36 protein-coding genes (2 of these 36 cut by a window edge) are annotated in these 57,671 nt (G+C 72.1%); 8 read left to right on the top strand and 28 right to left on the bottom strand.

Annotation, left to right across the window (positions count from 1 at the left end):
• The 11 genes from BMW88_RS19190 to BMW88_RS19145 all read right to left on the bottom strand — a co-directional run.
• Window positions 1-1,381 carry the 5' portion of a thiopeptide-type bacteriocin biosynthesis protein gene (locus tag BMW88_RS19190; protein ID WP_089952441.1) on the bottom strand. It extends 122 nt beyond the left edge of the window, so 1,381 of the gene's 1,503 nt are visible here — the first part of the coding sequence; it begins with the start codon at window positions 1,379-1,381; the stop codon falls past the left edge of the window.
• A 16-nt stretch (window positions 1,382-1,397) separates the two neighbouring features.
• Window positions 1,398-2,942, bottom strand: a complete 1,545-nt coding sequence (locus tag BMW88_RS19185; protein ID WP_177221190.1) for a YcaO-like family protein — start codon at window positions 2,940-2,942, stop codon at window positions 1,398-1,400.
• Window positions 2,939-4,771, bottom strand: coding sequence for a hypothetical protein (locus BMW88_RS41950; protein ID WP_177221189.1), 1,833 nt, complete (start codon window positions 4,769-4,771; stop codon window positions 2,939-2,941). Before BMW88_RS41950 ends, BMW88_RS19185 begins: the two co-directional genes overlap by 4 nt.
• 6 nt (window positions 4,772-4,777) lie before the next feature.
• Window positions 4,778-5,854, bottom strand: a complete 1,077-nt coding sequence (locus tag BMW88_RS19180; RefSeq protein WP_089952438.1) for a lantibiotic dehydratase C-terminal domain-containing protein — start codon at window positions 5,852-5,854, stop codon at window positions 4,778-4,780.
• Window positions 5,851-8,268, bottom strand: a complete 2,418-nt coding sequence (locus tag BMW88_RS19175) for a lantibiotic dehydratase (protein ID WP_089952436.1) — start codon at window positions 8,266-8,268, stop codon at window positions 5,851-5,853. The genes BMW88_RS19180 and BMW88_RS19175 overlap by 4 nt, the downstream gene beginning before the upstream one ends.
• Window positions 8,265-8,444 carry a thiazolylpeptide-type bacteriocin gene (locus BMW88_RS19170; protein WP_089952434.1) on the bottom strand — a complete coding sequence of 60 codons (180 nt, stop codon included), beginning with the start codon at window positions 8,442-8,444 and terminating at the stop codon, window positions 8,265-8,267. The genes BMW88_RS19175 and BMW88_RS19170 overlap by 4 nt, the downstream gene beginning before the upstream one ends.
• Window positions 8,445-8,550: 106 nt before the next feature.
• Window positions 8,551-11,235 carry an AfsR/SARP family transcriptional regulator gene (locus BMW88_RS19165; protein WP_089952432.1) on the bottom strand — a complete coding sequence of 895 codons (2,685 nt, stop codon included), beginning with the start codon at window positions 11,233-11,235 and terminating at the stop codon, window positions 8,551-8,553.
• 375 nt (window positions 11,236-11,610) lie between these two features.
• On the bottom strand, window positions 11,611-12,195 hold the full coding sequence (locus BMW88_RS19160; protein ID WP_245777910.1) for a hypothetical protein: 585 nt from the start codon (window positions 12,193-12,195) through the stop codon (window positions 11,611-11,613).
• Complete coding sequence (locus tag BMW88_RS19155) at window positions 12,182-13,795, bottom strand: VWA domain-containing protein (protein WP_177221188.1); 1,614 nt, start codon at window positions 13,793-13,795, stop codon at window positions 12,182-12,184. Before BMW88_RS19155 ends, BMW88_RS19160 begins: the two co-directional genes overlap by 14 nt.
• A 109-nt stretch (window positions 13,796-13,904) precedes the next feature.
• Window positions 13,905-15,038 carry a toxic anion resistance protein gene (locus BMW88_RS19150; RefSeq protein WP_089952428.1) on the bottom strand — a complete coding sequence of 378 codons (1,134 nt, stop codon included), beginning with the start codon at window positions 15,036-15,038 and terminating at the stop codon, window positions 13,905-13,907.
• 1 nt (window position 15,039) lies between these two features.
• Window positions 15,040-16,113 carry a hypothetical protein gene (locus BMW88_RS19145; protein ID WP_089952426.1) on the bottom strand — a complete coding sequence of 358 codons (1,074 nt, stop codon included), beginning with the start codon at window positions 16,111-16,113 and terminating at the stop codon, window positions 15,040-15,042.
• A 171-nt stretch (window positions 16,114-16,284) separates the two neighbouring features.
• On the opposite strand from BMW88_RS19145, the gene BMW88_RS19140 reads away from it, so the two are divergent.
• Window positions 16,285-16,596 (top strand): YciI family protein, encoded by a 312-nt coding sequence (locus BMW88_RS19140; protein WP_089952424.1) that lies wholly within the window; start codon window positions 16,285-16,287, stop codon window positions 16,594-16,596.
• 33 nt (window positions 16,597-16,629) lie between these two features.
• Here BMW88_RS19140 and BMW88_RS19135 read toward each other — a convergent pair whose 3' ends face one another.
• The 10 genes from BMW88_RS19135 to BMW88_RS19090 form a co-directional block, all read right to left on the bottom strand.
• Window positions 16,630-17,625: an alpha/beta hydrolase-fold protein gene (locus BMW88_RS19135; protein WP_089952422.1), complete on the bottom strand. Its 996-nt coding sequence runs from the start codon at window positions 17,623-17,625 to the stop codon at window positions 16,630-16,632.
• Window positions 17,622-19,313, bottom strand: coding sequence for an ABC transporter ATP-binding protein (locus BMW88_RS19130; RefSeq protein ID WP_218148128.1), 1,692 nt, complete (start codon window positions 19,311-19,313; stop codon window positions 17,622-17,624). The genes BMW88_RS19135 and BMW88_RS19130 overlap by 4 nt, the downstream gene beginning before the upstream one ends.
• Window positions 19,300-30,159, bottom strand: a complete 10,860-nt coding sequence (locus BMW88_RS19125) for a non-ribosomal peptide synthetase (RefSeq protein WP_218148127.1) — start codon at window positions 30,157-30,159, stop codon at window positions 19,300-19,302. The genes BMW88_RS19130 and BMW88_RS19125 overlap by 14 nt, the downstream gene beginning before the upstream one ends.
• Window positions 30,160-30,188: 29 nt before the next feature.
• Complete coding sequence (locus tag BMW88_RS19120; RefSeq protein ID WP_089952421.1) at window positions 30,189-32,003, bottom strand: ABC transporter ATP-binding protein; 1,815 nt, start codon at window positions 32,001-32,003, stop codon at window positions 30,189-30,191.
• 37 nt (window positions 32,004-32,040) lie between these two features.
• On the bottom strand, window positions 32,041-33,069 hold the full coding sequence (locus BMW88_RS19115) for an iron-siderophore ABC transporter substrate-binding protein (RefSeq protein ID WP_218148126.1): 1,029 nt from the start codon (window positions 33,067-33,069) through the stop codon (window positions 32,041-32,043).
• Between the two features lie 94 nt (window positions 33,070-33,163).
• Window positions 33,164-33,997 carry an ABC transporter ATP-binding protein gene (locus BMW88_RS19110; protein ID WP_089952417.1) on the bottom strand — a complete coding sequence of 278 codons (834 nt, stop codon included), beginning with the start codon at window positions 33,995-33,997 and terminating at the stop codon, window positions 33,164-33,166.
• A 28-nt stretch (window positions 33,998-34,025) separates the two neighbouring features.
• Window positions 34,026-35,075 carry a FecCD family ABC transporter permease gene (locus BMW88_RS19105; RefSeq protein WP_218148125.1) on the bottom strand — a complete coding sequence of 350 codons (1,050 nt, stop codon included), beginning with the start codon at window positions 35,073-35,075 and terminating at the stop codon, window positions 34,026-34,028.
• A complete protein-coding gene (locus tag BMW88_RS19100) occupies window positions 35,072-36,136 on the bottom strand; it encodes a FecCD family ABC transporter permease (protein ID WP_089952413.1) in 1,065 nt (354 codons plus the stop codon). Before BMW88_RS19100 ends, BMW88_RS19105 begins: the two co-directional genes overlap by 4 nt.
• A gap of 72 nt (window positions 36,137-36,208) precedes the next feature.
• Window positions 36,209-39,013 (bottom strand): AfsR/SARP family transcriptional regulator, encoded by a 2,805-nt coding sequence (locus tag BMW88_RS19095; protein ID WP_245777909.1) that lies wholly within the window; start codon window positions 39,011-39,013, stop codon window positions 36,209-36,211.
• Window positions 39,014-39,176: 163 nt separating this feature from the next.
• Window positions 39,177-40,058, bottom strand: coding sequence for an alpha/beta hydrolase (locus tag BMW88_RS19090; RefSeq protein WP_245777908.1), 882 nt, complete (start codon window positions 40,056-40,058; stop codon window positions 39,177-39,179).
• A 383-nt stretch (window positions 40,059-40,441) separates the two neighbouring features.
• On the opposite strand from BMW88_RS19090, the gene BMW88_RS19085 reads away from it, so the two are divergent.
• Window positions 40,442-41,059 (top strand): lytic polysaccharide monooxygenase auxiliary activity family 9 protein, encoded by a 618-nt coding sequence (locus tag BMW88_RS19085; protein ID WP_483868430.1) that lies wholly within the window; start codon window positions 40,442-40,444, stop codon window positions 41,057-41,059.
• A 102-nt stretch (window positions 41,060-41,161) separates the two neighbouring features.
• Here BMW88_RS19085 and BMW88_RS19080 read toward each other — a convergent pair whose 3' ends face one another.
• The 7 genes from BMW88_RS19080 to BMW88_RS19050 all read right to left on the bottom strand — a co-directional run bounded on the left by BMW88_RS19080 (window position 41,162) and on the right by BMW88_RS19050 (window position 52,594).
• On the bottom strand, window positions 41,162-43,477 hold the full coding sequence (locus BMW88_RS19080; RefSeq protein ID WP_089952406.1) for a beta-L-arabinofuranosidase domain-containing protein: 2,316 nt from the start codon (window positions 43,475-43,477) through the stop codon (window positions 41,162-41,164).
• 255 nt (window positions 43,478-43,732) lie between these two features.
• Window positions 43,733-44,611 (bottom strand): LacI family DNA-binding transcriptional regulator, encoded by an 879-nt coding sequence (locus BMW88_RS19075; RefSeq protein ID WP_089952403.1) that lies wholly within the window; start codon window positions 44,609-44,611, stop codon window positions 43,733-43,735.
• Window positions 44,601-47,504, bottom strand: a complete 2,904-nt coding sequence (locus BMW88_RS19070) for a glycoside hydrolase family 2 protein (protein ID WP_177221187.1) — start codon at window positions 47,502-47,504, stop codon at window positions 44,601-44,603. The genes BMW88_RS19075 and BMW88_RS19070 overlap by 11 nt, the downstream gene beginning before the upstream one ends.
• Window positions 47,501-48,256 carry an ABC transporter ATP-binding protein gene (locus BMW88_RS19065; RefSeq protein WP_089952401.1) on the bottom strand — a complete coding sequence of 252 codons (756 nt, stop codon included), beginning with the start codon at window positions 48,254-48,256 and terminating at the stop codon, window positions 47,501-47,503. Before BMW88_RS19065 ends, BMW88_RS19070 begins: the two co-directional genes overlap by 4 nt.
• Entirely contained in the window at window positions 48,253-49,932 is a 1,680-nt protein-coding gene (locus BMW88_RS19060) for a dipeptide/oligopeptide/nickel ABC transporter permease/ATP-binding protein (protein WP_089952399.1), read from the bottom strand. The genes BMW88_RS19065 and BMW88_RS19060 overlap by 4 nt, the downstream gene beginning before the upstream one ends.
• Window positions 49,929-50,927: an ABC transporter permease gene (locus BMW88_RS19055; protein ID WP_089952397.1), complete on the bottom strand. Its 999-nt coding sequence runs from the start codon at window positions 50,925-50,927 to the stop codon at window positions 49,929-49,931. Before BMW88_RS19055 ends, BMW88_RS19060 begins: the two co-directional genes overlap by 4 nt.
• Window positions 50,928-50,929: 2 nt before the next feature.
• Window positions 50,930-52,594 (bottom strand): ABC transporter substrate-binding protein, encoded by a 1,665-nt coding sequence (locus BMW88_RS19050; RefSeq protein WP_089952395.1) that lies wholly within the window; start codon window positions 52,592-52,594, stop codon window positions 50,930-50,932.
• 135 nt (window positions 52,595-52,729) lie between these two features.
• On the opposite strand from BMW88_RS19050, the gene BMW88_RS19045 reads away from it, so the two are divergent.
• From BMW88_RS19045 to BMW88_RS19025, 6 genes are all read left to right on the top strand, one after another.
• Window positions 52,730-53,962, top strand: a complete 1,233-nt coding sequence (locus tag BMW88_RS19045) for an ROK family protein (RefSeq protein WP_089952393.1) — start codon at window positions 52,730-52,732, stop codon at window positions 53,960-53,962.
• Between the two features lie 92 nt (window positions 53,963-54,054).
• Window positions 54,055-54,183: a hypothetical protein gene (locus tag BMW88_RS44020; protein WP_281249420.1), complete on the top strand. Its 129-nt coding sequence runs from the start codon at window positions 54,055-54,057 to the stop codon at window positions 54,181-54,183.
• A 234-nt stretch (window positions 54,184-54,417) separates the two neighbouring features.
• Window positions 54,418-55,341, top strand: coding sequence for a carbohydrate ABC transporter permease (locus BMW88_RS19040; protein WP_089952391.1), 924 nt, complete (start codon window positions 54,418-54,420; stop codon window positions 55,339-55,341).
• Window positions 55,331-56,173, top strand: coding sequence for a carbohydrate ABC transporter permease (locus tag BMW88_RS19035; RefSeq protein WP_089952390.1), 843 nt, complete (start codon window positions 55,331-55,333; stop codon window positions 56,171-56,173). The genes BMW88_RS19040 and BMW88_RS19035 overlap by 11 nt, the downstream gene beginning before the upstream one ends.
• A 15-nt stretch (window positions 56,174-56,188) precedes the next feature.
• Complete coding sequence (locus BMW88_RS19030) at window positions 56,189-57,499, top strand: ABC transporter substrate-binding protein (RefSeq protein WP_089952388.1); 1,311 nt, start codon at window positions 56,189-56,191, stop codon at window positions 57,497-57,499.
• Window positions 57,496-57,671, top strand: partial view of a Gfo/Idh/MocA family protein gene (locus BMW88_RS19025; protein ID WP_089952386.1) — the beginning only. The gene runs 907 nt beyond the window's last position; 176 of the gene's 1,083 nt are visible here — the first part of the coding sequence; its start codon is at window positions 57,496-57,498; its stop codon lies beyond the right edge, outside the window. The genes BMW88_RS19030 and BMW88_RS19025 overlap by 4 nt, the downstream gene beginning before the upstream one ends.

Raw genomic sequence — 57,671 nt, 5'->3', positions numbered from 1 at the left:
CCGTCACGGTGAGGTTCTGGGCCAGGTGACCGGCTTCGGTGAACGCGAACCTGAGCGCACGCAGGCCGTAGGTGCGCCTGAGCTCACCGATCCTGATGTACAGGGCCAGGACCGCGGGGGTCGCGGCCAGTTCGGTGGTGCCCTCGCCGAACCACATCGAGGTGGCTTCGAGGTCCTCGACCGACGGGGCGTCGCCGAGGCGGACGAGGGTCCGGCCGAGCTCGTCGACCTCGTAGCTGCCTGATGCGAGGCCTTGGACGTCGAGCGCGACGAGCCTCAGGCGGGCGCAGTACCTGGCGCCGGCGCTCGGGTAGGGCCTCCTGCCGTCCGCCGGGGACATCGAGGTCCACAGCAGCGTGCCCAGGCGGTCTGCACCGAGGGTGCCTCGCAGGTCCCGGCTGGTCCTGCGGGAGCGCAGGGGTCCGGCGAGCTTTTCGTCCACCGTGGACTCCAGTGGAGTTCGCGGCAGCCAGGGCGCGAACTGCTGCGGGACGGGCGCGGTCCGGCGCGGGAGCTGGTCGGCGAACCCCGGCAGGAACTTGCTCGCTTCCAGGTACCGGCGGTCCGGGGCGGTCGCGCCGTCGTCGTGGAAGCCGGTCAGGCCGGTGGGGGACAGGGCCGCCGCCGCGGTGGTCCAGCAGATCGTGCGCTCCTCGTTGGGCGTGATGCCCAGGCGGTTGAGCAGCATGTGCAGCTGCGAGGCCCAGACGTGGGGGAGCCAGGTCGCCAGTTCCTCGACGGCGGCGCGGATCGCGGCGACCCAGTGGGCGGTGGCTCCCGTGGGTTCGCGGTGCCACCTGCCGGCCAGGTCCTCACCGCGGTGGGCGATGAGCCGGTGGGCGGCGGTGTGGGAGCCCAGGGTCGGGGCGGGTGCCCACTCGTCCACGTTGCGCCAGCTCGTGCCGAGGGTGCGCAGCCAGGACGCGGCTCGCGGCAGGTCCAGGCCGAGCGCGCGGGCGGTCGCGACGGTCAGCTCGATGGCGGCGGTGAGGCGGGCGCTGTCCGTGCGGGCGGCCTTGAGGACCGCCACGGCCACCTCCGTGCTGCGGCAGAACACCTCTTCCGCGACGGGGAGTGCTTTCGGGCCGCCGTAGCGCGCGGTCTCCGGGACGTACTCGGCCTCGCGGACGTCTCCGTGCGGCAGCCAGCCCGGTTCGTCGCCGGTGGTCTCGAACTCCTGTGCCGCGATGAGGTCGCGCAGCACGGTGCCGAGCCGGCCGGGATCTCCCTTGACGCGCACGCGCAGGTGCGGGCCGGTCTCCCAGTAGCGCAGGAAGTACCACTCGTGGGCGGCCATGGCGGGGGCGAGCGCGTCGGCGATGAAGGTGTCGACGTCCGCCCGCCGCCAGTTCACCCTGCAGTGCAGGCCGGTCCAGGTCACAGCTGCTCCAACGAGGTCAGGGGAACGGGTGGGGGTGCGGGTTCAGCACCTCCGCGAGCCTCGGGAGGCCACGCGTCCGCCGGTGCAGGTGCCCGAACGTCATCGGCAGCGCTCCCGGCACGATGACCTTGGCGGAGTGCAGCCCCAGCCTGCTCGCGGTCACCGGGTCGGTCTGGTCGACCGCGATCACCTCCAGCCGGCCGGCGTAGCGGTCCAGCAGCTCTTCGAGGTCGGTGTGGTCGCGCCGGTCCGGGAGGTCGGTCTGCTCGCCGCTGACGAGGAACGCGTACCTGTCCACGGCCTCCGGCAACGTGTTGACCGCGACGTGGTCGTCCATGGTGCGGACCAGTGCGGGGTCGCGGAGGAGCTGCCGCAGGCGTCGTCCGTCGTGATCGCCCGGATTCGCGCGGACCCGGTCCACGTAGGACTCGACGTCGACGGCGACCTCCGCCGCGGCCGAGCGCATCGCCGCGAGCGGGTCCGGGCTGGCACCGGCGGCGAAGAACGCCCTGGGCAGGGTGGCCCGCTCGGTCCTGGCCAGGGTGAGGACGGCCGGGATGCCCAGGTCGTTGGTGGCGTCGAGGAACACCAGCTCGTACCCGAGCTCTTCGAGCCGGTCGGTGAGGTGGTGCAGCAGAGGGTCGTCCGGCCGTTTGATGGACTTGAGCGGTGTCCTGCCGTACCAGGCCATCAGGAAGGCGTCGCGTTCGGCGACCTCGAACAGGCCGTGCAGCACCGCTTCGGGCAGGCTGTTGCCCAGCCCGCAGCCGTTGGACGTCTCGTGGACGAACCGTTGCCCCGGCGGGGTTTCGGCGGCGTAGTAGGCGACCTGTTCCGGGACCAGGAGCGATCTGCCGGCGGTGTACGACCAGGCCGGGACCCAGCGCATCGTCAGGTCCGGGGTGTAGCGCTGGTCGAAGTCGCACAGCCCGAGGCGTGCCGGGTCGAGCGCCTCGCCCCCGAGCTCGGCGTACGACGCTTCCGTGGCGCCGGCCAGTCGCGGGCGCATGCCGTTGTGCCGCTCGACCGCTTCGAAGACGGCCACCCGCTCGGCCTCCGCGAACGTGCTCGTGCGGCCGTAGCCGGCTGTGTGGCCGTCCAGCTCCGCGGTGACGGTGGCCAGGGGCAGGTGACTGGTGCGGAACAACGCGGTGACCCTGCCGTGCCGGAAGTCGACCACCGCGTCCCTGAGGCCGTCCACAGTGGTCAGGTGGTTGGCCGACCTCAGCTGGCCCTGCTCCACCGCGGTCCGCGGTGGTGGTGCGGGAGGTGGTGTGCAGCAGTGCGTGCCGGGGTTGACCCGGTGCGTCTGCACCACCGCGAGGTCCGTGCGGATCGCGATCACGGTGTCGTGGTGGTCCTGTTCGTGCAGGACTTCCACCAGGGCCTGGAAAGCCGGCGGGACGAGGCCTCCGAGGTCGATGTCCTGAGACGGTGCTCCGCTCACCGCGAGCCTGGCCTGTTCCGCGCACTTCGGGCAGACCCCGCTGGTGGGGCCGATGAGCGTCAGGCTGCCGTCCGCTCTCAGCCGCGGGGGTGCGCCGGAGGAGTAGGTGATCATGCGTGCACCGCGTAGGCGACGAGTCCGGCCGCCGTGAGTTCGGGGTCGAGGGGCACGGGGGCGATGCGCACCAGCGGTTCGAGGGCTTGCTGGAGCTTCTCCTCGTTGTCCTGGACGGCGTCCGGCCACAACCATTCGGGCCCCGCCCACGCGGGGACGGTGGCCTTCCGGCGCGGTGCGGCGCCGTTGAGGTGCGCCGTGCCCTCGCGGCCCGCCTGGGCGTGGCCGGTGGCGGCCAGGGCGGCGAACGCCACCGCGTCCTCGGCCGTGGCCTCGACCGCCCACGCCAGGAGCTTCCGGCGTTGCCGGATCTCCGCCTTGTAGGCGTTCGGCGCGAGCTTGCGGACCTCCACGACCGCGGGTCGCCCGAAGCGCTCGGTCAGCGCCTTCCACCACCGGTGCGAGGTGCGCCCGGCGGTCCACTCGTGCGCCGGGGCCGGCTCGCCGTCGAGGGCGCTGGCGGCCAGCCGCAACGCGGCGCCACGGGCGTGCCGCTCGGTGATGCCCAGGACGCCGCCGGCCTTGAGCGAACCGAGGGCGGCGTCGAGGCGCGCGGAGTCGGCGCTGGTGCCGATTCCCAGCGCGGCGGCCGAGGTGGCGAGGTTGGCCGGAACCTGGGGGAGGTCGCCGAGGAGCGGGGTGTCGACCATGCCCAGTTCGGGATCGGTCAGGGCGTCGAGGCGGTGCCACGGGTCCGGCGGGGGCGGGCCGGTGAGCACCGGGTGGTAGGTGGCGCGGAGGGGAGCGGCACGGGCGACGAGGGCCAGCGGGTAGCCGGTGGCCGGCTCTCCCGGGACGGTGGCCGGGTCGGGCAGGGCGGCGACGGCGCAGACGAGGCGGTGCACCGCGGCTGATCCGACGAGGGCGGCCAGGACCTCGCCCGGCTCGCCCGTCAGGCCCAGGCGGGCGGTAATTCCATTGATGACTTCAGTGTTGAATGAAGTAAGAGACTCGGAGGTGGGCAGGACATAACCCACTTCGGCGCCACAAGCGGCCAGGACGGTGAGGCCGCCTGCGGACACCGCGAGTTCTGGGCTGCTGGTGTGGCGGGCCGCCGGTTCGCTGTTGCTGCGCTGTTCGGGTGCGGGGGCGGTATCTGGTTCGGGTGCAGCCGCCCGTGGCGCCGAGAGTGTCGTGCTGCCGGTGTTGTGGGCCGCTGCCTTGCGGTCGTAGGGACTTCCGACCGGCGCGGGCGCATCCGCCTGTGGCACCGCGGGTTCTGTGCTGCCGGTGTGGCGGGCCGCCGGCTCGCTGTTGCCTGGCTGTCCGGGCACACGCCCGGTACCCGGCTCGTGCGAACTCCCCCGCGGCACCACGGGTTCCGTGCGTCCGGCCGCCGGCTCGCCGTCGCCGCAACACCCGAACGCATCCCCGGCACCCGGCTCGCAGACATCCGACCGCCGCACCGCGAGCCCCACAGCTTCGGCCGACCGCACCGCCGCCTCGGCCGCCAGGCCAGCCCCGGTCACCACGACCACGACGGCTCGCAGCCGCGACCAGGCAGCCGCCGGATCCGCCGCCACCGACTCGAGCCAGGCCGCGACCTCGGGCGAAGGCCCGCCGAGCCCCCAGGACGTGGGCACCTCGACGAGCATGTCGTGCTCCTGCAACTGCCGGAGGATCATCTCCGCGGCGGCCCGGACCGCCGGAGCCGTCCCCGCGGGCACCGCCGGTGACTCCACCCCGGCGACCAGTTGCGGAGCCAGCCGCTCCCACACCTTCCACAACCCGGCGCCGCCGGTCAGGGTGCAGCTCGACGCCCAGCCGCGCAGGTGCAGGCCGTCCGCCGTCGCCGTGGCCCGCACCACCGGGCGGAGGCGCACCACCACCGTCCCTCACCCGACCTTCGGCAGGGCGGCGAACTGCTCGGCCCAGGTGGTGCCGCACACCTGCTGAGCGGCGCGGGCCAGCAGGTGTGCGGCGGCGTAGCGCTCCAGGGGCGTGACGTCGCAGATGGCCAGGAGCTGGTAGAGGACGTTGGTGCCCAGGCGGTAGACGGTCATGTTGCGCCTGGTCTCGGGGTGCGAGAGGTCGGCGTTCCACAGGGCCGTGTGGTAGTCGCCGAACTCCGAGCGGTGGCCGTAGTCGTAGCGGCGGATGGCGCCGGGGTCGCCGATCTCGTGGGCGCGTTCGGCGTGCCGCGGGTTGGCCTCGTCGAGCAGGCCGGCGTCGTAGCGCGGTTCCGCGGCCAGGCGCAGGGCGATGGTCCACGTCTGCCAGGCCGCTTCCAGGGGCGTGGTGGGGTGTCCGGTGGCGACGCGGGACACCAGGGCGCAGGCCTCGGCGGCATGTGCGGTCCACAGGGCGTCCAGCCTGGCGCGGACGGCACCGGACGGGTCGTCGGCGAGCAGGAAGTCCTCCACGTGGGAGAGGAAGGTGTGGTAGCCGTACCGCAGGCCGCCGGGGTAGCGGCTCGCGTGGACGGCCATCGCGGTCAGCGCGAGCGTGGCGCGGGGCACGGCCAGGGAGGACCGCAGCACGGGCACGCCGAGGCGGAGTCCTTCGAAGCGCAGGGAGATCTGTTCCGACGGGAGGAGCTCGCGCAGCCGGTGCAGTGACGTGGGCTCGACGCGTACGGAGTTGTTGGGGTGCAGGGGTGTGAACGGCGGCAGGAGCAGCTCGGCGACCGCGGCGGTGCGGGCGTGCGCGAGCTGGTCGGCCGCCGAAAGCTCCACTGTGGACGGCTTCGCGGCCAGGTAGGACCGGAGCAGGGTTGCCAGCAGCAGCGCGGCGGTGTCGGAGGAGGGGCCGAAGAGCCGCACCCGGAGGTGGGGGCCGTGCAGCCAGTGGCGTTCGACGTGTCCTGCCACGTCGGGGAAGGAGGAGGAGACGGCGGCCAGGGCCGGCAGAACGCCGTCGCGCAGCAGGGGCGCCTTGATCGGGTCGTGGTAGTAGCAGACGACGTCGGTCATCCGGCCCTCCGGTAGGTCTCCGCGATCACCTCGAGCACCTGGCCGGACGGCACCGGCAGCGCCTCGGTGAGCAGCAGGCGGCCGGGGTAGCGGGGGAGCAGGCGTGGCAGGCAGCGCAGGTGCAGGGCGTTGGTGAGGTCGACGTACTGCGGTTTCGGGCCGTTGACGCGGGCCTCGAAGTCCTCGCGGGAGGTGATAGTGCCGCCCATGCCGGCGAACAGCTGGGCGGGCATGCCGTACCTGGCGCGCAGGGAGGTCACGCCGGCCACGTCGGCGAACGCCTCGCCCAGGGACTCCGAGGGGAAGTCCCAGGAGCGGCGGGCCAGCACGACGTCGCGGTAGCGCAGGCGGCCGGCGACGCGCACGCCGGAGGACTCGGCGACGGGCTGCAACGGGGACAGGTCCGCGGCGCCGCACGCGAGGTCGGCGTGCAGGGCGGCGGCGCGGTCGGGCAGCGACACGGGCATGAGGTAGCCGAGGTAGAGGACGTCGACGACCTGGCCGGTGTCGCGGCGGCGGAGCCGGATCTCGTCCTGTTCCTGGTCGTGGAACACCTCGAGCGCGTCCGGCGTGTAGTCGGCCCAGCGGGGGTCCTCGCCGATCTCCGCGCGGCCGAGGAACGGGTGCAGGTTCGGGGTGAAGCCCTGCACCGGGCGGTACTCGGCGAAACCGCGCGGGAAGACACCGTCCAAAGTGGCCCGTACGGTCGCGTAGGCCTCGGGTGGCAGCAGGTCGAGGAACCGGCCGGGGAAGCGCCCGAAGCCGTCGTAGACGTGGTTCACCACCAGCCCGGAGGGGGAGGGCTGCGCGAAGAACGAGTACGACACCGGGCGGGTCTTCATCCACGCGGGCAGCAGGTCGGCGGCGGCGGTGACGGCCTCGTCGGTGATCACGCCGTCGTGCACGAGGTCGGCCACCTGGGCTCGGCTCGCGCCGAGACCGCCGGTCGGGGCGCCGGACATGGCCTCGTGCAGCAGCGGGGCGCAGGCGGCGAGCCGGGCGGACCCGCCGCGACCGAACTCCGCGACGAACAGGTCGCGGGAGTGCCGGCGGATCGCCAGGTGCCGGTCGAAGAGCATCAGCAGCGGCGTCAGGGAGGCGAGCGACCGGACGCCGTCGTAGCCGTGCGCGCGGCCGAGGCGGACGGGCTGCGGCAGCACGACGTCCTCGCTCAACGGCGCCACGCCGCCGAGGTCGGCGCCCACGGCCGCACCCAGCTCCTCCCAGGCGCTGAACAGCGCGGCCAGCGCGGCGGGTCGCGCGGAGGCGTCCAGCGAGCCGAAGGCGGCGGTGTCGCGGTGCAGGGCGGTCAGCCGGTCGGCGATGGCACCGCGTCCGGTGTCGCGCAGCCACGAGGCCAGCGCGAGGCAGGCGAACGGGTCCTGCGGGTCCACCGGCAGTACCGGGACCAGCAGCTTGATGTCGAGCAGCAGGGCGACGTAGCTCTGGGCGCGGCTGGACTCGCCGTCCGGCAGCCGGGTCGCGAGCGCGCTGGTCAGCTCGGCGGGGCTGATGCCCTTGGGGTTCGCGGCGGTGAGGCCCACGAGAAACCGCAACGGCGGGCTCGCCGCCAGCTCGACGTTCTCCTCGACGCCGACGGAGGCGCGCAGCGGGCCGGTCGCGGGGACGTCGCGGCGGAACAGCATCCGCGAGGAGTCCTCGTGCACGTCGGGCGCGAGGCGGTGCGGGTGGTCGAAGAGCAGGGTGCGGTCGGCGACCAGCGCGGCGACCAGCCGGGTCAGCAGCACCTGGTTCACCCGCGTCACGGCGACCGGCGTGCCCCAGTCCGGCGCGGGCGCGTCGGGGGACCAGGTGGCCCAGCCGACCGACGTGTACCAGGACAGCGGGCTGGTCTTCGAGGTCGCGCGCAGGGCGTAGCGCAGCACGGCCGGCTCCGCCTTGCGGGCCCGCCGGTCGTCGGCACCGGCGCGGGCCAGCCCCCGCCACAGGTCGCGTCCGCTGAGGACGGCCGCGCGGCGCAACGGTTCCTCCGCGCACAGGGAGGCGAGCACCGCGCGTTCGGCCGCCAGTGCGGCGGGCAGGCACCGTGCGGCCTCGGCCAGCAGCTCCGCGCGTTCGTCCACGAGTGCGAGCCAGGCGGCCAGCTCCGGGATCCGCGAGGCCAGCCCGCCAGCGGCGGAGCGCAGGGCGAGGCGCGGCGTTCGTCCGTTGTGGACGTCGCGGCGCAACGGCAGCACGACCCGGCGGTGGAACTCGCCGGAGTGCGCGCCGGCGCTGTCGTGCAGCAGGACACCCAGCGGACCGGCCAGCGCGAGCAGCTCGCTCTCCTTGTCCGCCAACGCCTCCACCACCCGCCGGAACGGCGCCGCGGCCGCAGCGCCGTCCGGGTGCGGCAGGGCGGCCAAACGCACGAGGGCGTACGGCGCGGCTTCTCCCTGCGCGCGATCGGTCATGCGGGCAGGGTCGGGAGCTGGGGCTGGTGGCAGCTGCTGCACGACGAGCTGCCGCACGAGCAGGACGAGGGCGCGCCGGACGCACCCGACTCGGGCAGCGCGACCGAGTCCCGCATCGTGGTGACCGCGAGGTCGCCGAGCTCCAGGTCGTCGAGGTCGAACGAAAGGTCCTTCATGCCGTGTCCTTCGCATTAAGTTGTGGCGAACAGGCCTGGGGGAGGCCGTTCGGACACGGTCGCAAGGCGCGGTACGGCACGGATCGCGGCTTGCTTGATCGTCGCCTCAGAGGCGTGCGCGGACCTCGTCGGCCTTCGGCTCGCCCAGTTCCTCGAACAGCGCCACCGACTCGATCCAGCACTTCTCGGCGCCGCGGCGGTCGCCGAGCCCGTCCAGCGCGAGCCCGAGGTTGTCGAGCGACTCCGCCTGCCCGTACCGGTCGCCGATCGCCCGGAACGTCTCCAGCGCGCGGTCGACGTGGGACACGGCCGCGGGGAAGTCGAGCAGTCCCCGGTACACCTCGCCGATGTTGTTGAGCAGGATGGCCTCGCTGTACGGGTCCTCGATCTCCCGCCGGATCTCGAGCGCCCGCAGGTACCGCGCCAGCGCCAGGTCGAACCGGCCGGCGTCGGCGTGCAGCAGGCCGATGTTGTTGAGCGTCACCGCCTCGGTGTGCGGGTGGCCCAGTTCACGCGCGATCTCGGCGGACTGCTCGTAGCAGGACAGCGCGTCGTCGGTCCTGCCCAGGTCCATGTAGACGATGCCGAGGTTGTTCAGCACCGGTTCCTGCCGCGCCCGGTCACCGACCGCGCGGAAGATGGCCAGCGCCTGCCGGTTGCACTCGATCGCCTCGTCGTGCCGGCGGACCTCGCGCAGCGCGATGCCGAGCGTGATCAGCATCCGGCCCTCGGCGGCGCGGTCGCCGACCGAGCGCGCGGCGGCCAGCGCGACGCCGTGCGCGTCGATCCAGTCGGCCCGGTGCTTGCGCAGGTTGAAGAAGTCCCACAGGCACTGGGCGAGGTTCCAGCTCTGCTCCGGCAGGCCGTGCTCGGCGGCGTCGCGGACCGCGGCCACCAGGTTCGCGCGTTCCGCGTCGCACCACAGCAGGGCGGAGTCGCGGTCGGTGAACGCGCGCGGGTGCACGGCCGGGTCCGCGGGGGCGATCTCCAGCGCGCGCTGCGGGTTGAGCTGCCGGGCGCTGTTCCACGACGTGTGCACGTACCAGTCCAGCACGCGCCGCCGCGCGGTGGCCCGCGCCGGTGGGGGCTCGGCGGCCGTCACCTGCTCGACGGCGTAGGCGCGCAGCAGGTCGTGCAGGCTGTAACGGCCAGGGGTGTGTTGCTGGAGCAGGTGTTCGTCGAGCAGCATCTCCAGCAGGTCGCCCGCCTCGTACGGGGTCAGTCCGGCGAGTGCGGCCGCCGAGTCCGCCGTGACGTCCTCTCCCGGGTGGATTCCGAGGAGGCGAAACAGGCGCCTCTGGTTGTCCGGCAACGCCTGGTACGAGAGGTCGAACACGCCCCGCGCACCGAGACCGCCCCCTCTTTCCAGCTGTGCCACGAGATCGCGCACAGTCCATTGCGGACGACGAGCGAGCCGCTTGGCGGCCAGTGCCACCGCGATCGGCAGGTACCCGCACAGCTCGGCGACCCGTTCCGCCGCCGCGCGGTCGGCGTCGACGCGGTCCGCGCCCGCGATCCTGGAGAGCAGCGCGAGGGCCTCGCCGGGCGTGAAGACGTCGAGGAAGACCGATTTGGCCCCGTCGAGCCGGAGCAGCGCGCGGCGACTGGTGACCAGCACCATGCACGTGGAGCCGCCGGGCAGCAACGGCCGGACCTGGTCCTCGCCCGCGACGTTGTCGAGCAGCACCAGCGCGCGCCTGCCAGCCAGCCGGTCGCGGTAGAGCGCCGCCCGTTCTTCGAGCGACTCGGGGATCTGCGCGCCCGGCACGCCGAGCAGCCGCAGGAAGCTCTCCAGCACTGCGGCCGGGTCCGCGGGCAGCTCGTCCGGGTCGAACCCGTGCAGGTCCGCCCACAGCTGCACGTCCGGGTACCGCCGCACCAGCCGGTGCGCCGCCCGCACGGCCAGCTTCGTCTTGCCGACGCCGGCCATGCCCTCGATCGCGGAGATCACGACGGTGGTCTGCGGTCCCGGCTCGCACAGCCGCCGCAGCTCGGCCTCGCGCCCGGTGAACTCGGCGATGTCCATCGGTAGCTGGCGGTGCGCGTTCAACGCCGCGGGTGAGGGCACCCGGCTTTCGAGGATCACCTGATGAAGCTGCCGCAGCCGGGCGCCCGGCTCGACCCCGACCTGCTCGACCACGAGCCTGCGGGCCGTCGAGTAGACCTCCAGCGCCTCGCCGCGACGACCGGAGCGGTCCAGGGCGAGCATCAGCAGCGCCCACAGCTCCTCCCGCAACGGGTGCAGCGCCGACTCCCGCCGCAGCCGGCCGATCACGTCGTCGAACCGGCCGAGCTCCAGCGCCGCCTTCGCGTACCGCTCGACGGCGGTCAGCCTGCGCTCCTGGATCCGGGTCAGCTCCGCGCGCAGCAACGGCCCCGCGTTGAGCTCCGCGCTCGGCACGCCGTGCCAGTGGCCCAGCGCCTCGGCGAACAGGTCGGCGGCCGCCTCGGTGTCGTGCTCCGCCAGCGCGTCCTCCCCGGCGCGCACGAGCCGGTCGAACGCGTCCAGGTCCAGCTCGCCGGGTTCGACGGTGAGCTGGTAGCCGTGGCCCGGTCTGGTCACCAGGCGCTCGCCGAGGACCTTGCGCAGCCCGGCCACGTACGTGCGCAGGTTCGACTCGGGGGAAACCGGCGGTGAGTCCCAGACCGCCTCCGCCAGCTGCGCGACGCTGACCGCCTCGTTCGCGTGCAGGAGCAGCATCGTGAGCACCGCGCGCTGCCGAGGGCCGCCCAGCTCCAGCGGTGTGCCCTCCCGCCGGACCGCCAGCGAGCCGAGCAACAGGAACTCCACGGGTGTGTCTCTCCTCGATGTTCCGGACCGGTCGGGACAGCCATCCTCGCGCACCGCCTGACCGCCTGTGCGCGGCCTGGGCAGAATCTGTGCACCTCCCCTGACACCTTTGTACCCAGATCCGGTACCTGCGCCGCCGGGCCCGGCTCCCGGACCAAGGGGTCGGCGCAGTTGCCGGGTCCGGTTCCCCCAAGAACCCGGCCGGCGTGTGCAAGTCACCACGCACGTCGGCCACCTAATTCGCAAGACCGGTGGCCCGGACTGGTCCCCCAGGCTGAACCGGGCCACCACCCTTGCGCCGCCGAACGGGCGTGCACGCGGCCCCGACCAGCCCAACGGTTCGCGGAACCCGCGCTCACGGGAGCGCGGGCGGCGTCAGCCCCGGTCCTCCAGGTAGCGGGTGTGGTCGGCCTGGCGCTGCGCGTCCGCCGCGTGGAACCGTTCCGCGACCCGCACCGCGTCGGCGTGCAGCAGGTCGAGCTGTCGCACCAGTTCCGGGCCGGAGCCGCGCGCGGCGGCGTACCACCACGGCAGGTTCAGGTAGGTCTGCACCGACAGCGGCAGGTCCGTGCCCACCAGCCTGGTGACGGCGTGCAGGGCGTCGGGGTCGGCGCGCAGCTCGCGGGGGCGGTCCAGCATGCCGCGCAGCACCTCGGCGATCTCACCCAGTTTCGGCGCGACCTCGCCGGGCACGCGGCCGCCGAAGCCGCGCACCCGGTCCACGAGCGAGTCCAGCTCCGACCGCAGCCGGCCTGCCTCCTCCTCGGGATCGGTCACCAGGGTGATCCGCTCGGGCGGGGCGGCCAGGGCGCCCACGCCGTACAGGCCGATGACCACCAGGATCCAGTAGGAGCCCGCGAGCCCGGCGAAGTGCAGGGCGAGGCCGATCAGCCCGCCGGCGCAGCCGGCGAGGTTCTTCCAGGACGCGAGGTAGCGCGGCACCGGGTCACTGGTAGCCACGGATCTCCTTGAAGGCGGCCGAGAGCGAGCGGCTGCGGGCGTCGAAAACCTTGCCGCCGCTCATCTTCGCGACCTGGTCCATCTCGGTCGTCGCGCTCTCGCCGAACAGCACCGGGAAGATCGGGATGCCCTTGAGGTCCTGCGGCAGGGTGGTGTGGAAGCGCTGGAAGTCGGCGAAGCCCTCGCTGCCGGTGTTCTCGCCGTCGGTCATCAGCACGATCGACGTGAACCGGTCCGGGTCGGCGTTGATCTGCTCGCGCAGCACGTCGTACCCGCCGCGCAGGCTGCTGTAGATGGCCGTGCCGCCGGCCGCGTCCAGCGAGGTGGCCGTGGTGCGGATCCGGTCGAGGACCGGGCGCGGGTCGTCCTGCGGCACCTCGTACTTGAGCGCGGGGCGGGCGGAGCTGCTGAACGGCAGCAGCGTCACCTGCTCGCGGCCGTGGAACCGGCTGAACTTCCCGGCGAGCGACTCGTCCGCCCCCGTCAGCCCGACCAGGGCCTGGCGCAGGCCCTCGATGCGGTCGCCCTGCATCGAACCGGACGTGTCGAGCACGTAGAGCGTGCGGGACGGGCGGCGGAGCCGGTCGAAGTACGTCGTGATCAGACCGTCCACAGCGGACTGACTGCCGGGGAAGGGCAGTTCCACGAGGTCCCGCACGGTGAACTTCGCGTCCGGCTGCACCTGCGGCAGGGCCGGGCGGCGGTGCGTGGTGTCCATGATCTTGCGTTGGACGTCGGCGTTCCTCAGGTGGTCCGAGAGCTTGCGGTGCGCCTCGCGGGCCTCCTCGCCGGCGGAGGTGAGCAGGGTGAGCGGGTAGTCGGCGGTCACCACGCCGTCGCTCGGGTAGATCAGCGTCAACGGCGCGGGCAGCGTCGCGTTGAGCGACAGCAGGACCGACTCGTAGTTGATCAGGCCGTCCACCCCGGCGCCGGGGTCGGTGCCTCCGGCGCGGCGCGCGTAGGCCTCGGACAGCCAGCCGGACGAACCGGCGGACAGCGTCTGGGCGGAGAAGAACTGCTCGAGCTGCGGCGCGACCGCGTTGACGCGCGCCGCGTCGAGCGCGGAACCCGAGCCCGACAACGCCGCCGCCACACCGACCAGCGCGGAGAACCCGGAGTTGGAGGCGGACGGGTCGGTCATGCCGTAGGTGAACTTCCGCGCGCCGGCGGCTTCGGCGATCTCGGCCCAGCCGACGCGCCTGCCCGCCCAGCCCAGCTCGCGCACCTTCGCGTCGGGCAGGCCCAGCACGACGGGGGAGGACATCACCTTCGCCGGGGTGCCGAGCCGCTTCTGGGCCTCCGGCACCAGTTCGAGGTAGCGGTTGGAGGAGAACCAGACGGCGTCGAAGCCCTGTTCGGCGGCGCCGCTCGCGACCTTCTCGGCGCCCTCGACGGTGCCGGTGAAGCTGAGCTTCACGCTGACGCCGGTGGCCTTGGCGGCCTCGTCGAGGACGGGTTGCAGGTCGGCGAGCTCACTGCCGGCGAGGACGCGCAGAACGCCCGGCTCGGGGTCGCCGACCGGTCTGGCCGGGTCGGCTTCGTCGGAACATCCCGCGAGCAGCGCCGCGGCGGCGACTACCGGGACGAGGCGGCGGATCATGCTGGCTCCTGGGAGTCGCCCTGCTGGCTCTCGGTCTGGTGGCTCGTGCGGTGCGTGGTGGCGGCCGGTGGACGCTGTTCGCGGCCACGTCCGGACCGGAGGTCCCCGGTCACGTCTGCTCCCGCACCCGGTTCAGGTGGTCGTGGGCGCGCCGGATCTCGGTGTCCAGCGCGGACACGGTGCTGGACAGGGAGTCGGCGGCGCGCGCCTTGAACGTGTCGATCGCGTCGATCGCCGCGTAGATCCGGTCGAACGAGGTCCGCACCGCCTCGACGCCGACGGCGGGTGTCGCCGCGATGCGCTGCACGTCCTGGCCCTGCGTGGACAACAGCGCCGCGTTCGAGCGCAGGATCGAGTCGGTGAGCCCGCGCACGGCGTCCACCTGGTCGATCACCTCGCGCTGGCCCGCGAGCGCCGCTGCGACGGCCACGCCGATCCGCAGTGCCGCGACGGTCGTGGTGACCGCCCGTTCCACGCCCTTGACCAGCTCGTCGTTGTTGCGGCGCACCACGTCCAGCGCCAGGTACCCCTGCGCGCACACGGCGAGCTGGGTCAGCAGGTCCTGGTGGCGTTGGCGCAGCCCGAAGAGCACGTCCGCGCGCAACGCCCGGGCACGGGCCGGATCGGACAGGTCGAGGATCGACACCTGCCGCTGGACCGCCTCGTCCATCTCGGCGGCGAGCGCGGCGTGGCGCGACAGCTCGGTCATCAGCTCCCACAACCGCTGCCGTTCGCCCTTGATGGCGGCGTTGTCGCGCTTGAGCGCGTCCTGGCCGGACCGCAGCCTCAACACGATCCGGTTGACCGGCTCGTCCGCCGCGCGCAACCGCGCCAGCACCCCGCGCGCCGCGTTGCCGCCGGGGAGGAAGCCGAGGACCTTGCGGCCGGTCGCCTTGGTCAGGTCCTGCGGGTCCAGCTCCCGCACCGACCGCCGCAGCTCGGCGAGGCTCGTCGACATCTGCGCGCCGTGCGGTGACGAGGCGGACGCGAGCGCGCGGTCGAGCAACCGGCCCGCGATCTGCGCCGCCACCCGCATCTCCGCCTCGCCGAGGACCAGTGCCTCGTCGGCGAGGCGGCTGAAGTCCGGTGACCGCGGGTCGGCGGCCGCGAGCGCGTCGACGAACGCGGCCGCCCTGGCCGCCAGCTCGGTCCTGGTGTCGTCGGCGACGGGGATCAGCCCCGCGGCGCGGTCGGCCGGCACGGGCTCGACCGGGTCCGGTGGTGTCAGCACGAAGTCGGTCACGTCAGTACTGCTTCGCGATCGCCTCGAGCATCCGCTCCAGGGTCTCGTGGGCGGGCGGTTCGACGACGTCCACGACCGTCTGCGGCACGGTCAGGTTCTTCTCCTCCACGACGTCGGCGAAGTGCCGGGGGTCGGCGGTGCGGAACCCGAACGTCGCGGCGAGCCTGCCGAGCTCGGCGTCACCGCTGAGCAGCCGCCCGACCTCGTCCCCCGCCTCGCGCAACGGCACCAGCGTGTGCTTGGAGAGCACCGTCGGCGCCGGGTAGAGCAGCTTCATGTCCGGCCGGATGGTCGAGTCGCCCCGCACCACGCGGTCGGCGAACTGCGCCTCGTAGGCGAGCACCAGCGGCGTCTTGCCCATTCCCGCGGACAGGTAGTCCTCGAACGGTCCCTCGGTGCTGCTCTGCGTGTACCCCTGGTCCAGGAACAGCTTCGACACCGCGGGCAGGACCTTGGCCTCGCCGTCCGGCGAGGAGACCACCCCGCCGTTCGCGACGAACGACGTGATCGCGAGGTACATCGCCGCGGAGTTCGAGTCACGCGGGTCGGTGGTGGTGACGAGCAGGTTCTTGCGCGCGGGGTAGGAGGTGTTGCCCGGTAGCTGGTCCCACCGCGTGCCCTTGGCCGCGAGGTCCAGGTACGCCCGCACGTCGAAGGTCGGGTAACCCGGTCCCGGCTTGACCACGCCGGCCTTGGTCAGCAGGTCGACGATCGGGTCGAACGTGGCCACGACCATCGGCGACGAGAACGGCGCGTAGGTCCGCGCCGCCTTGCGGTCGCGCTGGATCTTCTCGGCCGCGGGCGCGCTCGACGGGAACGCGAAGTCGTACGGGCCCAGGTCGGTCGCCGTCGCGATCTGGCGCGAGCCGGCCGGGTCCACCCGGACCTCCAGCCCGTGCTTCGCGAACACGTCCTTGACCCGCTGGTCGGCGAAGAAGGCGAGCTTCTCCGAACCGGTCACGCCGCGCACCGTCCGCAGCCGGGCCGGTTCGTCCTCGTCCTGACCCAGGACGACGGCCGTCACGACGCCCACCAGGAGCACTGCCGCGAGACCGATGCCGAGCGTTCTCTTCACTGTCCACCTCTGCTGGAAACACCTGTCAGGGAACAGATCTTTCGGCACTTCGACGCCGTTTCAGGGCGGGTCGTCGCAATCGTGAGGTGAACACTCGATGAACGCGCCGATGAGTTCCCGGCCGCGCCCAGGTCGGTGCTGCCGAAGGGTTCCGGACGAGGAGGTTCGGCGATGAGGTTCGTGACCATCGGGTACGGCGGCCGCGACGGGTACGACCGGGCGGACCCGGCCGTGCTCGACGCGGCGCACGCCCGCGACCGGCGGCTGCGGGAAGCCGGAGCCGAGGTGGGCGCGCCCGTGCGGGTGCGCAACCACGGCAACGCCGGGACGACGGTGGAGGACGGCGCCTTCCTCCGCGCCGACCTCCCGGTCGCGGGCTCCGCGGTCGTCGGGGCCGCGTCGCTGGAGGACGCCGTCGAACTCGTCCGGAACACCCCGTGCGCGGTCGCTCACGGAGTGGTGGAGGTGTGGCCGTTGGGCTGAACGACGGCCAGGAACACGCACGGAGGAAGCGTCTCAGAGGTCGGAGAGCAACCACGCGACATCGCGCAGCAACGCGTGCCGCCAGCCCACGCGGTCGTGCCCGGCCGGGGAGCGGTTCACCCGCACGGTCGCGCCCGCCGCCGCCGTCAGCTCCTCCACGACCTCGCAATGCCGGTGCATCCGCGGCTCGTGCTCGCCGGCGTCGAACGCGACGCGCAGGCCGGACAGGTCCGGCTGATCGCGCAGCCGTGCCGCGATGTCGCCACCGGCCGGACCGTCGAGCGAGAGTCCGTGCTCGGGCAGATCCCCGGCGTACCAGAAGGAACCGGACTGGCAGGCGACCCGCGACACCAGGCGGGGGAAGTCCAGCGCGGCCCGGAACGCGCTGAGCCCGCCGAGGCTCTGCCCCGCGACCACGAACCGGGCGGGGTCCACCGCGACGCCGTTCGAGTCGAGCAACGGCAGCAGCTCGTCCCGGATCGCCTGCCACAGCGCGGAAGAGCCGTACTCGGTGTCGCGATCACGAGGCGTGGGCACGAAAACGAGCGTGGCGGCGGGCATCTCACCGTTCTTCACCGCCGAGTCGAAGGCGGTGACCGCGGGATGCGCGTACATCCAGTCGTCGCCGTCGAGCAGCAGCACGACCGGCTCGCCGCCCTGGTGCACCCGAACCGTCTTGCGCCCCAACGCCCCGGTCCACCGGATGCGCAGCGACGGCACGTCCGGCACCTCGTCCGGGCCGACGACCGGCCAGTGCGGCTGCGGCCCGAGGTCCGGCGTGGCGAAGATCGAGCGGTTCGGGCCCGCCCCCTCGGGGTTGGCCGGGTCGGCGTGCTCCTCGCCGTCGAAGAAGTGGTACGTCACGCGCAACCGGGGCGGCATCTCCACCTCGGCGCACCAGAAGTCGTCCTGTGCCCGCAGCTCGACCGGTTCCAGCACGCTCTCGAACCGCACCGACGCGGGGCCGCCGCGCCAGTGGAACGTCGTCCGGTACCCGTCGCCGGAGGGAACCGCGATCGGGCCGGTCATCGCGCCACCGCCAGCTGGTAGCCGGAGTCGCGGCCGAGCAGGTCGCGGTGCGTGCCCTCGGAGGTGACCCGGCCGTCGTCGAGCACGATCACGCGATCGGCCACGTCGAGCAACGCCGGGCTGCTGGTGATCACGACGGTGGTGCGGCCACGGCGCAGCGCCGTGATGTTGTGCGCGATGAGCTGTTCGGTCACCGCGTCCACCGCCGTGGTCGGGTCGTGCAGCACCAGGATCTCGGCGTCGGCGGCCAGCGCGCGAGCCAGCGACAGCCGTTGCCGCTGGCCGCCGGAGAGGTTCGCGCCCCGGTCGCGCACGGCGTAGTCGAGGCCCTCGGAGTGCAGGGCGACGACATCGGTCAGCATCGCGGCCTTCACCGCTTCCTCCACCAGGGTGCTGGAACCGGACGGGTCGACGTTCTCCCGCAACGTGCCCGCGAACACCTCGTGGTGCGACGGGTTGACCAGCAGGCAACGCCGCAGGGCCTCGATCGCCAGCGAGGCGACCTCCTGCCCGCCCACGCGCACGACGCCCTCGTACGACGCCGGCGGCACCTCGACCGACAGCAGCGCCGCCAGCTCGGCCGCGGCCTGCGGCTGGTACGCCGCGATGGCCACGAACTCGCCGGGCCGCACCGAGAACGTCAGGTCCCGCAACGATCCGTGCGTGACCCCCGAGACCTCGAGGCCGCTGCCCGGTGCCGGTTCCCCGGCACCGGGCTCCATCACCGGGGGCGCGGCCAGGACCAACGCCATCCGCTCTGCGGAAGCCCTGGCGATCATCACGTACTTCGGCATCTCGGAGAACATCTTCAGCGGCTCGATGAGGAACTGGGCCAGGCCGACCACCATCACGAGCTGGCCGATGGAGATCTGGCCCTGGAACGTCAGCAGGCCAGCCCACAGCGTCACCGCCGCCGCGAGCAACGAGTTCAGCGCGAGCGCCGTGCCCGCGTAGACGCCGTTGACCCGTGCCACGACGATCGACTGCTTCTTCGCCTCCGTGCTCACCCGCCGGTACGCCTGGAACGCCGCGTAGCTGCCGCCGAAGCCGTGCAACGGCCGCAGCCCGGCGATCAGGTCGGACACCTTCGCACCGGCCCGCGCGACCTTCGCCTGCTGCACCTGCGTGTTCGCGCCGATCCGGCGGGACATCACGCTGAGCACGCTCAGGATCGCCACCGTGCCGGCGAACACCAGCACACCGAGCGGCACGCTGATCACCGCCAGCACGACGCCGGTGATGACCACCGACACCAGCGAGCTGATCAGCAGCGGCACCACCTCGATGATGTCCGCGGTCTGGTCGGCGTCCTCGGTGGCGATGGTGAGCACCTCGCCGGACTTGAGGTCGACCTCGCGCGCGACCGGCTGCAGGCCGCGGTCGGCGACCGCGACCCGCCACCGGTGCGCCTCCGTCGTGTTCGCCTTCTGCAGGATCCGCATGCCGAAGCGCCACGAGTACGACACCGTCGCCATGACGAGGCCCAGCGCCAGCAGCGCGAGACCCAGCGAGCTGAGCCTGCCACCGCGCAGGGCGTACTCGACGATCACGCCGAGCAGGATCGGCACGGCGGTCTCGGCGGCCTGGTAGGACCCCATCAGCAGGGTCCCGGACGTCATGGCGCCGAGGTTGCGGCGCAGGGCGGTTCGCAGGATCTCCCTGCCGGAGCGGACTTCAGTGTTCGTCAACGTGGCGCGCAATCGCTTCGGGGGTGGAGAGGGACAGCAGGTCGCGGATCGTGACCACGGGACCGAACTCGCGGCGGAGCAGGCCGACCAACCGCACCGCGAGCATGGAGTGCCCGCCCAGGTCGGTGAACCCGCTCGTCATGCCCACCTCGTCCTCGTCGAGGTCGAGCGCCTCCGCGAACATCTCCCGGACGACGACCTCGGTCTCGGTCAGCTCCCGGTCGGCGACCTCGCCCACCAGGGTGCCGAGCGGACGGGCCGCGGGCAAGGCCGCGGTGTCGGCCTTGCCGTTGACCGTGAGCGGGATCGCGTCGACGGCGGCGTAGTGCGTGGGGCGCAGGTAGTCCGGCAGGCCGGCGCCGACCTCGGCCGCGACCGACGGGATGTCGGCGCCGTCGCGGAGGACGAGGTAGGCGGCGAGCCGGTGCGCGCCGTCGACCTGGGGGTCGGCCTGCGCGACGGCCGCGACGAACCGCACGTCCGGGTGCGCGGCGAACCGCGCCTCGACCTCGCCCAGCTCCACGCGGTGCCCGCGGATCTTGACCTGCTTGTCGGTGCGGCCCAGGTAGAGCAGGTTGCCGTCGGGACGGCGGATCACCAGGTCGCCCGTCCGGTACATCCGCTCGCCGGGCACCCACGGGCACGCCACGAACCGCTCGGCGGACTGCCCCGGCTGGCCGAGGTACCCGCGCGCGATGCCGACACCCGACACGTAGAGCTCGCCCGCCACCCCGTCCGGCACGTGCCGCAGCCACGGGTCGAGCACGTAGACGTCGGTGTTGTCGATCGCCACGCCGACCACCGGGTCCACGCAGTCGAACGTGCCGACGCCCAGCGTGTTGATCGTGTACTCCGTCGGGCCGTAGAGGTTGTAGCCGATCGTGCCGGGGGTGTCGGCCAGTAGCTGCCACAGCGCCGGCGTCACCGCCTCGCCGCCCAGCAGCACCAGCGCCGGCTTGTGCTCGCCGCCCAGCAACCCCTCGGCCACGAGCTGCTGCGCGTAGGTCGGCGTCACGTTGATGACGTCGACCTCGTGCTCCAGGCAGTACTCGACCAGCCCGGTCGCGTCGCGGCGCAGCTCCTCGTCGCAGATGTGCACCTCGTGGCCGTCGGCGAGCCAGAGCAGCTCCTCCCACGACATGTCGAAGGCGAACGACACGGTGTGCGCGATCCGGAACGTCCGGTGCCCGTGCTCGGCCAGCACCGGCTCGAAGATCCGCCGCTGGTGGTTGACCAGCATGTTGGTGAGGCCCGCGTACTCGGTCACCACGCCCTTGGGCTTGCCGGTCGAACCGGAGGTGTAGATGGTGTAGGCCGCGTGCCTGAGCCGGTCCGGGTCGTCCGGCGCGAACGTGGTCACCGGCTCGGCGTCGGGCCACGGCTCGTCGAGCGCGAACAGCTCGCCGGAGATCCGGGGCGCGACGGCGCTGGTCGTGATGGTCAGCGACGGCCGGGCGTCCGCGATGATCGCGGCGATCCGCTCGTCCGGGTGGTCGAGCTCCAGCGGCACGTACGCCGCGCCGCAGCGCAGGATCCCGAACAGCGCGACGACCCAGTCCAGCGAGCGCGGCACCGCGATGGCGACCGACGTCTCCACGCCGATGCCCTTGCCGGACAGCACACCCGCCAGGTGCCGGCTCCGGTCGCGCAGTTGCGCGAACGTCATCGTGTCGCCGTGCGCGACCAACGCGATCCGGTCGGGGTTGCGATCGGCCGCGACGTCGAAGAGGTCCACGACGGTCCGGTCGCCGAAGTCGTTGGCGGGGTTGAGCTCCGGCCGCGGGCCGGTGCCGCGCAGCGCGCCGAGAGGTCCCTGCGCCGTCGACAGGTCGTCGAGCAGCCGCAGGTAGTTCTCGAAGAGCCGTTCGGCCAGCGCCGGGTCGGTGACCTCCGGCCGGTACTCCAGCTTGACCGTGAGCTGCCTGCCCGGCGTCACGACCCAGGTGAACGGGTAGTGCGTCGAGTCCTCCGACTCGTGGCCGACGATCCCGTTCGCCGCGTTGAACTCGTCGAACGTGTCGTCGCCGAGGAAGTTCTGCAGCACGAACAGGTTGTCGAAGAGCTGGTCGTGGCCGCTCGCGCGCTGGATCTCGCCGAGCCCGAGGTGCTCGTGCTCCATCGCGTCGACCCGGGAGGCCTGCACGGCCGCCAGGAACGCCGCGGCGGTGTCGTGGGGCCGTGCCGAGACCCTCATCGGCACGGTGTTGAGCAGCACGCCGACGATGTTCTCGGTGCCCGCCTCCTCGCGCCCGGAGACCGTGATGCCGAAGACCGCGTCCCCGCGGCCGGTCTCGCTGCCCAGCAGCAGCCCGAGCGCGCCGGTGACGACCGAGTTCAGCGTCACCCCGTGCCTGCCGGCCGCCTCGCGGACGCGGGCGGAGGCCTCCTCGGACAGCGTCCGCACGATCTTGGTCGGCAGCGCGTCCGAGGCGGACCCGTCACCGAGCAGCGTCGGGCCGGGCAGGTCCGCGAGGTAGCGCGCCCAGAACCGGCGCGCGGCCTCGGTGTCCTTCGCCGCGAGCGCACGGGTGTAGCTCTCGAAGCTCGGCGTGGCGGGGGAGGAGTCGAGCGGCTCGCCCGCCACGACCGCCCGGTACGCGTCGAACAGGTCGCGCAGCACGATCTCGCGCGACCAGCCGTCCCACAGCAGCAGGTGGTAGCTGAACAGCAGCGAGTCCCGGCCGTCGGGCAGCCGCAGCACGGTGAGCCGCACCAGCGGGGGCCGCTGGAGGTCGAACCCGGTGGCCCGGTCCTCGGTCCGCAGCGCCTCCACGGCCTCCTGGTTCAGCACGTCCACCGTGCGGACCTCGACCTCGCCGCCCGGTGTGAGCACCTGGACCGGCGTGCCGTCCTCGTCGGTGAAACCGGCGCCGACGACCGGGTGCCGGGCGATGACGTGCGCCATGGCCGCGGCGAGCGCCGCGGTGTCGAGCCGCCGGTCGAACGTGAAGCAGCTCTGCGCCACGTAGTGCCCGGCCGTGCTCAGCGCGGCCTGGAAGTACAGGCCGCGCTGCAACGGCGAGACCGGCGCGGTGCGGCGCGCGGTCACCGAGGCGTCCGCGATCCGTTCCAGCGCGAGCAGCCAGCGGGCCGCGATCTCGTCGGACACGTCCTCGCTCAGCGCGAACGTCGCGCGCAGGCTGCCGGTCGTGGTGTCGAGCCAGCAGTTGACCTCGACCGCGTACGGGCTCGGCCGGTGCCCCGCGTCGACGTGCAGCGCCTGCGCCTCACTGCCCCGCCCGAGGTAGTTGAACAGCACCTGCGGCTTCGGCAGCGCGGCCAGCACGGGCGCGGTCTGCGGGTTGAGGTAGCGCAGCTGGCCGTAGCCGACGTGGGTGCGCTCGTCGGGCTGGCGCCTCGTCAGCTCCCGGGCCGCCTCGACCGGATCGGTGTGCGGGCCGAGCTTCACCGGCGCGATCGAGGTGAACCAGCCGACCGTGCGCGTGTAGTCGTGGTGTTCGAGCACCGGCACGCGGCCGTGCCGTTCGAGCTCCACCACCAGGTCCGTCGGCGTGCCCTGGATCTCGGTGAGCGCCGTGCGCAGGGCTCCGCACAGCAGCTCCGTCAGACCGATGCCGAGCGCCGTCGGCGCGGTGTGCACGACGCGGCCGGTGATGCCGGCCGAGAGGTTCACGGTGACCTCGCGCTGGTCGCCGACCCGCGGGGTGAGCGACGGGGTGTCGAGCACCTCGATCCAGTGGCGCAGGTCGCCGCCGGACTGGGCGTCGAGGGCGAGGGCGCTGGTGTAGGCGCCGAACGGCGTCGTGGCCGGTGCGAGGTCTTCGCCGCGCATGGCCGCGGCCATGTCGTCGAGCAGGATGAGCCAGGAGACGGCGTCCACGGCCAAGTGGTGCACCACGGCGACGAGGGTGCGGCTGTGTTCGAGCCAGGTGAACGCCGCCATGACCCCGGCCTCGGGGTCCAGGCGGTGCGCGGCCTCCTCGGCGGCCCGCTGGGGGTCGCCGGTCGAGGCGACGGCGACCGCACCGGCTCGCGGACCGCCGGACCCCGTCGGGAGGACGGGGGCCTGGTCGCCCTCGGGGGCCTGCCGGTCGGGGTCGATCGCGAACGACCACACGCCGTGCGTGACCGTCAGCCGCATCCGCAGGGCGGCGTGCGCCTTCACCACCGCGGCCGCGGCGCGCTCGGCCGCGGCCAGGCTGCCGCACCCGAGCTGCCGCGCCTGGGCGAACCGCTGCACCTCGCCGCCCAGCTCCCGCTGCCGCAGCACGATCGGCGTCGGCACCACGGGGCCGTCCGAAGCCTCGGCCGCGACCGGGGCCGCCGCCGGCGCGACCGCGAACTTCGCCGCCAGCGCCCTGGGGGTCTTGTGCAGGAACAGGTCGCGCGGCGCGATCCGCACGCCCAGGGCGCGGGCGCGGTTGACCACCCCGATCGCGATGATGCTGTCCCCGCCGGCCACGAAGAAGTCGGTGTCGGCGTCCACAGTGGACCCCGGAAGCGCGTCGGCGAAGACGCGGACCAGGGAGTCGAGCGCCGGGGAGCCACCCGCCGCGGCGACCGGCGCGTCCTCCGCGCGGGCGCGCTCCTCCAGCGCCTTGCGGTCGAGCTTGCCGTTGACCGTCAGCGGCAGCGCGTCGAGCGGGAGCACCCGCTGCGGGACCATGTGCGCGGGCAGCTTCGCGCCGAGGACGGCCGGGATGTCGGCGGTGGGCGTGCCCACGACGTGCGCGACCAGGTGGTCGGCGGTGTCCGCCACCGTGACCGCCACGTCGACGACACCGGAGATCGAGCGGACCGCCGACTCGACCTCGCCCAGCTCGATCCGGAAACCCTTGAGCTGCACCTGGTCGTCGGCCCGGCCGACGAACTCGAGCGAGCCGTCCAGCGCGCGGCGGGCGAGGTCGCCCGAGTTGTACATGCGCGAGCCGTCCCCGGCGAACGGGTCCGCCACGAAGCGGCCGCAGGTGAGGCCCGGCCGGTCGTGGTAGCCCAGGGCGAGCTGCGCGCCCGCCACGTAGATCGCGCCGATTTGGCCCGGTGCGACCGGGCGCAGCGAGTCGTCCAGCAGGTACGTGCGCAGGCCGGGGATCGGGCCGCCGATCGGGCTGACCTCGCGGCCGGAGGCGAAGTCCAGCTCGTCCAGCACGCGGTGCGTCACGTGGACCGTGGTCTCGGTGATGCCGTACATGTTCACGAGCTCCGGCCGGTCCGTGCCGTACCGCTCGACCCAGCCGCGCAGCCGCGAGAGCTCCAGCGCCTCGCCGCCGAAGATGACGCGGCGCAACGCGGGCAGCGGCTCGCTCAGCCGGTCGGCCTCGATGAACTGGTAGAACGCCGACGGCGTCTGGTTGAGCACGGTGACACCGCGCGTCCGGACGAGCTCGTGGAAGTCGACCGGCGACCGGGTCAGGCCGTGGTCGGGGACGAGCAGTTCGCCGCCGTGCGCGAGAGCGCCCCACAGCTCCCAGACCGCGAAGTCGAATGAGTAGGAGTGGAACTGCGTCCACACGTCGTCCGGCCCGAAGTCCATGTCCGGCTGCGTGTTCGCGAGCAGCGACACGACGCTGGCGTGCGGCACGACGACACCCTTGGGCTTGCCGGTCGACCCGGACGTGTAGATCACGTACGCCGGGTTGCGCCAGTCGAACGCCGGGAGCTCGGCGTCGCCCGCGACCTCCTCGCCGCACACCAGCACCCGTGCGGGCACGCCGGCCGCGGCCAGCAGGCGTTCGAAGCGCTCGCGGTGCTCCCGCTCGACCAGCACCACCTCGGGCGCGGAGTCGGCGAGCACGTACTCCAGCCGCTCGTCGGGGTAGGCGAGGTCCAGCGGCACGTAGGCGCCGCCGGCCGAGACGATCGCGACCAGCGCGACGACCTGCTGCAACGACCGCGGAACGGCGACCGCGACCCGCGTGCGCGGCCCGGCGCCGGCGTTGACGAGGGTGCGCGCCAGGCGGTTCTTGGCGTCGGCCAGCATCCCGTACGTCAGGCTCTCGGAGCTGCCGTCGAGGTGGCACATCGTCACGGCCCGCGCCGACGGGTCGCGCCGCGCGGCGGCGTCGAACAGCTCCGCCAGCGTGACCGGTTCGACCTCGGCCGCCGCCCGCGCGGACGTCAGCTCCGGAGTGGGAATGCTTTCCCCGTGCAGCAAGGAGTCGAGCGTGTCGATGAACGCCCGCAGGATCGTGCGGGCCCCTTCCTCGCGCACGACCGTCGTGTCGTGGATGAGGTTGAACCGCAGCGCGCCATCGCCGCCGCGTTCGACCACCAGCGTCAGCGGGTAGTGCGGCGCGCCCTCGTTCACGACCTCGGTGATCGTGAACGGTCCCCGCAACGACGTCACGTCGGTGGCGACGTCGAACACCACCAGCGTGTCGAACGCCGATCCGTGCGCGGCCTGGCGACCGATGCGGGTCAGCGAGACGTGCTGGTGCGGCAGCACGGCGGTCTGGTGCTCGCGCACCGATGCCAGCAGTTCGCGCGCGGAGGTCGAACCAGACCACTTGGCGCGCACCGGGATCGTGTTGATGAACAGCCCGACCATCTCGGCGATGCCGGGCACGTCGGCGTCACGCCCGGACACCGTCGACCCGAACACGACGTCCCGGCGACCCAGGAGCGCGCCCAGCGTCACGCCCCACGCGCTGTGCACGGCGACGCTCAGCGGCACGCCGGCCGCGCGCGTCGCCTCCTCCAGTCCGGCCGCCGCGTCGATCACGACGTCGGCGAACAGCTCGGACGGCGGGTGCCCCTCCGCCACGAGCGACGGGCCCGGCAGCTCGGCCAGCTCCGCGGCCCAGACGCGGTCGCTCTCCTGGGCGTCACCGGTCACGAGCCAGCGCACGTAGTCCGCGTACGAGCCCCGGACGTGCACCGAACCCGGCGCCTCGTACTCGGCCAGCAGCGCGCGCAGCATCGGCGGCACCGACCAGCCGTCCGCGATGATGTGGTGCACGGTCTGCACGAGCACGTACTCCTGCTGCGCCAGGCGGATCAGCGTGTAGCGCATCAGCGGACCGCGGGCGAGGTCGAACCCGGCGGCGCGGTCCTGTTCCGCGTAGGCCCTGACCTCCTCGTCGGTCATGCCCTGACCGTCCACTGTGGAGAACTCGGGCCGGACCCCGGACTCCAGCACCGAGACGACCCGTCCGTCGGCCAGCGAGACGAACCGCGCGGCGAGGTTCGGGAACAGCTCCAGCACGCGGGTCGCGGCGGCTTCGAGCCTGCGGGCGTCGACGGTCCCGGTCAGCGTCAGCAGTTGCTGCTCGACGTAGCGGTGGGCCGACTCGTCGTCGAAGACCGAGTGGAAGTACAGGCCCTCCTGCAACGGCGTCAGCGGCAGGACGTCGCGCAGGGCCGGGCCGTCGACGGCGTCGACGTCGGCCTGGCTGAGCGGCAGCAGGGCGAAGTCGCTGGGGGAGTGCCCGCCTTCGCCCAGGGCGGCGAGTCCCTCCAGCGCGGCGACGAAGTACTCGCCGATCTTCGCGGTGTCGGCGTCGGTGAAGACGCCCGACGGCCACGAGATGACGGTGACCAGCTCCAGCTCGCCGTCGGCGCCGGGTTCGGCGGAGGCGTTGAACTCCAGCGCGCGCGGCAGCCGCATGGCCGGGTCGCGCTTCTCCCCGAGCTGGCCCGCGTTCTCCGCGAGCTGCCAGTCCCCGGTGGCGCCACCGCCGAACCGGCCGAGGTAGTTGAACAGCACCTGCGGCCGTGGAGTGTCGAACCGCTCCTGGCCCAGGTACTTCAGCGCGCCGTAGGAGACACCGCCGCTCGGCACCCGCGCGAGGTCTTCCTTCACCCGCTTCAACGCCGCGGCCAGGTCGTCGGTGCCGCCCGGATCGACGGTCACCGGGAACAGCGTGGTGAACCAGCCGACCGTGCGCGACAGGTCCGGGTCGAGCGGCACGAACCGGCCCTCGCGGCCGTGACCCTCCAGCTCGACGTGGGCGAACGTCTGGTCCTGGCCGTTGTCGCGCCGCCACTTCGCCAGCGCGACCGCGAGCCCGGTCAGCAGCACGTCGTTGACCTTGGCGTGGAACAGCGCGGGCACGTCGCCGAGCAGCGCCGCCGTCGCCCGGGAGCCGACGGTGACGGTGCGGACCTGTTCGTTCGCGACCACGTCCTCGTCGGTCAGCTCGCGCCGGCCGAGAAGCTGGTCCACACCGGGCAGCGCCCGCTGGTAGTACGAGCGGTCCGCCGCGAAGTCGGCCTGCTCCAGCAACTGGGTCCAGCGCCGGAACGACGTGCCGACGGGACGCAGCTCGACGGCCGCACCGGAGGAAACCTGCTCCCACGCCAGGGCGAGGTCGTCGAACAGGATGCGCCACGAGACGCCGTCGACCACCACGTGGTGGATGACGACGACGAGCTGTCGCGCCCGCGGGCGCCACACCGCCCGCAGCATGATGCCGGCGTCCGGGTTCAGCCCCTCGGTGGCCGCCGTGACGCACTCCTCCAGCGGCGCGTCGCTCTCCTCCCACAGCGCACGCCCCTCGGGGAGGACGTCGAACGACCACCGCTCGCCCCTGACCAGCTTGGCGCGCAACATGTCGTGCCGCTCGACGAGCGCGTCGAGGATCCGGGTGAGCGCCTCCGCGGTCAGGTCGGCGGGGGTGTTGAGCACGACCGACTGCACGAACCCGTCGATCGCGTCCGTGGTCTCGCCGAGCCACTGCACGATCGGCAGGCCCGCCACCGGTCCGGTGGGGACGTCGTCGTGGTCGACCGCCGCGCCGCCGTCCCGGGAGGCGACGGCGGCCAGCGCCCGCGGCGTGCGGTTGACGAAGATCTGGGTGGCCGTGACGAAGACGCCCTGGGCCCGCAGCGCGGACAGCAGCGAGATGGCGAGGATGCTGTCGCCGCCCAGCTCGAAGAAGTCCTGGTCGGCGCCCACCTGCTCGACCCGCAGCACCGACGCGACCGCCGCGCAGATCACGGCCTCGTCGCCGGTGGCGGCGGCGGTGACCGGCCCGGTCTCCACCACGGGCTCCGGCAGGGCGCGGCGGTCGAGCTTCCCGTTGGGGGTCAACGGGAACTCACTCATCACGACGATGTGCGCCGGCACCATGTACTCGACCAGGTGCTCGGTGGCCCACCGCTTCACGGCGTCCGCGGTCAGGTCGTCCACCGCCGGGACCACGTACCCGACGAGGTAGTTGCCGCCCGCGGAGTTCTTCCGCACCACGACGCAGGTGTGGCGGACCTGGGGGTGCTCGGCGAGCGCGACCTCGACGTCCTCGAGTTCGAGCCGCATGCCGCGGATCTTGACCTGGTTGTCGACGCGGCCGAGGAAGTCGAGCGAACCGTCCGGCGCGAACCGCGCCAGGTCACCGGTGCGGTACAGCCGCGAGCCGTCGGAGGCGAACGGGTTCGCGACGAACCGCGACGCCGTCAGGCCCGGCGCGTTCACGTACCCGCGGCCCAGCAGGAACCCCCCGATGTACAGCTCGCCGCCGACGCCGGCGGGGCACGGCCGCAGCCGGTCGTCGAGCACGTAGAGGTCGGTGTTGGGGTTGGCCTTGCCGATCGACGTCGACAGCCGCTCCGCCTCGCCGCGGTAGATCACGTGCGAGACGCCGATCGTGGCCTCCGCCGGGCCGTACCCGTGGTACATGGGGATGTCGAGCTGCGTGCGGAACCGGTCGTAGAGCTCGGGGGTCAGCACCTCGCCGCCGCACCACACGTGCCGCAGGCTCGCCAGCTCGCCGTCGCCGGCGATGTTCAGCAGCACGTCGAGCATCGACGACACCAGGTACACGAACGTCACGCGGTGGCGGGCGATCGTGTGCAGCAGGTGGTGCGGGTCGCGCTCGCCGCCGGACCGCACGACGACGGTCCGCCCGCCGCACACCAGCGGCAGGAAGATCTCGTTGACGGAGATGTCGAACGACAGCGGCGCCTTGAACAGCGACGCGTCGTCGGGTCCGAAGTGGAGGATCTGGTGCACCTGCCACAGCAGGCGTTCGCTGATCGCCTCGTGCCGGATCATCGCGCCCTTGGGGCGGCCGGTCGAGCCGGACGTGAACATCACGTACGCGAGCTGCGCGCCGGGGATCGTGACATCGGTGGGATCGGCGGAGTGGCCGGAGAAGCCCCAGTCGTCGAGGTCGACGGCAACCGCCTCGGGCTCGTTCTCCCCACCGGTGCCGAGGAGCAGGGCCACCCTGGCGTCGGTGATCACGGACTCGCGGCGCGACGCCGGCCACTGCGGGTCGAGCGGCACGAACGCGGCACCGGCCTGCAGCACGGCGAGCAGCCCCACCACCATCTCGGCCGAGCGCGGCAGCGAGATGGCGACGACCTGTTCCGCGGTCAGCCCGCGGTCGAGCAGGTGGCGGGCGAGCTGGTTGGACCGGGCGAGCACCTCGCCGTAGGTGAAGGCGCGCTCGCCGTCGTTGATCGCGACGGCGTCCGGGCGCTGCCGGGCCTGCTCGCGGAACAGCTCGACGATGCTCGGCCGGTCACGCGGGTGCTCGTTGTCGTTCCACCGGGCCAGTTGCGCGAGCCGCTCGTCGAGCGTCTGGGACGTCATGGTGCCGATGGCGCGGTTCGGGAACTCGGCCAGGTCGTCGAGCGCCCGCTGCGCCTCGGCGGGGTCGACGCCGCCGGGGAGCGGGATGGCCCAGCCGTCGGGCCGTTCGGCGACGTCCCACCGCTGGCCCTTGTCGGCCCAGACCAGCAGATCGCCGAACTGGGTCGCGGGTGTGAGGTCCAGCCCGTCGACCTCCAGCGAGGGATCGGCCCAGCGGGCCAGCGCCACGGCACTCGCGACGGCGACGGTCCGCTGCGGGTACTCACCGGCAAGCCGCCGAACAGAGGCGATCCGGTCGGTGGAAAGAAGTACGTCACGGTCGGCCATCTGTTCCATCGACGACTCAGCCATCCCTTCACGATCGGTGAAGGTAGCCTAACCTAAGTATTTGCGGATCCGAATCGCCAAGCGGCCCAAAGTGCCGCGTAACGCCCGTCACGCGCGACGAGTTCTTCGTGCGTGCCCTGTTCCACCACGCGACCGGCGTCGAGCACGGCGATGCGGTCCGCGGCCATGGCCTGGGTCAGGCGGTGCGCGACCAGGAGCGTGGTGCGGCCGCGGCAGGCCGCGAGCGCCGCTCGTTCCAGCGCGGCGGCGCCCTGGCTGCCCGCCTCGGCCGTCGACTCGTCGAGCACGACGACCGGGGAACGCCCGAGCACCAGCCTGGCCAGCGCGATCTGGGCGATCTTGGTCACGTCGAGGCGTTCGCCGCCCTCGCCGACGTCCGTCCGCAGTCCTTGGGGCAGCGCGCGAACCCACGCCTCGGCGCCCACCGTGCGCAACGCGTCCATCAGCTCGTCGTCCGTCGCGTCCGGGGCGGCCAGGCGGAGGTCCTCCGCGAGCGGCCCGGCGAAGACGTGGGCCTCCTGGGTCAGGATGCTGACCAGCGCGCGGGCACCGGCCTCGTCGACGTCGGCGAGGTTCGTCGGTCCGATGTGGACGGATCCGGTCAGCGGTGTGCCGGTGCCGGCGACCAGTGCCGCGAGCGTGGTCTTGCCCGCACCCGTGGCGCCGACCAGTGCGAGCGAGCTGCCGGCCGGGATCTCCAGGTCGACGTCCCGCAGCACGTCGTGCTCGGAGTCGGGGTAGCGGAAGGAAAGCCCGCGCACCGACACCGGGAGCGGACGTGCGTCGGCGTCGGCGGCGACCGCGCTGCGCACGAGCTCGTCGCCGTCGGACTCCGCGAGCACGCCGACCAGCCGCGTCAGCCCGGCGCCGGACTTCTGCGCCTCGTCGAAGAACGCCATGATCAGCCCGAGCGGCACGAACAGCTTGTGGAACAGCAGTGCCGCGACCGAGACCTGGCCCAGCGAGGACTCGCCGCCGGTCACCAGGAGGTAGCCGACGACGATGATCAGTCCGAGGCCGATGAACTCGGCGCGGTTCTCCCGTCCGATGAACCGGCCGAAGAACCGGAAGACGTCGATGCCGATGTCGCGCACCCGCCACGACTCGGCGGTCACCTTGTCCCGGAACGCTTTTTCCAGGCCGTAGGCGCGCACGGTCGCGATGCCGTCCAGGCCGCTGATCAACGCCTGGGCGCGGTCGGCCTGCGCCTCGGACCGGGCCCGGTACAGCGGTGCGGACCGGGGCAGGTACCAGCGCAGCGCGAGCGCGTAGGCGGGCAGCGCGCAGGCGCCCGCGAGACCGAGCCGCCAGTCGAGGCCGAACATGCCCGCGGTGGCGATCACGACCAGCACGGCGGCGGAGAAGATCGTCGGGATCGCCGTGCGGAAGCCCTTGGAGATGACGGCGACGTCGTCACCGACCCGCGACAGCACGTCGCCGCGGCCGACCTGCTCGATGCGCGCGCTCGGCATCCCGAGCACCGCGCGGACCGCGCCCTCGCGCAGCCGCGCCAGCATCTCGGCGCCGACGCGGCCGACGAAGTACGTCGACACCGCGGTCATGACCGCGCCCGCGAGAGCGGCCACGACCGTGGCGATGCCGATCGTCCAGAGGATGGCGGGCTCCCGCCCCCCGACGACTCCGTCCACCACGGTGCCCAGCAGGAACACCGGGACGATCTGCAGCACCGCCCCGGCCACCGTCGCCACCGCGGTGGCGATCGGCAGGCCGGGAGCGGAGCGGCAGTGGCCGAGCACCCAGCGGAGGGCCTCCCGTCCGGACGCGGTGCGCAGGATCGACGCGGTGCCAGGGGGCGTGGCGGACTCCGCGGAGACGCTCGTGGTCACGAGGGGAGACCTTTCGCAGGGTTGTGCTGTTGTGCCGTCAGGCAGCCGACTTGGCGGCCTTCACCAGCTCGTCGACCGCGTACGGCATGGACGCCAGGGTGGCCTGCGAGATCGCGGCACCGATGGCGGGGCCCTCGCTGTCGAGCAGCCAGTGGACCTTGCCCGCCTTCACCGCGGGCAGGTTGTTGAACAGCTCGAAGGCCTTGAGCGACTTCTGGTCGGCCTCGTCGGCGATCACGAAGATGCGGTCGACGTTCATCACGTCGATGCGCTCGGGGGACAGCGTCACGAAGAACTTGCCGGCCGCGAGCTCGTCGACCTTGGTGTTGCCCTTGAAGCCGATGCCCGTGATCACCTGGCCGCGCACGTCGGTCGTGCTGAACGGCGCGACGGCGTCCTTGTACCAGGACGTGACCACCGCGGTCTCGTTCGCCCAGGCCGGGTTCGCCTTCTTGGCCTCGGCCATCTTGGTGTCGACATCCTTGATCATCTTGGCGCCCTCGGCCTCCTTGCCGAGCGCCTTGGCGATCTGCAGCGCGTTGTCCTGCCACTTCGCGCTGAAGGGCTCCTTCTCCGCCTTGGTCCTGCCGACCGTCGGAGCGATCTTCGTCAGCTTGTCGTACCAGGCCTGGTCGGCCTCGGAGTAGACCGCGATGATCAGGTCGGGGCGCAGCTGCGCGATCTTCTCGTAGTTCGGCTCGGTGTCGCCGTTCTTCATGACGACCTCGGGCTTGGTCGAACCCCACTTGTCCTTCACCCAGGCCCACTGGGTGTTGATGTCGGGGCTCTTGCCCTCGGGGTTCGGGTACTGGTCGACCATGCCGACCGGGACGGTGCCCAGCGCGAGCATCGTCTGGTCGTCGGTGTAGCCGAGGGAGACGACGCGCTTGGGCGCCTCCTTGATCTCCGTCGTGCCGAAGAAGTGCTCGACCTTGGTCGGGAACGTGCCACCGGAGGCGTTGCCCGCGTCAGGGGTCGTGGCGGGCGTGGAGGAACCGCACCCGGCGAGGACGCTGGCACCGACCACCACGGCTGCTGCCACAGCGGTCAGTCGCTTCCAGGTCATGGTCGTTCTCTGGCCCATTCGGCACCTCTATCTTGCTGCCCACGCGGCGGGGGGAGATTAGGACAGCCGAACCTTATCACCCGGTTAGGGCAGGCTAACCTCGTTCTTGGTCACTCTTCGGTACCACGTGCGTCCTGCCGATCGGCACGATCAGCGGCCGTTCGCTCACCGGGTCGTCGATGACCTTCGCCTGCAGGCCGAACGTGTCCAGCAGCAGCTCGCTCGTGATCACCTCGCTCGGGTGCCCCTGCGCGACGATCGACCCCGACTTCATCACGATGAGGTTGTCGCTGTACCGGACGGCCAGGTTCAGGTCGTGCAGCACCATCACGATCGTGCAGCCGCCCTCGTGCAGGTCGTCGACGAGGTCGATGACGTCGATCGCGTGCGCGAGGTCGAGGTAGGTGGTCGGCTCGTCGAGCAGCAGCAGGTCGGTGCCCTGCGCGAGCGTCATGGAGATCCACACCCGCTGCCGCTGGCCGCCCGAGAGCGAGTCGACGGGACGGTGGGCAAGATCGGCGACGCCGGTCATCCGCAACGCCTCCGCGACGACGTCCGCGTCGTCGCTCGACCACTGGCGCACCCAGCTCTGGTGGGGGTGCCGGCCGCGGGCGACCAGGTCGGCGACCGTCAGCCCCTCCGGCGCGATCGGGGTCTGCGGGAGCAGCCCCATCTTCTTCGCGACGTCCCTGGTCCGCAGCCGCGCGATGTCGTGGCCGTCCAGCAGCACCGTGCCCCGGCTCGGTTTGAGCAGCCTGGACAGGGTGCGCAGCAACGTGGACTTGCCGCAGCCGTTGGGCCCGATGACCGTGGTGATCACCCCGGTCGGGATCGAGACGTCCAGGTTGTCGAGCACGACCCGGTCGGCGTACCCGACCGTGACGCCCTCGGCGCCCAGGCGGGCGACATCGTTGCGCAGCGCGGTCATAGGCCAACCTTACTTAAGTGAGCTTTACCTAGGCCGAGCGCTTCAGGTTCGCCCGGACGAGCAGGTAGACCAGGAACGGGCCGCCGATGATCGCCGTGACGATGCCGACCGGCAGGCCGCCGGGCAGCACGGTCCGCGCGATGAGGTCGGAGCTGATCAGCAGCACCGCGCCGAACAGCCCGGACGCGACGAGCGGCGGGACGGGGGACCGTTGCAGCCGCATGGCGATCTGGGGCGCGACCAGCGCGATGAACGGCACCGGGCCCGCCGCGCTCACCGCGACACTCGCGAGCAGCACCGCGCACAGCAGCAGCACCGCGCGCACCGCGGAGTGCCGGACGCCGAGGCCCGCGGCCACGTCGTCGCCGAAGTGCATCGGCTTGAGCTGGAACGAGACGAAGAGCACGACCAGGACGAGCGCTGCGGCGAGCCACAGCGACGTCCACACCTCCGTCCACGACCGCGCGTTCAGCGACCCGACGAGCCAGGCCTGCGCGCGGGCCACGTCGCGGATGTCCGCCAGCGCGAGCAACCACGTCGTGAGCGCCTGCATGGCCGCGTTGACCGAGACGCCGATGAGGATCAGCCGGAACCCGTCGATGCCCTTCTTCCACGCCAGGAAGTAGACGAGGAACCCGGTCAGCAGTCCGCCCAGCAGCGCCGCGGCGGGCAGTCCGAGCGAGCCGCCGATCGCCGCGCCGCCGCTCGCCGTCACGACGAAGACCGCGGTGGCGCTGGCGCCGGAGGTGATGCCGAGGACGTCGGGGCTCGCGAGCGGGTTGCGCGCGATCGACTGCGTGAGCGCCCCGGAGATGCCCAGCGCCAGGCCCGCGATCAGGCCGACGAGCGCGCGGGGCATCCGCAGGTCCATGATCACGAACTCGTCGACCCGCTCGCCCTGCCCGACCAGGGTCTTGACCACCGCGGTGAGCTCGATGGTGAAGTCGCCCACCGAGATCGACACGCAGAAGACCAGGAAGGTCGCCGCCGCCAGCAGGACCGTCACGAGCGCGATCCACGGCCGCCAGACCCAGGACCAGCCGCCGACGCGGACACCGGGGTGCATCTGTGCGCTCATGCCTGCCTGAACTTCCCGAGCCAGACCAGCGCCGCGAAGAACGGTGCGCCGATCAGGGCGATGACGATGCCTGCCTGCAGTTCTGCGGGCCGCACCACGAGCCGTCCCGTGATGTCGGCGACGAGCAGCACGAGCGCGCCGAGCAATCCGGCGTACGGCACCAGGAACCGGTAGTCCGGCCCGGTCAGCCACCGCGCGATGTGCGCGACCATCAGGCCCAGGAACGCGATCGGTCCGCACGCCGCCGTGGCCGCGCCCGCGAGCAGCGTGACGGCCACGACGCCGATCGTCCTGCCCAGCGCGATGTTCACGCCGAGGCCGCGGGCGACGTCGTCGCCGAGGTTCAGCAGGTTGATCGCGGGCAGGTTGAACAGCGCGAGCACCACGCCGGCCGCCACGAAGACCGCCGCGAGCCCGATCACGTCGTAGCCGACGCCCTGCACCGACCCCGCGTTGAAGAACCGCAGCACGTCCAGGGCCTGCTTGTCGGCGAGGGCGATGGCGCCGGTCATCGCGGTGAGGAAGATCGTGACGCCCTGACCCGCCAGGACGAGGGTGAGCGGGTTGCCGGCGCCGCGGCCCAGGCTCGACAGCCCGAACACGACCACCCCGGCCGCCCCCGCGCCCAGGAACGCGAACCACAGGTACTGGACCGGGTTCTGCAGCCCGAACAGGTAGACGGCGAGCACCACGGCGAACGAGGCACCGGAGTTGACGCCGAGCAGGCCGGTGTCCGCGATGGGGTTGCGGGTGTGCCCCTGGATCAGCGCGCCCGCCATGCCGAGCGCGATGCCCGCCACGACCGCGAGCACCGTCCGCGGCACGCGCAGCGTCTGCACGATGAGGGTGATCTCGGTGAGCCGCTGGTCGGTGCCGGGCTCGCCGAACAGCCCCTGCCAGACCTCGGCCGGGGTGAGCGAGCGGGCGCCGACGACCAGTGACAGCACCGCGGCCGCGGCGAGCAGCGCGACCAGGCACGCCAGCCCGGCCAGCCGCCGCTGACGCGGGTTCCCCGCAGCCGGTGCGGGAGCCGGCCCGCGTTGCTCCTCCACGATGCTCACGACGGGGTACGTTAGCTCCCGCCACCCGCTTTCACCCAGGGCACCCTTACCTAACTCCGTTCCGGGTAGGTTTCACGGTCCTGACGAGCGCCCGGAGTCCGGGGCGTCGAAGGTGTCGCGCCCCCGGGACGCGTCGCCGGCCCCGATGCCGACCATCACCCTGGGGACCGCCGCGAGCTGCTCGCGCAGGCGGTCGGCCTCGTCGTCGCGGCCCTGCCGCTCGAGCATCTCCAGTGCCCGCCGCCAGACCTGCTCCGCCCGTTCCGGCTGCCCGAGCGCGAGGTGCGGGTGGCCGAGGTCGATCAGCGTGTTGGCGGTGCCGTAGTCGTCGTCGACGGCCCGGAGCAGCTCCAGCGCCCGCTCGTAGAGCCTGATGGCCGCGGTGTGGTCGCCGGTCTGGTGCTCGATGCGGGCGAGCGTGTCGATGGCGGCCGCCTCGCCGTGCGGGTCGCCGAGCTCGCGGAGCAGCACCAGGGCCCTGGTGGCGCACTCGCGACCGCGGGCGGTGTCGCCGAACTCCGCCGCGCAGAGCCCGATGTTGTTGTGCGCCAGAGCGATCAGCATCTTGTTGCCGGACTTCTCGTAGTACGGCAGCGAGGCTTCCGCGTGGGCGAAGGCCTTGTCGAACTGCGACCGGCTCGCCCACAGCCACGTCAGCGCACCGTGCGTGTCGGCGAGCGGCAGCGGCTCACCGACCCGCTCGGCCAGTGCGAGCGCCTCGCCGAGGTGGTGCTCCGCCTCGGCGTAGCGCTGGACCTGCCCGAGGCTGCTGCCCCTGATCCGGTGCGCGATCACCCTGTCCAGCGGGTCCCGCGCGACGTCGATGGCGGTCTGCCACATCGCGAGCTCGTCGTCGAGGTGGCCCCGGAGCTGGTGGTAGGTGTGCGACACCCTGGCCATCAGCACGGCCACGTCGTTCCAGCCCCGTGCCGCCGCCGTCCGCTGCACCGCGCGGTACGTGCCCCGTTCCGCGTCGAACCAGGCGAGCGCACCGGCCCGGTCGGCGGCGGGGGACACGTGGGTGCCCGGTGCGGCCTCACCGATGGCGATCGACGGGCGGTGCGGGTCGATCAGCCGGTTGTTGGCGTGCGCGGTGTGCGCGTGGTGGTCGACCAGGCGGCGCAGTGCCTCCTCGCGGCCGGGGACCTGCCGGGCGCGTTCGGCCGCGTAGGCGCGGACGAGGTCGTGCGCCCGGACGCGGAACCCGCTGCCGATCGAGACCAGCGACGCCTGCTCCAGCGCGCGCAGCGCCACCGCTGTGTCCTCTGTGGACAAATCGGCCAGGCTGGCGGTCGCCACCAGGCCGACGTCCTCGCCGGGAGCGATGCCCAGCAGGGCGAACACCTTCTTCTGCGTGCCGGTCAGGGTGCGGTACGACCAGGACAGCACCACCGGCACGCTGACGCTCGGGTCCGCGTCGAGTGCGCCGAGTCCCAGCTCCTCGAGCTGCCGGGCGATGGCGGCGGGCGACAGGTCCGGTTCGGTGAGGATGCGCGCGCCGACGATGCTCAGCGCCAGCGGCAGCCCGCCGCACAGCTCGACCAGTCGGGTCACGGCGAGGGGGTCGGTGCCCAGCCGTGCCGCGCCGATCCGGCCCGCCAGCAACGAGCCCGCGTCGTGGCCGGGGAGCACGTCCAGGCGGACCGCTCGCGCGCCGTGCGCGGTGACGAGCCCGGACAGCCGGTTGCGGCTGGTCACGAGCACGCGGCAGGTGCCGCCGACGGGCAGGATCGGGGCGACCTGGGCGGCGTCGGCGGCGTTGTCGGCGACCACGAGCATCCGGCGCCGTGCCGTCAGGTCGCGGAACAACGCGGCTCTGCCGTGCGGGTCCGCCGGGACGCGGCTCGCGTCGACGCCGAGCGCGTGCAGGAAACCGCGGATGGCGGCGTCGGGGTCCATCGGCGTCTCGTCGGGGCTGAACCCGCGCAGGTCGACGAACAGCTGGCCGTCCGGGAAGCGGTGCAGGTTGCGGTGCGCCCAGTGCAGGGCGAGCCAGGTCTTGCCCATGCCTCCCGCGCCCGCGATCGTCGCGATCCCGGCGGTGCGCAGGGCGTCGTCCAGCGCGGCCAGGTCCTGACCCCGGCCGACGAAGTGCGCGGGCGCGGACGGGAGCTGCCTCGGCACGGTCACCGCGGCGGAGGGCTCCCGGTCGTTGCGCAGGAGGGTCTCGTGCAGCTCGCGCAGCTCCGCGCCGGGCTCGGTGCCGAGCTCCGCGACGAGCCGGGCCCGCACGGCGCGGAACCGGTCGAGCGCCTCGGGGATCCGGCCCGCCTGGGCGAGGGCGCGCATGTGTTGCGCCGCAACGCGTTCGTCGAGCGGTGAGGCCGTCGCCGCGGCGGCGGTCGCGGTGAGCAGCTCCGGGCCGTGCCCGAGCCGCAGCCGTGCGTCGACGAGGTCGAGCCGGGCCGCGTCCCGTTCGCCGGCGAGCAGGTCACGGGTGAGGGCGGCCCACTCGCCGCCGATGCCGGTCAGCGGTTCGCCCCGCCACAGCCGCGCCGCCTCGGTGAGGACGCGTGCGACGACCCGGTCGTCGGTGTGTCCGCGCGCCTCGTCGCGCAGCGCGCGGAACCGCATGAGGTCCACAGTGGACTTGTCAGTGACGAGTGCGTAGCCGTTCGGCCGGCTGACGACCTGCACCGCGTCGGTGCCGGCGAACGCCCGGCGCAACCGGGACAGGTAGCTGTGCAACGTCGCCCGCGCCCGCGGTGGTGGGGCGGCGCCCCAGACCCGTTCGACCAGCCGCGGCACCGGCACGGTCCTGGCGACGTCGACCGCCAGTGCCGCGAGCACGCACCGCTGCCGTGCGGGCCCGACCTCGACGGGGTGCCCGTCGATCCGCACGCCCACTTCTCCGAGCAGTGCGATCTCGACCGCCACGTCCCCGCCTCCGCTCAGCCCTGCCCGGCGGCGGGGCATCACGGCCGAGATGGCGGTGGTGCGCCCCCGGCAGGCCGCTCGCCGCGTAGCCCAGGGTGGCAGACGAACGGCTCGGCGTCCCGGAGTTCGCCGGGCTTCGTGCCGCCGCCTCCGGCTGGCGGGGTCAGGAGAGGCGGTCGGCGAGCCAGCGTTCGACGTCGTGCCGTGCCGCCCGAGCCATGCCCGTGTCGCGGTTGGTGAAACCGTGCCGCGACTCCGGGTACACCCGGAGGTCGACTTCGCCGACCGCCGCTGCCCGTGCCGCCATGGCGAGGTTGTCCTCCAGCAGCACGTCCAGGGCGCCGACGACCACCAGCAGCGGCGGCAGGCCCCGCAGGTCGCCGAAGACGGGGGAGATGTCGGGGACGGTGCGGTCCGGCGCGTGGCCCGCGTACGCCTGGATGAAGTACTCGTCGGCGATCAACCGCCCGGCGGGGGTGAGGCCGCTCAGGTCGTACGTGCCGAACTGCAGCGCGGCGCCGGCGAACCGGTCGGCCGCACCGCGTTCCTTGAGCCGCAGGAGGGTGGTGACGGCGAGCGTGGCTCCCGCCGAGAAGCCGCCGATGGTGAGCTTCAGCGCGTTGAAGCGCTCTTCTCCGAGGAGCCAGAGCGCCGCGGTTTCGGCGTCGTCGGGCGCGGCGGGCCACGGGTGTTCCGGGGCGAGTCGGTGGTCGACGCTCACGACGACGATCCCCAGCGCGTCCGCGAGGCGCTGGTTGCGGACGTCGTCCTGCGCCGTGCGGCCCAGGTAGAAGCCGCCGCCGTGGAAGTCGAGGTGGACACCGCGCGGCACCGCGCAGGGGAGGTGGAGCCGGACGGGGACCTGCCGCCCGCCTGCCTCGACCAGCGTGGAGTCCGGGAGCCGGTCCGCCCCGCGCCTGATCTCCCACAGCTCGGCGAGGCTGCCCGGTCCTCTCCTGATGCCCCTCCTGGCGTTCTCCTGCCTGGCCTCTTCGACGTGCTCCGCGAGCGCCGGGTCGATGAAGGTGCTCAGCTCCAACCGCACAGATGACTCCCCAGTGGTGAAACGGCGGCCTTCGGCCGGAAGCCGATCATTCCAGGCCCGCCCGGACGCCGGGAGGCGCCGCCGACGGCACGGCCGGTGTCGAATTGTTCGACGATTGCGGCGAACCCGCGCCACTGTGAGAGAAACGGTGTTCTCGCCTGTCAAGGGGGCTTCGGCCGAGTCGACGATCTTCTGCTCGAGATCGTCTTCGACGCGGAGCGCCGCCATCACTCACTGTTTCCTTGTGATTCCGAAGTGTTACGTGTAATTTAAATGTTCTGGGAGCGCTCCCATTCCGCCGCCGCCGCTGTTCGACACCGGAGAACGGAGGCTTGTACATGCACACGCGCAGCACCCTCGGGTCCACCACCAGACGACGGGGCTTGATCGCTTTGATCGTCAGCGTGCTGGTCTGCACGTTCCTGTGGACCCCCACTGCCTCGGCGCACGGCACGATCGTCGGCCCGCCCACGCGCGCCTACCAGTGCTGGCAGACGTGGGGCAGTCAGCACACCAATCCCGCGATGCAGCAGCAGGACCCCATGTGCTGGCAGGCCTTCCAGGCCAACGCCGACACCATGTGGAACTGGATGAGCGCGCTGCGGGACGGACTCAGGGGCAACTTCCAGGGGTCCACTCCGGACGGTCAGCTCTGCAGCAACGCCCTGTCCCGCAACAACTCGCTGAACAACCCCGGTGCCTGGAAGACCAGGAGCGTGGGCAGCAACTTCGAGATGCACCTGCACGACCAGGCCAGTCACGGTGCCGACTACTTCCGGGTCTACGTGAGCAAGAACGGGTTCGACCCCACCACCCAGCGCCTGGGCTGGGGCAACCTCGACCTGGTCACGACGACCGGCAGGTTCGCCCCTGCCAAGGACATCAGGTTCAACGTCCAGACCAACGGCTCCTACCGGGGCCACCACATCGTGTTCACGATCTGGCAGGCCTCGCACCTGGACCAGACGTACATGTGGTGCAGTGACGTGAACTTCGGCTAGGAAGTCAGTCAGTCCTGACGTGGTGCGTGCCCCCGGACCTCACCGGGGGCACGCACCACGTCGTCAGTTGGCATCGTCAGTTGGCGTTGTCAGTTGGCGTTGTCAGTTGGCCACCAGGCGCCAGCGGTTGTCCGCCGTGCCGTTGTCCGAGTCCTGCACGACCTGGGCACCGGCGCCGGTGGAGCCGTTGAGGACGCCGAGCAGCTTGCCGCTGTGGGCGTTGCGGACCTTGTGGGTGCCGTCGCCGTTCGCGATCAACGTCCACCGGTGGTCCGCGGTGCCGGTGTCCGACCACTGCAGGACACGGGCGTTGTCGGCGGTGGACATGTTCTCCACGCCGAGCACCTTGCCGCTGTGCACGTTGCGCAGCCGGACGTCGGACCCGTCGGTGATGAGCTGCCAGTTGTGGTCGGCGGTGCCGCTGTCGTGCCACTGCACGGCCAGGCCGCCGTCCGCGGTGGACATGTCCTGGATGCCCAGCACCATGCCGGTGCCGGCGTTGACCAGCCGGTAGCTCGTCGTGCCGCCACCGCCGATGCTCCAGTAGACCGTGTAGTTGAAACCGTGGGCGTCGTGGAACGGCCCGAGGTTCACCCGCGTCCCGTTCGCCGTCGCGGTGAACGCCAGGGACGACGTGCTGCTGCGGGTGACGGAGTTGACGTCCAGCGAAGGCAGCCGCGGCAGGCTCGTGTTGCCGTAGTTGCCCGCGAGCACGGCCGGGCCGTAGGTCAGCGCGACGACGTTGGCGTTGTCGTTGGAGGGCTGGACGATCACGCGCATCGGCAGCCGCAACGTCACCACGTCGCCGGAAGTCCACGACCGCGTCAGCGACGCGTAGGTACCCGGTGTGGCCGCCACGTTCTGCGCGACGCCGTTGACGCTGATGGTCGCGCCGGACGTCCAGGCGGGGATGCGGAACCGCATCGTCCACGACCCGCCGGCGTTGCCGGTGACGGTCAGCGTCGTGGTGTCGCTCGCCGGGTAGGTCGTGCTCTGCGTGACCGTGATGCCGCGGGACGTCCACGTCAGCACCGACGGCGTGTAGAGGTTCACCGTGAGCGTGGTGCCGCTGTGGAAGTAGATGGAGTCGGCGAGCTTGGTGTTGGTCTCCAGCCCGGTGCCCTGGCAGCACCAGAACGTGGTGTAGTCCGTGCTCCAGTTGCCGCCGCCCCACGCGGGACCGGTGTTGCCCCGCCGGTGGCCAGGGTTGAGGCCGGTGAAGTAGCAGATGTGGCCGTGGGGGTCCGCCGGGTTCTGCTGTCCGATCAGGTGGTTGAGCAGGGCGCGCTCGTAGTAGTCGAAGTAGGCGGCCCGGCCGGGGTCGGTCAGCCACAGCTCGCGGGTCAGCTTGAGCATGTTGTAGGTGTTGCACGCCTCGCAGGCGTCGGTGCTGAGGTAGGCGGCGATGGCGTTGGGCGCGCGGAAGTGCTCCGCCTGGCTGTTGCCGCCGATGACGTAGGTGTGCGCGCCGACGGTGATGTTCCAGGCGTTGCTCGCGATGTCGCGGTAGCGGGTCGTTCCGGTGGCCTTGTACTCGCGGGCCGCGCCGATCCACTTCGGCACCTGGGTGTTGGCGTGCAGGCCGGCCAGCCGGTCCTGGTTCGCGGCGAGCGGGTCGAAGACCGCGGCGTGGTCGAACCGCTGTGCCGCCGCCAGCCAGCGGGAGTCGCCCGTCTGCTGGTACAGGTCCGCGAGCACCGCGTTCATGCCGCCGAACTCGGTGCCCAGGACGCTCTGCATCCGGCTGTAGGACAGCCGGGCCGTGCGCCAGTCCACCCACCCGGCGAGGCGCAGGAGCACGTCGCGTGCCTGGGTGTTGCCCATGTGCCGCCACACGTCCAACAGCCCGGCGAGGGTCTTGTGCATGGCGTAGTAAGACACGGCTTTGGGCGAACCGGCCTCCATCGCGTCGAAGTCCGACTCCGGGAAACCCGACAGGTAGCCGGCGGTGAACCCGGCCGCCGCGTTGTTCGCCTGGCACTTGGCGAGCTCGGCCACCATGTGGTTGGCCTTGTCCCGGCACGTCGTGTCACCCAGGACCGCCCACGCCTGGGCCCAGGCGGTGAGGAAGTGGCCCTGGCTGTGCGTGCGGAACGGGAAGTTCGGCGCTTCCCAGCCGCCCAGCGCCGCAGCGCCGCCGGTGGACAGCCGGTGGTTGGCGCGGAAGTTGTAGAGCAGCCGGTTCACGTCGACGAACCGCAGGTAGGACAGCGTCCGGTTCTGGTTGTCGAGCCACCGGCCGGGCGTCAGCCGGACCTCGGACAGGTCGAACGCGAAGGCCGACACCCCGGCGTCGGCGCGGACAGGGGGCACCGAGGCCGCCTGCGCCGACCCCGCCACCAGTGACGGCGTCGCGGTCGCGACGGCGGCCACCCCCGCGGCTTGGAAGAGCCTGCGTCGACTCGGCGATGAGGACATGGATGCTCCAGAGCTCGGCGAGACGGCGGGTCCGGGAACGCGGTCGCGACCTCGTCACGAGCACCGGGATCCGCTGCCGTCGGTGCCGCACCGTTGCGGCCCCGCAGCGGAATGTAGCCACGCCGCCGACACCCGGTCAATGCTAAATGTGAGCGCTAACGTTAGCCCGCAGGTCGTGAATGTTGGCCCGCGTCAGGCTGATTACGGCAGTCGGGTGCTTGGCAAACGCCTGGCGACGTTAGACGGTGTTAGCGCTCACAAGAGCGGTGGAGGTGAGCTGCCCGCACGGTCCTCATCGGACGGTGCGGGTGCTGTCGTGCCGCGCTGGAGGTAGTGGGCGGTGGGCGACCAGCGCGGCGTCACGGCCACGCCGTCGACGCGTTCGAGCACCGACTCCGCCACCGACACCCCGAACCGGTGCACGTCGACGCTCATCGTGGTGAGCGCCGGGGAGGTGAGCCGGCACAGCGTCGAGTCGTCCCACGCCACGAGGCTGAGCCGGGCGGGGACCTCGACCCCGAGCTCCACGGCCGCCGCGAGCCCGGCCACCGCCATCACGTCGTTGTCGTAGAGGATCGCGGTGGGAGGAGCCGGACGCGACAGCAGCGCCGCCGTGAGCTTCGCCCCCGCCTCCTCGGAGTAGTCGCCCTCGACGACCACCGGCTCGACCCCGGCCGCGGCACACCTCGCGACCATCGCGTCCGTGCGCGCCCGCGTGTGCAGCAGGGCACCGGGACCGGTGACCCGCGCGATGCGCCGGTGGCCGAGGTCGAGCAGGTGGCCGAGCACCTCGGCGACCGGCCCGGCGTGGTCGGTGCGGACGCAGGGCAGGTGCGGGTCGTCGCCGACGACGACCGCCGGCAGGCCGAGGTCGCGCACCACCGCCGGGCGCGGGTCGTCGGCCACGGGGTTGACCACCACCACCGCGTCGACCAGCCCGCGCCCCGCCCACCGGTGGTAGGCGGCGATCTCGGCTTCGTGGTCCGCCACCACGTGCAGCAGCACGGACAGGTCGCGCTCGGCGAGCCCTTCCTCGATCCCGGCGATGAACTCCATGAAGAACGGCTCCACGCCGAGCAACCGGGCGGGCCGGGCCAGCACCAGCCCGACCGCGCCCGCCGGGTCAGCCGGCACCGGGCACCGCCCTGGGGGCGTCGCGGGGGTGGGTGGCGTCGGTGGCTTCGGAGTGGTTGGCGCTGGGGTGGTCGGCGCCGGGGTCGTCGGCGCGCGGGTCGCCGGTGCCAGAGGCGTTGGTGTCCGGGCCGTTGGCGCGGAGGTTGTGGCCGTGGAGGCCGTCGGCGCCGGAATTGTTGGCGTGCGGGGCGTTGTCGGCGTGGGAGTCGTCGGTGCCGAGGCCGTTGGCGCCTGGGCCGACGGCCTCGGCACCGTCGGTGTCAGGGTCGTTGGCGCCGGGGTCGTCGGCGTCAGCATCGTTGGCGCGGGGGCCGTTGGCGCCGGGGCCGTTGTCGGCGCGCGAGTCGCCGCTGCCAGGGTCGGCGGCGTCGAGGCCGTTGACACGGCAGTTGCAGCCGTCGGCCCCGGAGCTGCCGGTGCGGAAGCCGTCGGCCCCGGGCCCGCCGGCGTCATCGGCGTGGAGGTCGTTGGCACAGCGCAGGACGAGCGGATCGGTGAAGGCCGCCGGGTCGACGACCGCGTCCGTGCGGATGTGGAACACGCGGACCTCCCCGGCGAGCATCGGCACCAGCATGTCGTCGACCACCGCGTCGGGCGCGACCCGGTCCGCGAGGACCGCCACGTCCCGCGCGAACGACTCGGCGCGCACCTCGACCTCGTAGCCGCCGTGCACGGCTTCGGCTCGGGCGGTGAGGGGGTGCGGGTCGTAGGACAGGCCGGGGTCCTCGCGGAACGGGAGTATCGCGCGGGCTTCCGCGGTCGTCGCCACCACCACCTCCGCGTCCTCGTGCACCGGCTCGAGCAGGTCCTCGTCCAGGTCCAGCACGAGCGCAGACCGGGGTGCCACCGTCCGGCGCAGTCTAGTCAGGTGCAGCGTGACGCCCCGGAACGTCTGCCGATCAAGGGTGAGGTGGGCGTCCCACGGTTCGTCGTGGTCGTTCACGGCGATGAGCACGAGCCGGTCGCCGCGCGGCTGGAAGGTGAGCAGGCGGGGTGCGAAGGCGTGCCGCAGCCCGTACCACAGCGGCTTCAGCCGGTCCTCGCCGTCGATCGCCGCCCAGGACGTGACCGGCCAGCAGTCGTTGAGCTGCCAGACGACCGCCCCGGCCGTGCGCGGCCACCAGGAGCGGAAGTGCTCGACGCCGAAGGTCACCGCTCGCGCCTGGTTGAGCTGCGTCGCCCAGTGCCAGCCGGGGAAGTCGCGCGGGACCGGCAGGTGCGCCGCGAGGCCGCGGTCGAGCTTGCCGCCGCCGTCCTCGGCTTTCTGGTGCGCGCGGAAGCTCGGCGAGTACGGGGTGAGCGGCCGGTCGTGGATCCACCGCGTGAGCGTCGCCCAGGTCGGCGGGCCCTGGAAGCCGAACTCCGCGCAGAAGCGGGGCACGTGGTCGCGGTAGTGCCGGTAGCCGACCTCGTTCCAGACGCGCCACTCGTGCCGCGTGCCGTGGTTCTCGTCGTTGGGGTGCACGCCGTCGACGGGGCTGTACGGACTGCCGGGGCAGTAGAACCGGGTCGGGTCGAGCTCGGCGACGACGGCGGGCAGCAGCTCGTCGTAGTAGCCCAGCCCCCACGTGCGGCCGCCGAGCTGGTCCGGCCAGCCCCAGTCGGCGAACCCCCAGAGGTTCTCGTTGCCGCCGTTCCACAGGGCCAGCGAGGCGTGCGACATCAGGCGCACGACGTTCTCGCGGGCCTCGGCCTCCAGCTCACCGCGCAGCGGCTCCTCCTCGGGGTAGGCGGCGCACGCGAGCGGGAAGTCCTGCCACACCAGGACTCCGCGTTCGTCGCAGACGTCGTAGAAGTCGTCCGACTCGTAGATTCCACCACCCCACACGCGCAGCAGGTTGACGTGCGCGGCCACGGCCTGGTCCACCCGTCGCGCCAGCCGGTCCCGGGTGATCCGGGTGAGGAAGTGGTCGTCGGGAATCCAGTTGGCGCCCTTGACGAACAGGGGCTTGTCGTTCACCACGACGGTGAACGGCGTGCCCGTCTCGTCGGGTGTCGTGTCCACGGTGACCGTGCGGAAGCCGATCCGCCGCGTCACCCGGTCGAGCTCGGTTGCCCCGTGCAGCACCACGTCCAGGTCGTAGAGCGGTTGGTCGCCGTACCCGGCGGGCCACCACAGCGCGACGCCGGGCACCTCGACGCGGGCGATGACGCTCTCCTGACCGGCGGGAACGGCGACCGTGCGCAGGCAGCCGCCGACGGTGATCAGCAGCGTCACCTCCTCGGGCCGGTCGGCCCACTCGAGGTCGACGTGCAGCTGGACCTGGCCGGAACCGTCGCCCGCGACGGTCACGACCGGCCGGACCCGCGCGAGCCGGGCCGTGTGCCAGCGCTCCAGCCGGACCGGCCGCCAGATGCCCGCGGTCTGCAGGTCCGGTCCCCAGTCCCAGCCGAAGCTGCACGCCATCTTGCGGATCATGTTGAACGGGTGCGCGTTGACGTGCGCCCTGCGGCCGAGCGCGGCCTGCGTCTCCTCCGCGTGCGTCAGGGCGGAGGAGAACGACACGGCCAGCTCGTTGGCACCGTCCACGAGGAACCGCCGCACGTCGAAGCGGTAGCCGCGGTGCATGTTCGCGGTCCGCCCGGCCAGGTGGCCGTTGAGCTCGACCGCCGCCACGGTGTCCAGTCCGTCGAACACGAGGTCGACTCGTTCGCCCGGAGCGACGGCGGCGGCCAGGAAGCTGGTGTCGTAGCGCCAGTCCGCGCGGTGCATCCAGGTCAGCTCCGCCTCCGCCTGGTCGAGGAAGGGGTCGGTGATCAGCCCGGACGCGAGCAGGTCGAGGTGGGTGCTGCCGGGCACCGTCGCGGGCACGGTTCTGCCCCTGACGTTGTCCGGCACCTCGGCCGTCGTCGCGGTGAGCTGCCAGCCGTCGTGCAGGTACTGGCGGATCAAGGTTTTCCTCCCTGGCGGAAACGGGCTTCGGGGTCGGGTGCGGCGGCGGCCAGCAACCGGGTGTACGGGTCTCGCGGACGCGTCAGCACGTCGTCGCTCGGGCCGCGTTCGACGATCCGCCCCCGGTGCATCACGAGGACCTCGTCGGAGAAGTGCCGTGCGGTGGCGAGGTCGTGCGTGATGTAGAGGACGGCGAGGTCCTCCTCGCGTTGCAGCCGGGCGAGCAGCTTGAGCACGCCCAGCCGGACGGAGACGTCCAGCATGGACACCGGCTCGTCCGCGATGATCACCTTGGCGCCCGGGGCGAGCGCGCGGGCGATGGCCACCCGTTGCCGTTGCCCGCCGGACAGCTCGTGGGGGCGCCGGCGCGCGAGGTCCGCGGTGAGGCTCACCCGTTCCAGCAGCTCGGGCACCTCCGTGGCGGAACGCCCGTGCAGCCGCAACGGCCGCGCCAGGTGGTGCTCGACGGTGTGGAACGGGTTGAGCGAGGCGAACGGGTCCTGGAAGATCATCTGCACGTGGTCGCGGTGCGCCCGCCGAGGAACGGGCCTGCCGTCCTGGCCGGTGAGAGCGATCTCCCCGGACGTCGGCCGGATGAGCCGGGCGATCATCCGCGCGACCGTCGACTTGCCGGACCCCGACCCGCCGACGAGCGCGACCGTGCGGCCGGGTGCGAGGGTGAACGAGACGTCGTCGACCGCGCAGGTCCGGTGGAACCTCTTGGTGAGCCCGCGGGCTTCGAGGGTGGTCATCTGAGCAGCGCTCCTCGCTCGCCGGTCAGGCTGGGGAACGACGCCAGCAGCTCACGGGTGTACGGGTGCCGGGGCCGCAGGTACAGCTCCTCCGCGGTGGCGTGCTCGACCACCTCGCCGTCGCGCATCACCGCGATCCGGTCGGCGAGCTCCAGCAGCAGCGGCAGGTCGTGCGTGATGAACACGACGGCGAAGCCCAGCTCGTCGCGCAGCCGCTTGATCTCGTTCAGGATCTCGCGCTGCACCAGGACGTCGAGCGCGGTGGTGGGCTCGTCCATGATCATGACCTGCGGGTCGAGCAGGAGCGCCATGGCGATCATGACCCGTTGCCGCATCCCGCCGGACAGCTCGTGCGGGTAGGCGCCGAGCCTGGCCGGGTCGACGCCGACGAGCCGGAGCACTTCCGCGCACCGCAGCTCGCGGCCGGAAGCGGACAGGTCCGGCCGGTGGGTGCGCAGCACGTCCTGCAGCTGCGCCCGGATCGGGGTGACCGGGTTCAGCGAGTTCATGGCGCCCTGGAACACCATGGAGAGCCGGACCCAGCGGAACCGCCGCAGCTCCTCCGGTCCGAGCGCCAGCACGTCGACGTCCTCCAGGGCGACGGACCCGGACGTGACCTCGGCCGGCGGCCGGTGCAGCCGGTTGACCGCGTAGGCCAGCGTGGTCTTGCCGCAGCCGGACTCCCCGGCGAGGCCCAGCACCTCGCCCCGGCGCAGGGTCAGCGACACGTTCTTCACCGCGTGCACCGGTCGCGCCGTCCGGTAGACGACGTCGAGGTTCCTGACGGTCAGCACGGCGTCCGGTTCGGCGGGGGCGACCTGTGCCCGGACCGCGACCACGTCGCGCTCGCGGCGGCCGCGGTCGCGCAACCTCGGGTTGACGATCTCGTCGATGCCGAAGTTGACGAGCGCGAGCGCCCCGCCGAACAGGGCGATGACCAGTCCCGGCGGGACGAACCACCACCACGCCTCCCGTTGCAGCGCGAAGCCGTTCTGGGCGTAGTAGAGCATCGTGCCGAGCGTCGACGAGTCCGCGGCGCCGAGGCCGAGGAACGACAGCCCCGCCTCGCTGAGGATGGCCAGCACGACGGCGAACACGAACTGGGAGGCCACGACCGGCAGCAGGTTCGGCAGGATCTCCACGCAGATCACCCGCCAGGTCTTCTCGCCGGACACCCGCGCCGCGGCCACGTAGTCCCGGTTGCGCAACGACAACGTCTGCGCCCGCAGCACGCGGGCGGCCGCCGCCCACCCGGTGAACGCGAGCACCAGCGCGATCGTCCACGTGCCGCGCCGCTCGGCCGGGACGAACCCGGCCACGACGATGACCAGCGGCAGTCCGGGGATCACCAGCACCACGTTGGAGAACAGCGAGAACACCTCGTCGGCCACCCCGCCCGCGTAGGCGCCGACGATGCCGAAGAGCCCGGACAGCACCGTCGCCAGAACGCCCACCAGCAGCCCGATCCACAGCGACCCGCGGGTGGCGTGCGCGAGCTGGGCGAGGACGTCCTGGCCGGTGAGCGTGGTGCCGAGGAGGTGCTCGCCGCCGGGCGGGGTGAGGCCGACGTCCCTGATCGTGGCCGGGTCGCCGGTGAGCAGCGGGCCGAGGAGGCCGAAGAGGACGATGGCGGCGGCCAGGCAGAGGCCGCTGACGAGCTTGGCGGTCCAGGTCATGACACCGTGCTCCGATCCCTGGTGCGGGCGTCGATCAGGCCGTACAGCACGTCGACGAGCAGGTTGGCGCCGAGCACCGCGACCGTGATCACCAGGAAGATGCCCTGCATCAGCGCGTAGTCGTTGTTCTGCACGGCTTGCAGCAGCTTCGACCCGATGCCGGGGTAGGAGAACACCTGCTCGGTGACGATCGACCCGGACACCACGAACCCCAGCGAGATGGCGAACCCCGCGACGGAGGGCAGCACGGCGTTGCGCGCGGCGTACCGGATCATGACCCGGCTGTCGGTGAGCCCCTTGGCCCGCGCGGTGAGCACGTAGTCCTCCGACATCACCGAGACCATCATGTTGCGCATGCCGAGCAGCCAGCCGCCGACCGACGACAGCACGATCGTCAGCGCGGGCAACGTGCCGTGGTACAGCGCCGAGCCGATGAACTCCGCACTCCAGCCGGGGTCCAGGACGACGTCGTAACCGCCGTTGAGCGGGAACCAGCCGAGACCGGACGAGAGCGCGGCGACGAGGATCAGCGCCAGCCAGAAGTACGGCACCGCCGAGAGCATCGTGGTCGCCGGCACCAGCGAGTCGAGCCAGGTGCCGCGCCTCCAGCCGGCGACCGCGCCGAGCCCGACGCCGAGCAGGAACGACAGCAGCGTGGCGAGCCCGACCAGCACGACCGTCCACGGCAACGACCCGGCGATCACCTCGGAGACCTCCGCCGGGAACGCGCTGACCGACACCCCGAGGTCGCCGCGCAGCAGGTTGCCCAGGTACGCGAGGTACTCCTCGGCGAACGACTCGCGCCCGCCGGTGCCGAGCAGCGTCTCGTAGGCCGTGCGAGCCGCGGGGTCGACGCTCCCGCCGCGCTGCTGGAGCTTGGCCATGAGGATGTCGACCGGGTTGCCCGGCAGCATCCGCGGGATGACGAAGTTCAGCGTCACCGCCGCCCACAGCGCCGTCAGGTAGAAGGCGAGCCTGCGCAGGTGGTGGCTCATCGTCAGGAACCAGCGGGCTTGAGCCGCAGGTACACCTGGGAGGCGTCCGGCCGTTTCCACACCGCCGGGAACGCGTACAGGTCGTCCTCGCCGGGCCAGCCGGTGAACGCCTTGGCGTTGTACTCGTTCGGCACGCCGCCGGTCAGGACCGGGATGTACGGCATGTGCTCCTCGAGCTCGGCCTGGATGGCGTCGTAGTGGGGCTGCCGCGCGGGGTTGCCGCGGTCGGTCCTCTTCAACGCGGCCAGCGCGGCGTCGACGACCGGGTTGCTGAACCGGGCGAAGTTCGGGTTGGCGGCCTGGCCGACCGGTGCCGTCGTCGCGGTCGAGAAGAAGTAGCTGTAGGTGTAGTAGGGGTCGGGCGCGGGGCCCTGCTCGACCGAGTCGATCAGCAGCTCGAACTGGCCGCGGCCGCGGGCGTCGGCCCACTCGTTCCACGACAGCTGCTGCGGGGTGATCTTGATGCCGATCCGCAGCAGTTGCTGGCTGAGCGTCTCCAGCGCGGTGATGTAGTCGGTCCAGCCGGCGACCACCTTCACCGTCAGGGCGAGCGGTTTGCCGTCCTTGGCGTAGACGCCGTCGGCGCCCTTGGCGTAACCGGCGGAGGTGAGGAGCCGGTCGGCCTTGGCGGTGTCCGGGTTCATCGGCGCCATGCGGTCGGTGAGCCGGGCCGACAGCAGGTTCGCGTCGCGCGGCTGGAGCGTGAAGCCGGGCGACATCTCGGTGTTGAGGTTCTGGAACGCCAGCGAGTTGATCTGGGTGCGGTTCATGCCGAAGTAGATCGCCTTGCGCACGGCCGGGTCCGTCTGCGCGCCCTGGCAGCCGAGCTGGGCGTTCGAGCAGGTGAAGAGCGAGACCTGGTTGAGCGGCAGCGTGATGGACCGGTAGCCGGGGTAGTTCTTCTCGATGTTCGCGACGTCCGGGATGGGGGCGGTCTGCCAGTCGATGCTCCCGGCCTTCAGCGCGTCCACGCCCGCCTGGTTGCCGGACAGCGACAGGTAGCGGACCTGCTTGAGGGCGGGCTCTCCGCCCCAGTACCCGGGGTTCGCCCTGAGGGTGAAGGACTGCGCCTTGAAGTCGCCGAGCCGGAACGGGCCGGTGCCCACGGGCTCGTCGTTCACCTCGGTCGCCGGCGCCGGGTAGTTCTTCCAGATGTGCTCCGGCAGGATCCAGAGCTGTCCCAGCACCTGTGGTCCGTCCATGTAGGACGGTTCGCTGAACTTGACGGTGACGTGGGTGTCGTCGACGACGGTCGTCGTGCCCTTGAAGCCGGTCTTGTTGATCGCCGGGGTCTTGGCGACCAGGTCGAAGGTGAACTTCACGTCCTCCGCCGTGAACTTCTCGCCGTCCGACCACGTCACGCCGTCCCGGAGAGTCACGGCCAGCTCGGTGCCGTCGGCGTTCCAGGTGAACTCGGTGCCCAGCAGCGGTTTCGGCGGTGCGTCGGCGGCGATGTTGAAGAAGAACAGCGGCTCGTAGATCGTCCCCGGCCCCTCGATCTGGGTGGGGGCGTAGGGGTTGAAGTTGAGCTGGTAGTCGCCGGCCTGCCCGGTGTAGACGACGAGGGTGTCCCGGGACCGGCCGCCACCACCGGATCCGGAGCACGCCGCGGTGGCCGCGAGAGCCGCCACCAGTCCGAGTGCGAAGAGCCTCTTGTGCAGGAACATCGTTGATCCTCCCGTGGCTGGGTGGTTCGCGGCGGAGATTCTTCAGTTGCTAAACAAAGAAAGTCAACGCCTCGGGGTGCTTTACTGGTCTGTGCTCGTCGAAGGGACGAGTTCGTCGTTCGACGGAGGAGCGCGGTGAGCGGACCGGCACGGGTGACCCACGCCAGCACCAGGGCGGCCGTGCTCGACCTGATCCGGGCGGCGGGCGTGATCAGCCGCGTCGGCCTGGCCGGCGCGAGCGGCCTGACCGGCGGCACGATCTCCACGGTCGTGCGCGGCCTGATCGACGAGGGCCTGGTCGCCGAGACCGGGCACGCCGAGTCGACCGGCGGCAAGCGCCGGGTGATGCTGCAGCTCAACCACTTCGCCCGCTACGCCGTGGGCGTGCACCTCGACGATGCGCGGATCACCTGCGTGCTGACGAACCTCGGCGGCGCGGTCGTGGCGAGGATCTCCCGGGCACGTGCCGGAGCCGACGACCCCGCCACCGTCGTCGCCGCGATGGCCCGCGAGGTGGACGCGGTGATCGAGAGCGCCGGCGTCGACCGCGACCGCGTCCTCGGGCTGGGGCTCGTGTCCGCGCGCCCGTCGGCGCACGACGAGTCCGGCCGGCTGCTGGAGCGGGCGACGGGCCTGCCCGTGGTGCTGGACGACGACGCCACCGCCGCGGCGATCGGTGAGCACTGGTCCGGTGGCGTCGGCGCCACCGCGACGTTCGCCGCGCTGTACATGGGGACCGGGATCGGTGCCGGGGTGGTGCTCGGCGGCACGACCTACCGGGGGCCGAGCGGGCACACCGGCGAGATCGGCCACGCGTGCCTCGACGTCGACGGCCCGCGGTGCCGGTGCGGCGCGCGGGGGTGCCTGGAGGTGCTGGCCGGTCCCGCCGCCGTCGTCGCGCGGGCGAGGGAGGACCGGGCGCTCAGCCGGGCGGCCGGCCTGGCCGGCGGCAGGACCCGTGCGGCCGCGCCGGTCGCGGCGGACTTCGCGGCGATCAGCAGGGCGGCCCGGCAGGGCAACCCGCGCGCGGTGGCGCTGCTCGAACGGTCCGCCCGGTACGTCGCCGCCGCCGCGCGCACCCTCGCCAACCTGCTGGACCTGGAGGTGCTGGTGCTGACCGGCCCGAGCTTCGCGATCGCGGGCGCGGTCTACCTGCCCGTGCTGCGCGCCGAGCTCGACGAGGCGTTCATCGCTCGCGACGCGCACCCGGTCGCCGTGCGGCTGTCCCCTTCCGCCGCCTCCGCGCCGGCGATCGGAGCCGCGGCGATCGTGCTGCAGTCCGAGCTGGTGCCGCGGCGGCAGGGCCTGCGGCTGCCGGACGACCTGGCGGCTGACGAACCCCCGGTCTTCCGCCAGGCCGTCCGCTGACGAGGAGCTGCACCCGGGACCTGCATCGGGGAGGTGTTGCGCTGAGGCGCAATAGCTCCTTCGATCCGCGGTGACCGTTGTTAACTGCCGTCATGAGCGCGAAGAGCATCAGCGGGATCGCCATTCGCGTGGCGGCCGCTGCCGCGGTGGCGCTCTCGGTCGACGCGGCGGATGACCCGTGCGAGGTCGAGGGCCTCTCCACGCGCAACCCGCACGCGTAGGGGACCGAGCGCCCGCGCCACCAGTCCGCCGGAGGGTGGCGGCCTTCTGCCCGAGGCCGTCGCCCTCCGGCCCTTCGCGCAGGATCGCCCACGAGCTCCACAGTGGACTTGGGTCGAACGGCTGACCTGCGTTCGATGACGGTGTTCGACGCCGTTCGACGGCGTTGCTTGACGCTGGTGGTGCACCGATGCAGACTCCGGAAAGCGTTTTCCCGACGACGGGGTCAGGAGTTTATGAGCGCACTGGATGAACTGCGTCAGTTGCGCCGCGGCGGCGTGCAGGTGCGCAAACGGGACAACAGAGCCGCGTTCTGGTTCCTCGCGCCCTGGTTCGCCGGACTGGTCTTCATCACGGTCGGTCCCGTGCTCGCGTCTTTCGCGCTGGGCTTCACCAAGTACAACCTGATCCAGCCCCCGAGGTTCATCGGGCTGGACAACTTCGCCCGCGTCCTGAGCGACGAGCGGCTGCACAACGCCCTGCGGGTGACCTTCACCTACGTGCTGGTGTCGGTGCCGCTGCAACTGGCGTGCGCGCTCGGTGTCGCGTTGCTGCTCGACCGCGGGCTGCGCGGGCTCCCGCTCTACCGCTCGGCGTTCTACCTGCCCTCGCTGCTCGGGTCGAGCGTGGCGATCGCGGTGCTGTGGACCCAGGTCTTCGGCACGGAGGGGCTGGTGAACCGCGTGCTCGGCCTCTTCGGCGTCGAGGGGAGGGGCTGGATCTCCGACCCCGACACCGCGTTGTCGACGCTGATCGTGCTGAACGTCTGGACGTTCGGCTCTCCGATGATCATCTTCCTGGCCGGGCTGCGGCAGATCCCGGCGGTGTACTACGAGGCCGCCGCGATCGACGGGGCGAGCAGGTGGTCGCAGTTCTGGCGGATCACCATGCCGCTGCTGTCGCCGATCCTGTTCTTCAACCTGGTGCTGCAGATCATCCACGCCTTCCAGTCGTTCACGCAGGCGTTCGTGGTCTCCGGCGGCACCGGCGGGCCCTCCGACTCGACCATGTTCTACACGCTCTACCTGTACCAGCAGGGGTTCAGCCGGTTCGACATGGGCTACGCCTCCGCGCTGGCGTGGTTCCTGCTCCTGATCATCGCGGCGTTCACCGCCGTCAACTTCTGGGCGGCGAAGTACTGGGTGTTCTATGACGACTGAGTGGCGTCGCCGGCTGGTGGTGCCGGCCAAGCACACCGGCCTGGTCCTGATCGGGTTCGTGATGCTGTACCCGGTGCTGTGGATGGTCGTGAGCTCGTTGCGGCCGGGCGACGAGATCTTCCGCAGCCCCGGCCTGGTCCTCGACAGCCTGCAGACCGAGAACTACGTGGAGGGCTGGAACGCGCTCACCCCGTCGTTCGGGACCTACCTGGTGAACTCGGCGGTGCTGGTGCTCGGCTGCATCGTCGGCAACCTCGTGTCGTGCTCGATGGCGGCCTACGCGTTCGCCCGGTTGCAGTTCACCGGCAAGCGGTGGTGGTTCGGCATCATGCTCGGCACGATCATGCTGCCGATCCACGTGATCATCGTGCCGCAGTACGTGCTGTTCTCCCAGATGGGCTGGGTGAACACGTTCCTGCCGCTGATCGTGCCGAAGATCCTCGCCACCGACGCGTTCTTCGTCTTCCTGATGGTGCAGTTCATCCGCGGCCTGCCGCGCGAGCTGGACGAGGCCGCGCGCATCGACGGCTGCGGCCACCCGCGGATCTTCCTGCAGATCGTCCTGCCGCTGATGACGCCCGCGCTCGCCACCACCACGATCTTCACGTTCATCTGGACGTGGAACGACTTCTTCAGCCAGCTGATCTACCTGACGGACCCGGACATGTACACGGTTCCCGTCGCCCTGCGCTCGTTCGTCGACTCGACGGTGGCGACCTCGTGGGGCTCGCAGTTCGCGATGAGCGTGGTGTCGCTCGTCCCGATCTTCCTCGCGTTCCTCATCGGCCAGCGGTACCTCGTCAAGGGGATCGCCACGACCGGGGGCAAGTAGCCGAAAGGAAAGCTCATGCTCACAGGTAGTCGCCGCGGTACCGCCTGGGCGGTCCTGCTGTCGCTCACCGCGTCGCTGCTCGCGGCCTGCGGGTCCGGTTCCGAAGCGGGTGGGGAGCTCACGACGGAGCAGGTGACGCTGCGCTTCACGTGGTGGGGCGCGGACGACCGGCACAAGCGGACCCAGCAGGTCATCGACATGTTCCAGAAGAAGCACCCGAACATCACCGTCAAGGGTGAGTTCAAGGAGTGGAACGGCTACTGGGACAGCCTCGCCACCACCATGGCGGCCAACGACGCGCCGGACATCATGCAGATGGACGAGCTCTACATCGCCTCCTACGCCGAGCGCGGCGCGCTGCTCGACCTCAACGAGGGCAAGAAGCACCTCGACACGTCGAACTTCGACGACCGGGCGCTCGCCACCGGCACGATCGGCGGCAAGCGGTACGGCGTGCCGGTCGGCCTGGGCATGTACTCGATCATCGCCAACACCGACCTGCTGGCGAAGTACGACATCCCGCTGCCCGACGACACCAAGTGGTCGTGGGACGACCTGAAGAGGATCGGTGAGCAGGTCACGAAGGCCAGCGGCGGCTCGGTGTTCGGCGTGCAGTCGCCGGGCATCAACGACGCGGCGGGGCTCAGCATCCGGGCCCGGCAGCAGGGCAAGGCGATGTTCGACGCCGACGCCAAGGTCGCGCTGACGCAGGAGGTCGCGCGGGACTACTGGCAGTACATCCTCGACCTCACCAAGTCCGGGGCCGCGCCGCCGCCGTCGGTGACCATCGAGAAGGCCTCCGCGGGGCTGAACCAGTCCGCGACGGCGACCGGCACCGCCGCGTTCGGCCTGTGGTGGAACACCCAGCTCACCGCGCTGACCGCGGCCAGCGGCGCGAAGCTCAAGCTGCTGCGGCTGCCGGGCGAGACGCAGGGCGTGCAACCCGGTGCCTACTACAAGTCGTCGATGTTCTGGTCGGTCTCGGCGAGGTCGAAGCACCCCGCGGAGGCGACGGCGTTCGTGAACTTCCTCGCCAACGACGAGCAGGCGGCCGAGGTGCTGCTGACCGAACGCGGTGTGCCGGCCAACCGGAAGATCCGCGAGGCCATCGGGGGCCGGCTCAAGGACACCGACAAGGCCGCCAAGGAGTACCTCGACACTGTCCCGGTCAGCGACCCGCCGAGGACCACGCCGAACGGTGCGAGCACCCTCGACACGATCCTCAAGCGGCACACCGAGGACGTCCTGTTCGGCCGGAGCACCCCCGACCAGGCCGCCGCGTCGTACATCAGGGAAGTGCAGTCCGAAGTGGACGCGGCCAGGTGAGGCGCGCGGCCATCGTCGGCACCGGCGCGATCGCGGCCGCCCACGCGGAGTCGCTGCGGGCGCTGGGGGACCGCGTCGAGCTCGTGGCCGTGGCGGACGTCGACGGCGAACGGGCGGCGGCGTTCGCGAAGGAGTGGGGCGTGCCGCGCGCTCATCCCGGCCTGGCGGAGCT

Origin of the sequence: Lentzea xinjiangensis (assembly GCF_900110955.1) — a bacterium.
GTDB classification, from domain to species: Bacteria; Actinomycetota; Actinomycetes; order Mycobacteriales; family Pseudonocardiaceae; genus Lentzea; species Lentzea xinjiangensis.
Note: the sequence above shows the minus strand (reverse complement) of the source record. Positions and strands in the feature narration are given on the sequence as shown.

What these genes read in the sequence shown, in the direction of transcription:
- BMW88_RS19185 (WP_177221190.1), bottom strand. Translation starts at nt 2,942, where the DNA reads ATGATCACCTACTCCTCCGGCGCACCCCCGCGGCTGAGAGCGGACGGC.
- BMW88_RS19125 (WP_218148127.1), bottom strand. Translation starts at nt 30,159, where the DNA reads ATGGCTGAGTCGTCGATGGAACAGATGGCCGACCGTGACGTACTTCTT.
- BMW88_RS19180 (WP_089952438.1), bottom strand. Translation starts at nt 5,854, where the DNA reads ATGACCGACGTCGTCTGCTACTACCACGACCCGATCAAGGCGCCCCTG.
- BMW88_RS19030 (WP_089952388.1), top strand. Translation starts at nt 56,189, where the DNA reads ATGCTCACAGGTAGTCGCCGCGGTACCGCCTGGGCGGTCCTGCTGTCG.
- BMW88_RS19110 (WP_089952417.1), bottom strand. Translation starts at nt 33,997, where the DNA reads ATGACCGCGCTGCGCAACGATGTCGCCCGCCTGGGCGCCGAGGGCGTC.
- BMW88_RS19135 (WP_089952422.1), bottom strand. Translation starts at nt 17,625, where the DNA reads ATGACCGGCCCGATCGCGGTTCCCTCCGGCGACGGGTACCGGACGACG.
- BMW88_RS19115 (WP_218148126.1), bottom strand. Translation starts at nt 33,069, where the DNA reads ATGACCTGGAAGCGACTGACCGCTGTGGCAGCAGCCGTGGTGGTCGGT.
- BMW88_RS44020 (WP_281249420.1), top strand. Translation starts at nt 54,055, where the DNA reads ATGAGCGCGAAGAGCATCAGCGGGATCGCCATTCGCGTGGCGGCCGCT.
- BMW88_RS19055 (WP_089952397.1), bottom strand. Translation starts at nt 50,927, where the DNA reads ATGAGCCACCACCTGCGCAGGCTCGCCTTCTACCTGACGGCGCTGTGG.
- BMW88_RS19050 (WP_089952395.1), bottom strand. Translation starts at nt 52,594, where the DNA reads ATGTTCCTGCACAAGAGGCTCTTCGCACTCGGACTGGTGGCGGCTCTC.
- BMW88_RS19170 (WP_089952434.1), bottom strand. Translation starts at nt 8,444, where the DNA reads ATGAAGGACCTTTCGTTCGACCTCGACGACCTGGAGCTCGGCGACCTC.
- BMW88_RS19140 (WP_089952424.1), top strand. Translation starts at nt 16,285, where the DNA reads ATGAGGTTCGTGACCATCGGGTACGGCGGCCGCGACGGGTACGACCGG.
- BMW88_RS19065 (WP_089952401.1), bottom strand. Translation starts at nt 48,256, where the DNA reads ATGACCACCCTCGAAGCCCGCGGGCTCACCAAGAGGTTCCACCGGACC.
- BMW88_RS19040 (WP_089952391.1), top strand. Translation starts at nt 54,418, where the DNA reads ATGAGCGCACTGGATGAACTGCGTCAGTTGCGCCGCGGCGGCGTGCAG.
- BMW88_RS19035 (WP_089952390.1), top strand. Translation starts at nt 55,331, where the DNA reads ATGACGACTGAGTGGCGTCGCCGGCTGGTGGTGCCGGCCAAGCACACC.
- BMW88_RS19060 (WP_089952399.1), bottom strand. Translation starts at nt 49,932, where the DNA reads ATGACCTGGACCGCCAAGCTCGTCAGCGGCCTCTGCCTGGCCGCCGCC.
- BMW88_RS19175 (WP_089952436.1), bottom strand. Translation starts at nt 8,268, where the DNA reads ATGACCGATCGCGCGCAGGGAGAAGCCGCGCCGTACGCCCTCGTGCGT.
- BMW88_RS19155 (WP_177221188.1), bottom strand. Translation starts at nt 13,795, where the DNA reads ATGATCCGCCGCCTCGTCCCGGTAGTCGCCGCCGCGGCGCTGCTCGCG.
- BMW88_RS19080 (WP_089952406.1), bottom strand. Translation starts at nt 43,477, where the DNA reads ATGTCCTCATCGCCGAGTCGACGCAGGCTCTTCCAAGCCGCGGGGGTG.
- BMW88_RS19105 (WP_218148125.1), bottom strand. Translation starts at nt 35,075, where the DNA reads ATGAGCGCACAGATGCACCCCGGTGTCCGCGTCGGCGGCTGGTCCTGG.